This window comes from Amycolatopsis sp. NPDC114504, from assembly GCF_055633595.1.
The window spans coordinates 111341-167254 of the sequence record NZ_JBVKDU010000005.1 but is presented as its reverse complement, the minus strand read 5'-3'; the positions used below and the strand labels follow the sequence as shown (position 1 = coordinate 167254).

The 55914-nt window shown below is 71.7% G+C and carries 51 protein-coding genes and 1 pseudogene (2 of these 52 only partly in view); 19 read left to right on the top strand and 33 right to left on the bottom strand.

Annotated features, from left to right (window positions below; all coding sequences use genetic code 11):
• The 9 genes and pseudogenes from yjfF to ACZ7PG_RS36895 form a co-directional block, all read right to left on the bottom strand.
• Positions 1–235: the 5' portion of a galactofuranose ABC transporter, permease protein YjfF gene (yjfF, locus tag ACZ7PG_RS36935; protein WP_470243817.1), read on the bottom strand. It extends 752 nt beyond the left edge of the window; the window shows 235 of its 987 coding nt (coding positions 1–235); the start codon lies at positions 233–235; the stop codon falls past the left edge of the window.
• On the bottom strand, positions 232–1278 hold the full coding sequence (locus ACZ7PG_RS36930; RefSeq protein WP_470243816.1) for an ABC transporter permease: 1047 nt from the start codon (positions 1276–1278) through the stop codon (positions 232–234). Before ACZ7PG_RS36930 ends, yjfF begins: the two co-directional genes overlap by 4 nt.
• Positions 1275–2789: a sugar ABC transporter ATP-binding protein gene (locus ACZ7PG_RS36925; protein ID WP_470243815.1), complete on the bottom strand. Its 1515-nt coding sequence runs from the start codon at positions 2787–2789 to the stop codon at positions 1275–1277. Before ACZ7PG_RS36925 ends, ACZ7PG_RS36930 begins: the two co-directional genes overlap by 4 nt.
• Positions 2790–2799: 10 nt before the next feature.
• The gene (locus ACZ7PG_RS36920) at positions 2800–3819 is read right to left on the bottom strand and encodes an ABC transporter substrate-binding protein (protein ID WP_470243814.1); all 1020 of its coding nucleotides are present in this window, start codon (positions 3817–3819) and stop codon (positions 2800–2802) included.
• Between the two features lie 38 nt (positions 3820–3857).
• The gene (locus tag ACZ7PG_RS36915) at positions 3858–4901 is read right to left on the bottom strand and encodes a LacI family DNA-binding transcriptional regulator (RefSeq protein WP_470243813.1); all 1044 of its coding nucleotides are present in this window, start codon (positions 4899–4901) and stop codon (positions 3858–3860) included.
• A gap of 242 nt (positions 4902–5143) precedes the next feature.
• Complete coding sequence (locus ACZ7PG_RS36910) at positions 5144–6103, bottom strand: endonuclease/exonuclease/phosphatase family protein (RefSeq protein ID WP_470243812.1); 960 nt, start codon at positions 6101–6103, stop codon at positions 5144–5146.
• Entirely contained in the window at positions 6100–7020 is a 921-nt protein-coding gene (locus ACZ7PG_RS36905) for a D-alanyl-D-alanine carboxypeptidase family protein (RefSeq protein WP_470243811.1), read from the bottom strand. The genes ACZ7PG_RS36910 and ACZ7PG_RS36905 overlap by 4 nt, the downstream gene beginning before the upstream one ends.
• A gap of 199 nt (positions 7021–7219) precedes the next feature.
• A pseudogene (locus tag ACZ7PG_RS36900) lies at positions 7220–8059 on the bottom strand (glycoside hydrolase family 16 protein); the annotation flags it as partial.
• 171 nt (positions 8060–8230) lie between these two features.
• The gene (locus ACZ7PG_RS36895) at positions 8231–8470 is read right to left on the bottom strand and encodes a hypothetical protein (protein WP_470243810.1); all 240 of its coding nucleotides are present in this window, start codon (positions 8468–8470) and stop codon (positions 8231–8233) included.
• A 199-nt stretch (positions 8471–8669) separates the two neighbouring features.
• On the opposite strand from ACZ7PG_RS36895, the gene ACZ7PG_RS36890 reads away from it, so the two are divergent.
• From ACZ7PG_RS36890 to ACZ7PG_RS36880, 3 genes are all read left to right on the top strand, one after another.
• Positions 8670–10472 (top strand): phosphocholine-specific phospholipase C, encoded by a 1803-nt coding sequence (locus tag ACZ7PG_RS36890; RefSeq protein WP_470243809.1) that lies wholly within the window; start codon positions 8670–8672, stop codon positions 10470–10472.
• A gap of 2 nt (positions 10473–10474) precedes the next feature.
• On the top strand, positions 10475–10708 hold the full coding sequence (locus ACZ7PG_RS36885; RefSeq protein WP_470243808.1) for a phospholipase domain-containing protein: 234 nt from the start codon (positions 10475–10477) through the stop codon (positions 10706–10708).
• Between the two features lie 118 nt (positions 10709–10826).
• The gene (locus ACZ7PG_RS36880; protein WP_470243807.1) at positions 10827–12293 is read left to right on the top strand and encodes a cellulose binding domain-containing protein; all 1467 of its coding nucleotides are present in this window, start codon (positions 10827–10829) and stop codon (positions 12291–12293) included.
• Between the two features lies 1 nt (position 12294).
• Here the strand turns inward: ACZ7PG_RS36880 and ACZ7PG_RS36875 are convergent, their stop codons facing one another.
• Together ACZ7PG_RS36875 and ACZ7PG_RS36870 are read right to left on the bottom strand one after the other, a co-directional pair.
• The gene (locus tag ACZ7PG_RS36875) at positions 12295–12420 is read right to left on the bottom strand and encodes a hypothetical protein (protein ID WP_277875398.1); all 126 of its coding nucleotides are present in this window, start codon (positions 12418–12420) and stop codon (positions 12295–12297) included.
• Between the two features lie 307 nt (positions 12421–12727).
• Complete coding sequence (locus ACZ7PG_RS36870) at positions 12728–13522, bottom strand: SDR family NAD(P)-dependent oxidoreductase (RefSeq protein WP_470243806.1); 795 nt, start codon at positions 13520–13522, stop codon at positions 12728–12730.
• A gap of 220 nt (positions 13523–13742) precedes the next feature.
• Here ACZ7PG_RS36870 and ACZ7PG_RS36865 point away from each other — a divergent pair, with 220 nt between their 5' ends.
• Together ACZ7PG_RS36865 and ACZ7PG_RS36860 are read left to right on the top strand one after the other, a co-directional pair.
• The gene (locus ACZ7PG_RS36865) at positions 13743–14360 is read left to right on the top strand and encodes a LysE/ArgO family amino acid transporter (RefSeq protein ID WP_470243805.1); all 618 of its coding nucleotides are present in this window, start codon (positions 13743–13745) and stop codon (positions 14358–14360) included.
• 110 nt (positions 14361–14470) lie between these two features.
• On the top strand, positions 14471–15178 hold the full coding sequence (locus tag ACZ7PG_RS36860; RefSeq protein WP_470243804.1) for a DUF6008 family protein: 708 nt from the start codon (positions 14471–14473) through the stop codon (positions 15176–15178).
• On the opposite strand, the gene ACZ7PG_RS36855 is transcribed toward ACZ7PG_RS36860, so the two are convergent.
• From ACZ7PG_RS36855 to ACZ7PG_RS36845, 3 genes are all read right to left on the bottom strand, one after another.
• Positions 15159–19241: a beta-galactosidase gene (locus tag ACZ7PG_RS36855; protein ID WP_470243803.1), complete on the bottom strand. Its 4083-nt coding sequence runs from the start codon at positions 19239–19241 to the stop codon at positions 15159–15161. The genes ACZ7PG_RS36860 and ACZ7PG_RS36855 overlap by 20 nt on opposite strands.
• A 156-nt stretch (positions 19242–19397) precedes the next feature.
• The gene (locus ACZ7PG_RS36850) at positions 19398–20441 is read right to left on the bottom strand and encodes a LacI family DNA-binding transcriptional regulator (RefSeq protein WP_470244712.1); all 1044 of its coding nucleotides are present in this window, start codon (positions 20439–20441) and stop codon (positions 19398–19400) included.
• An 83-nt stretch (positions 20442–20524) separates the two neighbouring features.
• Entirely contained in the window at positions 20525–21415 is an 891-nt protein-coding gene (locus ACZ7PG_RS36845; RefSeq protein ID WP_470243802.1) for a serine hydrolase, read from the bottom strand.
• A gap of 117 nt (positions 21416–21532) precedes the next feature.
• Here ACZ7PG_RS36845 and ACZ7PG_RS36840 point away from each other — a divergent pair, with 117 nt between their 5' ends.
• Genes ACZ7PG_RS36840 through ACZ7PG_RS36830 form a run of 3 tightly spaced genes read left to right on the top strand, consistent with a single transcriptional unit; the run spans position 21533 to position 24054 of the window.
• Entirely contained in the window at positions 21533–22105 is a 573-nt protein-coding gene (locus ACZ7PG_RS36840) for an RNA polymerase sigma factor (protein WP_470243801.1), read from the top strand.
• Positions 22098–23207 carry a CU044_5270 family protein gene (locus tag ACZ7PG_RS36835; protein WP_470243800.1) on the top strand — a complete coding sequence of 370 codons (1110 nt, stop codon included), beginning with the start codon at positions 22098–22100 and terminating at the stop codon, positions 23205–23207. The genes ACZ7PG_RS36840 and ACZ7PG_RS36835 overlap by 8 nt, the downstream gene beginning before the upstream one ends.
• Positions 23188–24054, top strand: coding sequence for a sulfite exporter TauE/SafE family protein (locus tag ACZ7PG_RS36830; RefSeq protein ID WP_470243799.1), 867 nt, complete (start codon positions 23188–23190; stop codon positions 24052–24054). Before ACZ7PG_RS36835 ends, ACZ7PG_RS36830 begins: the two co-directional genes overlap by 20 nt.
• On the opposite strand, the gene ACZ7PG_RS36825 is transcribed toward ACZ7PG_RS36830, so the two are convergent.
• Positions 24051–24707, bottom strand: coding sequence for a helix-turn-helix transcriptional regulator (locus ACZ7PG_RS36825; protein ID WP_470243798.1), 657 nt, complete (start codon positions 24705–24707; stop codon positions 24051–24053). The genes ACZ7PG_RS36830 and ACZ7PG_RS36825 overlap by 4 nt on opposite strands.
• A 143-nt stretch (positions 24708–24850) precedes the next feature.
• Here ACZ7PG_RS36825 and folE point away from each other — a divergent pair, with 143 nt between their 5' ends.
• Together folE and ACZ7PG_RS36815 are read left to right on the top strand one after the other, a co-directional pair.
• On the top strand, positions 24851–25402 hold the full coding sequence (gene folE, locus ACZ7PG_RS36820; protein WP_470244711.1) for a GTP cyclohydrolase I FolE: 552 nt from the start codon (positions 24851–24853) through the stop codon (positions 25400–25402).
• Positions 25402–26607, top strand: coding sequence for an NAD(P)/FAD-dependent oxidoreductase (locus tag ACZ7PG_RS36815; protein ID WP_470243797.1), 1206 nt, complete (start codon positions 25402–25404; stop codon positions 26605–26607). The genes folE and ACZ7PG_RS36815 overlap by 1 nt, the downstream gene beginning before the upstream one ends.
• A gap of 67 nt (positions 26608–26674) precedes the next feature.
• Here ACZ7PG_RS36815 and ACZ7PG_RS36810 read toward each other — a convergent pair whose 3' ends face one another.
• The 4 genes from ACZ7PG_RS36810 to ACZ7PG_RS36795 all read right to left on the bottom strand — a co-directional run bounded on the left by ACZ7PG_RS36810 (position 26675) and on the right by ACZ7PG_RS36795 (position 29934).
• Positions 26675–27112 (bottom strand): hypothetical protein, encoded by a 438-nt coding sequence (locus ACZ7PG_RS36810; protein ID WP_470243796.1) that lies wholly within the window; start codon positions 27110–27112, stop codon positions 26675–26677.
• Between the two features lie 109 nt (positions 27113–27221).
• Positions 27222–27881, bottom strand: a complete 660-nt coding sequence (locus ACZ7PG_RS36805) for a response regulator (protein WP_155543709.1) — start codon at positions 27879–27881, stop codon at positions 27222–27224.
• Positions 27878–29383 (bottom strand): GAF domain-containing sensor histidine kinase, encoded by a 1506-nt coding sequence (locus tag ACZ7PG_RS36800; RefSeq protein WP_470244710.1) that lies wholly within the window; start codon positions 29381–29383, stop codon positions 27878–27880. Before ACZ7PG_RS36800 ends, ACZ7PG_RS36805 begins: the two co-directional genes overlap by 4 nt.
• Before the next feature lie 146 nt (positions 29384–29529).
• Positions 29530–29934 carry a pyridoxamine 5'-phosphate oxidase family protein gene (locus tag ACZ7PG_RS36795; RefSeq protein WP_470243795.1) on the bottom strand — a complete coding sequence of 135 codons (405 nt, stop codon included), beginning with the start codon at positions 29932–29934 and terminating at the stop codon, positions 29530–29532.
• A 232-nt stretch (positions 29935–30166) separates the two neighbouring features.
• Between ACZ7PG_RS36795 and ACZ7PG_RS36790 the strand changes: the two genes are divergently transcribed.
• Positions 30167–30784 carry a sigma-70 family RNA polymerase sigma factor gene (locus tag ACZ7PG_RS36790; protein ID WP_470243794.1) on the top strand — a complete coding sequence of 206 codons (618 nt, stop codon included), beginning with the start codon at positions 30167–30169 and terminating at the stop codon, positions 30782–30784.
• Positions 30785–30869: 85 nt separating this feature from the next.
• Here ACZ7PG_RS36790 and ACZ7PG_RS36785 read toward each other — a convergent pair whose 3' ends face one another.
• Both ACZ7PG_RS36785 and ACZ7PG_RS36780 read right to left on the bottom strand, forming a co-directional pair.
• Entirely contained in the window at positions 30870–32264 is a 1395-nt protein-coding gene (locus ACZ7PG_RS36785) for an MFS transporter (RefSeq protein WP_470243793.1), read from the bottom strand.
• A 160-nt stretch (positions 32265–32424) separates the two neighbouring features.
• Positions 32425–33219 (bottom strand): IclR family transcriptional regulator, encoded by a 795-nt coding sequence (locus ACZ7PG_RS36780; protein ID WP_470243792.1) that lies wholly within the window; start codon positions 33217–33219, stop codon positions 32425–32427.
• A 116-nt stretch (positions 33220–33335) separates the two neighbouring features.
• Between ACZ7PG_RS36780 and ACZ7PG_RS36775 the strand changes: the two genes are divergently transcribed.
• From ACZ7PG_RS36775 to ACZ7PG_RS36760, 4 genes are all read left to right on the top strand, one after another.
• Positions 33336–34544, top strand: a complete 1209-nt coding sequence (locus ACZ7PG_RS36775; protein WP_470243791.1) for a CaiB/BaiF CoA transferase family protein — start codon at positions 33336–33338, stop codon at positions 34542–34544.
• A 1-nt stretch (position 34545) separates the two neighbouring features.
• Positions 34546–35445 (top strand): hydroxymethylglutaryl-CoA lyase, encoded by a 900-nt coding sequence (locus ACZ7PG_RS36770; protein WP_470243790.1) that lies wholly within the window; start codon positions 34546–34548, stop codon positions 35443–35445.
• Positions 35446–36060: 615 nt separating this feature from the next.
• Complete coding sequence (locus ACZ7PG_RS36765) at positions 36061–37497, top strand: DUF1996 domain-containing protein (RefSeq protein ID WP_470243789.1); 1437 nt, start codon at positions 36061–36063, stop codon at positions 37495–37497.
• Positions 37498–37559: 62 nt separating this feature from the next.
• Positions 37560–37910 carry an MmcQ/YjbR family DNA-binding protein gene (locus tag ACZ7PG_RS36760; protein ID WP_470243788.1) on the top strand — a complete coding sequence of 117 codons (351 nt, stop codon included), beginning with the start codon at positions 37560–37562 and terminating at the stop codon, positions 37908–37910.
• On the opposite strand, the gene ACZ7PG_RS36755 is transcribed toward ACZ7PG_RS36760, so the two are convergent.
• On the bottom strand, positions 37886–39094 hold the full coding sequence (locus ACZ7PG_RS36755) for an MFS transporter (protein ID WP_470243787.1): 1209 nt from the start codon (positions 39092–39094) through the stop codon (positions 37886–37888). The two genes, ACZ7PG_RS36760 and ACZ7PG_RS36755, sit on opposite strands and share 25 nt — an antisense overlap.
• Before the next feature lie 75 nt (positions 39095–39169).
• On the opposite strand from ACZ7PG_RS36755, the gene ACZ7PG_RS36750 reads away from it, so the two are divergent.
• Together ACZ7PG_RS36750 and ACZ7PG_RS36745 are read left to right on the top strand one after the other, a co-directional pair.
• Positions 39170–39706, top strand: a complete 537-nt coding sequence (locus ACZ7PG_RS36750) for an ArsR/SmtB family transcription factor (protein ID WP_470243786.1) — start codon at positions 39170–39172, stop codon at positions 39704–39706.
• 86 nt (positions 39707–39792) lie between these two features.
• A complete protein-coding gene (locus ACZ7PG_RS36745; protein WP_470243785.1) occupies positions 39793–40242 on the top strand; it encodes a hypothetical protein in 450 nt (149 codons plus the stop codon).
• Positions 40243–40338: 96 nt separating this feature from the next.
• Here the strand turns inward: ACZ7PG_RS36745 and ACZ7PG_RS36740 are convergent, their stop codons facing one another.
• The 6 genes from ACZ7PG_RS36740 to ACZ7PG_RS36715 form a co-directional block, all read right to left on the bottom strand.
• Complete coding sequence (locus tag ACZ7PG_RS36740; RefSeq protein ID WP_470243784.1) at positions 40339–41097, bottom strand: SH3 domain-containing protein; 759 nt, start codon at positions 41095–41097, stop codon at positions 40339–40341.
• 145 nt (positions 41098–41242) lie between these two features.
• Positions 41243–42682 carry a glycoside hydrolase family 3 protein gene (locus ACZ7PG_RS36735; protein WP_470243783.1) on the bottom strand — a complete coding sequence of 480 codons (1440 nt, stop codon included), beginning with the start codon at positions 42680–42682 and terminating at the stop codon, positions 41243–41245.
• Positions 42683–42685: 3 nt separating this feature from the next.
• Entirely contained in the window at positions 42686–43516 is an 831-nt protein-coding gene (locus ACZ7PG_RS36730) for a carbohydrate ABC transporter permease (RefSeq protein WP_470243782.1), read from the bottom strand.
• Positions 43513–44499, bottom strand: a complete 987-nt coding sequence (locus ACZ7PG_RS36725; RefSeq protein ID WP_470243781.1) for a carbohydrate ABC transporter permease — start codon at positions 44497–44499, stop codon at positions 43513–43515. The genes ACZ7PG_RS36730 and ACZ7PG_RS36725 overlap by 4 nt, the downstream gene beginning before the upstream one ends.
• Positions 44496–45800: a sugar ABC transporter substrate-binding protein gene (locus ACZ7PG_RS36720; RefSeq protein ID WP_470243780.1), complete on the bottom strand. Its 1305-nt coding sequence runs from the start codon at positions 45798–45800 to the stop codon at positions 44496–44498. Before ACZ7PG_RS36720 ends, ACZ7PG_RS36725 begins: the two co-directional genes overlap by 4 nt.
• A 317-nt stretch (positions 45801–46117) precedes the next feature.
• Positions 46118–46657 carry an FHA domain-containing protein gene (locus tag ACZ7PG_RS36715; protein WP_470243779.1) on the bottom strand — a complete coding sequence of 180 codons (540 nt, stop codon included), beginning with the start codon at positions 46655–46657 and terminating at the stop codon, positions 46118–46120.
• Between the two features lie 156 nt (positions 46658–46813).
• On the opposite strand from ACZ7PG_RS36715, the gene ACZ7PG_RS36710 reads away from it, so the two are divergent.
• A complete protein-coding gene (locus ACZ7PG_RS36710; protein WP_470243778.1) occupies positions 46814–48316 on the top strand; it encodes a CBS domain-containing protein in 1503 nt (500 codons plus the stop codon).
• Between the two features lie 3 nt (positions 48317–48319).
• Here ACZ7PG_RS36710 and ACZ7PG_RS36705 read toward each other — a convergent pair whose 3' ends face one another.
• Both ACZ7PG_RS36705 and ACZ7PG_RS36700 read right to left on the bottom strand, forming a co-directional pair.
• Entirely contained in the window at positions 48320–50413 is a 2094-nt protein-coding gene (locus tag ACZ7PG_RS36705) for a (Fe-S)-binding protein (RefSeq protein ID WP_470243777.1), read from the bottom strand.
• Positions 50414–50443: 30 nt separating this feature from the next.
• Complete coding sequence (locus ACZ7PG_RS36700; protein WP_470243776.1) at positions 50444–50860, bottom strand: hypothetical protein; 417 nt, start codon at positions 50858–50860, stop codon at positions 50444–50446.
• 219 nt (positions 50861–51079) lie between these two features.
• On the opposite strand from ACZ7PG_RS36700, the gene ACZ7PG_RS36695 reads away from it, so the two are divergent.
• Positions 51080–51742 (top strand): nitroreductase family protein, encoded by a 663-nt coding sequence (locus ACZ7PG_RS36695; protein WP_470243775.1) that lies wholly within the window; start codon positions 51080–51082, stop codon positions 51740–51742.
• Between the two features lie 4 nt (positions 51743–51746).
• Here ACZ7PG_RS36695 and ACZ7PG_RS36690 read toward each other — a convergent pair whose 3' ends face one another.
• The 3 genes from ACZ7PG_RS36690 to ACZ7PG_RS36680 form a co-directional block, all read right to left on the bottom strand.
• A complete protein-coding gene (locus ACZ7PG_RS36690; RefSeq protein ID WP_470243774.1) occupies positions 51747–53858 on the bottom strand; it encodes a putative bifunctional diguanylate cyclase/phosphodiesterase in 2112 nt (703 codons plus the stop codon).
• Between the two features lie 88 nt (positions 53859–53946).
• On the bottom strand, positions 53947–55032 hold the full coding sequence (locus tag ACZ7PG_RS36685) for an alpha/beta hydrolase (protein ID WP_470244709.1): 1086 nt from the start codon (positions 55030–55032) through the stop codon (positions 53947–53949).
• 78 nt (positions 55033–55110) lie between these two features.
• A protein-coding gene (locus ACZ7PG_RS36680) for a cytochrome P450 (protein ID WP_470243773.1) crosses the window boundary here: on the bottom strand, positions 55111–55914 show its 3' portion. Its footprint extends 525 nt past the window's final position; only the last 804 of its 1329 coding nucleotides appear in the window; its start codon lies beyond the right edge, outside the window; its stop codon occupies positions 55111–55113.

Genomic DNA, 55914 nt, shown 5'->3' with positions numbered 1-55914 from the left:
CCGACCCGACGGAGAGGTCGATGCCGCCGGTGAGGATCACGAACGTCATCCCGACCGCGACCACGAGCAGGAAGGCGTTGTTGATGAACAGGTCGAGCACGACCTGCCCGGATCCGAACGCGTCGTAGCTGGACGCGCCGAAGATGTACGCCCCGATGAGCAGCGCCATCGTCGCGAGGATCGGCAGGTGCCGTTGCCGCGGCCGGTACCCGCGGATGCGGTCCAGGGTGGTCATGCCGTGACCTCGACCTTCTCGGGAGCGGACTCCGGCGCCGGCTGCCCGGCCGGGGGTGTCCGGCGGCGCCGGAGCTTGCGGCGGAACGCGGGCGACTGCAGCAGGCACACCGCCAGCACGACGACGGCCTTGAAGAGCATGATCGCCTCGGGCGGGATGCCGAGGGCGTAGACGGTGGTGGTCAGCGTCTGGATGAGCAGCGCGCCGATCACCGCGCCGCCGATGGAGAACCGGCCGCCGGTCAGCTGCGTGCCGCCGACGACGACGGCGAGGATCGCGTCCAGTTCGATGAACAGCCCGGCGTGGTTGGCGTCGGCGCTGTGCACGTTCGCGCTGATCATCAGCCCGGCGATGCCGGCGCACAGCGCGCAGAAGACGTAGACGAGCCAGGTCAGCCGGGCCGACCGGAGACCCGCCAGCCGGCTGGCCTCGGGGTTGCCGCCGACGGCCTCGACGAGCAGGCCGAGCGCGGAGCGGCGGACCAGCAGCGAAGCGAGCACGAACACGGCCAGGGCGATGAGGATCGCGCTCGGCAGGGTCAGCACGAACCCGCTGCCAATCCACTCGTAGGGCGCGGAGTTGATCGTGATGATCTGGCCGCCGGAGATCAGCTGCGCGATCCCGCGGCCGGCGACCATGAGGATGAGCGTGGCGATGATCGGCTGGATGCCCAGCGCGGCGACGAGCCAGCCGTTCCACACGCCGAGCACCAGCGACAGGCCCAGCGCCAGCCCGACCGCGACGAGCGTGGCACCCACGCCGTCGGGGTGGTCGGCGATCCACAGACAGGCCAGCGATCCGCTGATCGCGACGACCGCGCCGACCGAGAGGTCGATGCCGCGGGTGGCGATGACGAGCGTCATGCCGATCGCGATGAGGATCAGCGGGGCGCCGTTCTTCAGGATGTCGACGAGGTTCCCGTAGAGGTGACCGTCGCGCAGTTCGATCTTGAAGAACGACGGGCTCGCGATGAGGTCGCCCAGCAACAGCACCAGCAACGCCACCACGGGCCAGAAGAGCCGCTTCTTCGTCAAGCCGGTCATGCCTGCACCCCTTCGGCCATCGTGGCCATGACGTCGTCCGCGGTGAGCCCCTGGTTCTCCCGTTGCGCCACCACCTTCCGGTCGCGCAGCACCACGACGCGGTGGCTGAGCCGGAGCACCTCCTCCAGCTCCGCGGAGATGTACACGACGGCCATCCCGTCGGCCGAGAGCTGGGTGACCAGCCGCTGGATCTCCGTCTTGGCGCCGATGTCGATGCCGCGGGTCGGCTCGTCGAGGATGAGCAGCCGCGGTTCGGTGATGAGCCAGCGGGCCAGCAGCACCTTCTGCTGGTTGCCGCCGGAGAGGTTGCCGACCAACGCCTCGGGGTCGGCGGGACGGATGTCGAGCGTCTTGATGTACTTCTGCGCGATCTCGTCCTGGCGGCGGCGGGACAGCGGCCGCGCCCAGCCGCGGGAGGCCTGGAGCGCGAGGACGATGTTCTCCCGGACGGTCAGCTCTTCGACCAGGCCTTCGGTCTTGCGGTTCTCCGAGCAGAACGCGATCCGGTGGTCGAGCCCGGCGCGCGGGGTGCGCAGGTTCGTGGCCTCGCCGTCGACGCGGACGGATCCGCTGTCGGCGTGGTCGGCGCCGAAGAGCAGGCGGGCGAGCTCGGTGCGCCCGGAACCGAGCAGCCCGGCCAGCCCGACGACCTCGCCGGCGTGGATGTCGAGGCTGAACGGCTCGACACCGCCCTTGCGGCCGAGGTCCTCGGCGGACAGGAGCACCGGCGCGCCGGCGACCTCGGCCCGGGTCGGCCCGGACTCCTCGAGCTTCTCCAGGACCCGCAGCTCCTTGCCGATCATCTTCGTCACCAGGTCGACCGGCGTGATGTCCGCGGTGCGGTACTCGCCGATCAGCTTTCCGTTGCGCAGCACGGTCATCCGGTCGGCGACGGCGAAGACCTGGTCGATGAAGTGGGAGACGAACAGGATCGCCAGGCCCTGCTCGCGCAGGGACCGGACGACCGTCAGCAGCCGCTCGACCTCACCGGTGTCCAAACTGGACGTCGGCTCGTCGAGGACCAGCACCCGCGCGTCGACGTCGAGCGCGCGGGCGATCGCGACCAGCTGCTGCACCGCGATCGAACACGTGCTCAGCTCGGCCGAGACGTCCACGTGGACGTCCAGCCGGGCGAGGAGCTCCTCGGCCCGCCGCCGCATCGGGCCCCACTGGATGCGGCCGAAGCGGCGGGGTTCCCGGCCGAGGCAGACGTTCTCCGCCACGGACAGGTTCGGGCAGAGGTTGACCTCCTGGTAGACCGTGCTGATGCCGGCCCGTTGCGCCTCGCCGGGACCGCCGAAGGCGGCGGCGGTCCCGGCGAGGGTGATCGTGCCCGCGTCCACTCCGTAGACCCCGGTCAGCACCTTGATCAGGGTGGACTTGCCGGCACCGTTCTCCCCCATCAGCGCGTGGACCTCGCCCGGGAAGAGGCGGAAGTCGACGCCGTCGAGGGCGGTGACGCCGGGGAACTCCTTGCGGATCCCGGTCATGGACAGAATTTCGGCGGGCATGCGGGACCCCTCAGTACTGGCGCTGCGGCAGGGCGGCCTTGGCCGACGCCTGGTCGAACTCGGTCTCCTGCGTCTCGATGCGCTCGGGCACCGACTCGCCGGCGGCGACCTTCTTCACCAGGTCCATCAGCTGCGGGCCGAGCAGCGGGTTGCACTCGACGACGTGGTTGATCTTGCCGTCGGCCAGTGCCGTCAGCGCGTCCTTCACGCCGTCGACGGAGACGATCTTGATGTCCTTGCCCGGGACCTTGCCCGCGGCTTCGATCGCCTCGATGGCGCCGAGCGCCATGTCGTCGTTGTGCGCGTAGAGGACGTCGATCTTGGGCTGGGACTTGAGGAAGGCCTCCATGACCTCCTTGCCCTTGGCGCGGGTGAACTCACCGGTCTGCGAGGCGACGATCTTGTACTTCGGGTCCGCCGCGATGACGTCCGCGAAGCCCTTCTTGCGGTCGTTCGCCGGGGCCGAGCCCGTGGTGCCTTGCAGCTCGACGATGTTGACCTGGCCGGTGGCGCTGCCGAACTCCTTGGTCAGCCACTGCCCCGCCTTCTTGCCCTCGGCGATGAAGTCCGAGCCGAGGAAGGTCTTGTAGAGCGTCTTGTCCGGCGAGTCGATCGCGCGGTCGGTGAGGATGACCGGGATGTTGGCCGTCTTGGCTTCCTTGAGGACGGTCTCCCAGCCGGACTCCACCACCGGCGAGAAGGCGATGACCTTGACCTTCTGCTGGATGTAGGAGCGGATCGCGGAGATCTGGTTCTCCTGCTTCTGCTGCGCGTCGGAGAACTTGAGCTCGATCCCGGCGGTCTTCGCCGAGTCCTGGATCGACTTGGTGTTGGCCGTCCGCCACCCGCTCTCGGCGCCCACCTGGGCGAACCCGAGCGTGATCGCCCCGCCGGAGCTGCCGGAGGACCCGCCACTCCCGCAGGCGGTGAGCAGGACGAGTCCGGCCGCCGCGGCCGCCGCGGCGGCCCATCGCTTCTTCAGCACGTTCACTCCTCGATCGACGGTGATCTTTGTTGTTAGCGTTAACATTCGGAGCTGGTCTTCTCGGGTCGGGCGCGCGTACGGCGCTAACGCGGCCCGGTGCTTTCGCGGACGATCAGCTCGGGCACGACCAGGGCGCGCGCGTGCCGGTCGCCCCCGTCCATCCGCTGGGTGAGCAGGCCGAACGTGCGCCGGCCCACTTCGATGAAGTCCTGGCGCACCGTGGTCAGCGGCGGCGTGAAGTACGCCGCCTCGGGCACGTCGTCGAACCCCGCGACGCGCACGTCCCGCGGCACCGAGACGCCGGCCTCGGCGAACGCGCGGAGCAGGCCGAGCGCCATCTGGTCGTTGCCGGCGAAGACGGCGTCGAGAGCGCCTTCCTTGGCGAGGGATCGCCCCGCCTCGTAGCCGGAGCGCGAGCTCCAGTCACCGCGGATGACCTCCGGCACGTCCACGCCGTGGCGTTCCAGGGTCTCCCGCCAGCCGAGCTCGCGGTCGCGGGCCTCCAGCCAGTCCTCCGGTCCGGCGACGTGCCAGACCGTGCGGTGTCCCAGCGCCAGCAGGTGTTCGGTGGCGCGGCGGGCGCCGTCGCGCTGGTCGACGGAGATCACCGGGACCGGCGCGGTCTCCCCGCCCCCGACGGCGACGACCGGGAAGTCCGCGGGCGCGGCTTCCAGGGCGCGGCCCGCGGTGACGTGCGGGGCGATGACGATGATGCCCTCGACGGCCTGGCGGCGGAGGTTCTCCACCGCGTCGGCGATCGAGGACCGGCCCGGCCGGCTGACGCTGGAGATCGTGATCGCGTACCCGGCTTCGCGGGCGGCGTTCTCGATGCCGTAAAGCGTGCTGGCCGGACCGTAGAGGTTGGACTCGAGCGCGACGACGCCGAGCGTGCCGGTGCGTCCGGTGACGAGCGCGCGGGCCGCGGAGTTCGGGCGGTAGCCCAGTTCTTCGATGGCGGCGAGCACCCGGGCGCGGGTTTCGGGGCGCACCGGACCGGTCCCGTTGATGACCCGGGAGACGGTCATGTGCGACACGCCGGCCACGCCCGCGACGTCGGTCAGGCTGGGCTGCCGCGTCCCGGCGGCAGTCACCCTGACGGGGCCGCCGGAGCGGGGTCGTTCAGCCACCGGCGTCCCCTTCCGTCCGCTTCGACGTGGTGCCCGTCACCCGTTCGGGTGGCGGCGAGGAGTCAGTGTTAGCGATAACACCGACGCGGTCAAGACCGGGGTGCGTAACGGTCTCGTCACGTGCGCCGCAGTGGTACCTCTTCGTGGCTTCGCGGCTGGACCTGCGGGAAAGGCTGTTACTTGATCACCGGATGCCGGGGACCACGGTGTTCAAGGGGCATGTTCGGCGCCGCGCCGCGACGTCACAGGGCCAGCGAAGCCGCCACCGGGAGGTGATCGCTGCCGGTCGCGGGCAACGTCCACGCCGCCGTCGGCCGCACCCCCGTCACGAAGACCTGGTCGATCCGGGCCATCGGCAGCCCGGCCGGCCAGCTGAAGCCGAAGCCGTCGCCCGCCTCGTCCTGCGCCGACTTCATCCGCGCGGTGATGGGCGCCAGCGCCCGGTCGTCGGCCGTGCCGTTGAAGTCGCCGACCAGCACCGTGCGCGGCGACGGCTCCCCCGCCACCGCATCGGCGAGCAGGCCGATCGCCTCGTCGCGGCCGTTCGCCGTGAAGCCCGAGTCGAGCCGGACCCGCACCGACGGCAGGTGCGCGACGAAGACCGCCACCGGACCCTTCGGAGTGTCCACTGTGGACCGCAGCGCGCGGGTCCACGGCATGATCGCCACCGGTCGCGTGTCGCGCAGCGGGAACGTGCTCCAGACCCCGACCGTCCCCTGCACCGAGTGGTGCGGATAGCTCGCGGCGAGCGCGTCCTCGTACTTCGGGATCTCGGACTTCTTCAGCTCCTCCAACGCGATCACCTGCGCGCCCGAGGCGGCCAGTGCGCGCGCGGTCCCGGCCGGGTCCGGGTTCTCGTCGTTGACGTTGTGCGAAACGATCGTCAGGTCGCCGCCGGCTTCGGTCCGGTCGAACAGCCTGCCGCCGAAGTACCCGCCCCAGACCAGCGCGGGCAGCAGCAACGACACCAGCGCGAGCGCCGAGCGCCGGACCAGTGCGGCCACGAACAGGGGCAGCACGAGCAGTCCCGTCCACGGCAGGAACGTCTCCAGCAGGCTGCCGGCGTTGCCCACCCAGTTGGGCACCAGCGGGTGCGCGAGCAGCAGCACCGCCGTCAGCGCGGAGAACACCGCGATGACCCGCCCGCGGCGCCAGGTCCCGCGGTCCGGCAAGGTCTTTTCCGGTTCGAGGGTCGCGGTCATCGCGTGGCCGCCGGCAGTTCGCGCTGGATGGCGGCGATGAGCGTCCGGCTGTTCTCGAGCGCGGCGCTCAGCCCCTGCGCCGGGCTCCCGCCCGGGTTCTGGTGCAGGACGACGCCGAGGATGAGCTTGCCGCCCGGCCCCTTCGCCGCCCACATCAGCGCCCCGCCGGCGGCGGTCGACGAACCGGTCTTCAGCCCGATCACGCCGTCCCGGCCGAGGAGGGTGTTCGTGTTGACGACACCGGGCACGCCGTCGACGCGCAGGCTCGTCGTGGCGACGATCTCGCGGATCACGGCGTTGCGCATCACTTCGCGGGCCAGGCGCAGCTGGTCGGTGGCGGTGCTCGTGGTCGAGTCCTCGACCCCGCTGGCGCCGGTGTAGGTCGTGTCGGCCATGCCGAGCGCGGCGGCCTCGCGGTTCATCTTCGCGACGAAGTCCTCTTGGCTGCCGGCGTCCCAGCGGGCGAGCAGCCGGGCGGCGTTGTTGCCGGACGGGACGAGCATCAGCGCCAGCAGGTCGCGCTCACTGACCTGCCGCCCGGCCCGCAAGGTCACGGTCGACTCTTCGCGGGAGGTCGACTCGGCGTCGGCCTGCTCGTCGACGGTGATCATCGGGCCCGCTTCGCCCGGGGCGAGCGGGTGGTCCTTGAGCACCACGAACGCGGTCATGACCTTCGTGACGCTCGCGATCGGCACCGGCCGCTGGTCCCCGCGGCTGCCCAGCGAGCCCAGGCCCTGGACCTCGGCACTGGCCTGGCCCCCGTCCGGCCACGGCAGCGCGAGGTCGACGACGGGCCGGGCGGCGCTCGCGCGGCCGTCGACCGAAGGCGGGAAGAGGACCCAGCAGGCCGCGGCGAGCGCCACCGCCGCAGCGGCGGCCAAGCCGCCGACGACGGGTGGGATGCGGGTTCGGGCCATGGGTCTCCTCCGGGTGCCGGGGCGCTTCGTGAGCGCTCTGACGTCACTGTGTCCGGGGAAGATCGCCGGGCCGTCGGGGTTCTTCGACAGGTCTGAACCAGAAGTGTCCCGGTTCTGTACCAAAGCCGGGAATGGCGCGGGACCGGCTCCCCTCGCACCGCGCGCGGAGAGAAGCCGGTCCCGCTGGTCGGACCCCTCAGCTCACGTGGACGTAGTCGACCACGAGCTGCTGCGGGAACTGGGTGCTGCCGTCGGGGTCGCCGGGCCAGTAACCGCCGACCGCGAGGTTCAAGATCACGAAGAAGTCGTGGTTGAACACCCACTGGTTGCCGCCGACGTCGGCCGGCGTGCGGGTCTGGTAGGCGTTGCCGTCGACCGACCACACGATCCGGTCCTGCGACCAGTCGATCGCGTAGGTGTGGAAGTCGTCGGAGAAGTTCGGCCCGGTGTAGGCCGCGCCGATGCCGGCCGAGCCCGAGTAGCCCGGGCCGTGGATGGTGCCGTGCACGGTGTTCGGCTCGAACCCGACGTTCTCCATGATGTCGATCTCGCCGCACTGCGGCCAGCCGACGCTGCCGATGTCCGAACCCAGCATCCAGAACGCGGGCCACATGCCCTGCCCGCGCGGCAGTTTCATCCTGGCCTCGATGTGCCCGGACGACGCGGTGAACTTGCCGGAGGTGTTGAGCCGCGCCGAGGTGTACTCGCACGCGCCGTACCAGCAGTTGTTCCCGCTGTTCTCCTTCTTCGCGGTGATCACGAGGTGGCCCTGGCCGTCGAGCGCCGCGTTGGCGGTGCCGTCGGTGTACCACTGCCGCTCGTGGTTGTTCACGTTGTCGCCGGTCTCGTGGACCCACTTCGAGCCGTCGACGCCGCTGCCCGCCGGGCCGTCGAAGTCGTCGTTGAAGCTCGCGAGCGGTGCCGCCGGTGCGGCCTGGACCTGCGGTGCGGCCACCACGGCGCCTGCGATGAGCAGGGCCGCGGGCGCCACCAGCAGGCGGGTGGTCCGCCGCCATCGGGCGGAGTTCGTGGTCGACATCGTCGTCGCCCCTTCCGTTCCGGGGGCGACGGCTGGCGGCTCACCGGCACCCTATTTGTTGTGGATGGCAACAAAGTATGAACGGGTACCTGGCGAAGAACAAGGCTAACCGGTCGGACATTTTCCGACGAGTACCCGATGGTCCGGACCACCGGGTACTTTCGGGCAACTTCAGCGCTGGATGCAGTCGAGCCCGAGCCCGACGCCGGTGGCGACGTACTGGCAGATGTGCGACGCGTGCGCCACATCGGTCTCGGTACAACCCAAGGGCACCCCGAGCAGGTCGACCGCGCAGTACGCGTAGAACTGGTTGGGACTGCCCGGCACCGGGTCGGCCGACGCGGGGGCCGCCGTGGCGACGGCCGAGGCGAGGGTCAGCGCGGCCGCGAGTGCGGCGATGCGGGTCTTCATGGTGGTCTCCTCCCGGAATCCCCTGTGCGCCAGGGGTTTGTGCTGGAGAAGATTCCCCGCCCGGCGCGGTTTCATCTCCGGGTCACCGGAAAGTGTCACGGAGCCGGGCCGTGGACCGAACAGCTCATGAACTTCGTCCTGCATGATTCCGTCCGAACGTCGGTGTTTCCGAACAGCTTCGATCACCTACGCTCCCCTCATGGCCGACCCGCACGAGCTCACCCGCCGCAGCTTCCTCGGCGGGGTCGCCGCCGCCGGCGCCCTCGGCGCTCTCCCGCCCGGCATGGCCGAAGCCCTCGCCGAACCCCGCGTCTCCGGCAGCCTCTCCGACGTCGAGCACGTCGTGGTCCTCATGCAGGAGAACCGCTCGTTCGACCACTACTACGGCACGATGAAGGGCGTCCGCGGCTACGGCGACCGCTCGGCGATCGTGCGGCCGAACGGCCAGGACGTCTTCCACCAGCCCGATTCCGGCCGCACCGACGGCAGGTACCTCCTGCCGTTCCGGGTGGACACGACCAAAGTGGACGGTCAGGACCTCGGCGACCTCGGCCACGGCTGGGCCGACCAGCACCAGGCGATCGCCGGCGGCGCGAACGACGCGTGGGTCGCCGCCAAGGGCGAGATGACCATGGGGTACTTCACCGACGGCGACATCCCGTTCCACCGCGCGCTCGCCGGCGCGTTCACCTTGTGCGACCACTACTTCTGCTCGGTGCAGGGCCCGACCACGCCCAACCGGCTCTACCTGTTCACCGGCACCATCGACGCCGACGCCCACGGCGGCGGCCCGGCGAACTACAACCCCGCCGACTACAAGCCGGTCTTCAGCTGGACGACCTACCCGGAACGCCTGCAGCAGAACGGGGTTTCGTGGAAGGTCTACGCCAACAAGGAGGTCGGCGACGCGGGCGGCTCCTTCGTCGGCGACTACGGCGACAACCCGCTGTGGCTCTTCAAGGCCTACCACCAGGACTACACCTCGGACCTGTCCAAAAGGGCCAGTGTGTTCAAGACCTGGGGACCGGATTCCGGGCAGGGCAAGGACGTCAACCACGTCCTCGCCGAGTTCAAGGCCGACTGCGCGAGCGGCTCGCTGCCGAAGGTGTCCTGGGTCGTCGCGCCCTACGGCTACTGCGAACACCCGGAGGCGCGCCCGGTCGACGGCGCCGCGTACACCCAGACCGTGCTGAACGCCTTGTGGGCCAACCCGAAGCTGTGGGAGTCCACTGTGGTCCTCATCAACTACGACGAGAACGACGGCTTCTTCGACCACGTGGCCCCGCCGATCGCGCCGCCGGGAACGGCGAGCGAGTACATCGGCGGCAAGCCGATCGGGCTCGGCGCGCGGGTGCCGATGACCGTGATCTCGCCGTGGAGCCGCGGCGGCTGGATCAGCTCCGAGGTCACCGACCACACGTCGGTCATCCGGTTCCTCGAACGCTGGACCGGTGTCGCCGAGCCGAACATCAGCGCGTGGCGCCGCGCCCTCTGCGGCGACCTGATGACGTGCTTCGACTTCGGCACCCCGACCGTGCAGATCCCGCTGCTGCCGGACACCGCCGCGCTGCGCAAGCAGGCCGATGACACCCAGAAGAAGCTGCCGAAACCCGCGCCGCCCGCGACCGGCAAGCAGCAGGTCCCGGTGCAGGAAGCCGGCACCCGTCCGGCCCGCGCCCTCCCCTACCGGCCGCTGGTGACGACGTCGCTGAGCGCGGACCGCCAGATCCTGACCACGACGTTCGCCAACCAGGGCACCGCGGCCGTGCAGCTGATGGCCCACCGCAACGACGGCCAGACCGACGGCCCGTGGCCGTACGACCTCGCGCCCGGGGCGCAGGTGAGCGACACCTGGCGGATCCAGCTCTACGGCGGCGGCAAGTACGGCGTCGCGGTGCACGGGCCCAACCGGTTCCGCTGGGTCTTCGCCGGGGACGCGAACAGCGCCGGCGCGGCGTCGACGTCACCGCCGGCTACACCACCGAGAACAAGCTGCGGCTGACGATGCGCAACAGCGGCACGACGGCCGTCAAGCTCACGATCACCGCCAACCACTACCGCACCGACGGCCCGTGGACGTATCCGCTGGCCGCCGGGCAGACCGTGACCGACGACTGGAACCCCGTCGGCAACGGTGCCGGCTGGTACGACCTGTCGGCGACGCTCGACGCCGACCCGAAGTTCCTCCGCCGGTTCAGCGGGCACGTCGAGACGGGTGCGCCGAGCGTCACCGGCTAGCCGTTCAGATATGTGACCGCAGTTCAGCCCATTGACGCTCCGGCACCGCTCACCTATAAAGGGAAAGTCCGGGTGTACGCCGCAACACCTCCGCTGTTCCTTTCCCCGGAGGCTCTTGGTGTCCACACGAAGTCGTCGTGCCGTCCTGCTCGGCGCCGCCACCGTCTCGGCCGTGCTCGCGCTGACCGGCGCGGTCACCGCGCAGGCCGCCGCCGCGAACCTCTCCGCCACCTTCGCGCGGACGTCGGTCTGGAGCGGCGGCTACGGCGGCGGCTACACGATCGCCAACCGCGGCGACGCGCCCGCCACCGGCTGGACCGTCGAGTTCGACCTGCCCGCCGGCACGGCGGTGAGCAGCTCGTGGAGCTCGGTCAAGACGCAGACCGGGCAGCACTACAAGTTCGTCAACGCGGGCTTCAACGGCACGGTCAAACCCGGCGCCACCGCGGACTTCGGCTTCAACGTCGCCGGCTCCGGCCTGCCTTCGGGCTGCACGGTGAACGGGCTCCCGTGCGCGGGCGGCGGCCCGGTCACCACGACACCGGCCACACCGACGACGACCACCACCACGACTCTCCCACCGACGACCACGACGACTCCCCCGCCCGCCGGGGACACCGTGACCGTCTCGACGGCCGCCCAGCTGCAGGCCGCACTGGCGAACGCGACCCCCGGTCAGGCGATCAAGCTCGCCGCCGGCACCTACCGCGGCTCGTTCGTCACGACCAAGGCCGGGACCGCGGCGAAGCCCATCGTCCTGTCGGGCCCGGCGAACGCCGTCCTGATCAACGACGGCCCGTCGGGTGACGCCCCGGACTGCCCGGCACCGACGGCGGGCTGGGACTCCGGCTACGGCCTGTGGCTCTCCGGCGCGCCGTACTGGAACCTGACGGGCTTCACCGTGCAGGAGTCCAAGAAGGGCATCGTCGTGGACAACTCTCCGCACACGACGATCGACGGCGTGAACGTCAACCACGTCGACGAGGAAGCGATCCACTTCCGCCGCTCGTCGGCTGACAGCGTGCTGAAGAACTCGACGATCACCTACACCGGGCTGGTGCAGCCCGGCTACGGCGAAGGCGTCTACCTCGGCTCGGCCAACTCGAACTGGGCCTGCCACGGCAACTCCGGCGGCGTCGACCGCGGCGACCGGATCCAGGTGCTGGACAACCACATCGGCCCGTTCATCGCCGCGGAGCCCATCGACGTCAAGGAAGGCACGTTCAACGGAGTGATCCGCGGCAACACCTTCGACGGCCGCGGCATCTCCGGCGAGAACTCGGCGGACTCCTGGATCGACGTCAAGGGCATCGGCTACACGATCGAGAACAACACGGGCACGTTCTCCTCGCCGGGGGTGTTCGCCAACGGGTACGAGAACCACAACACGAGCACGTCCCCGTCGTTCGACAACGGCTGCGGCAACGTGTGGCGCGGCAACAAGTCCGACCTCGGCGGCGTCGGTGCCTACGCCATCAAGATCAGCTCGGTGTCGAAGTGCGCGGCCGACCCGAACGTGGTGTACGCGTCGAACACGGTCACGAACGCGACGTCGGGACTGACGAACATCCCGGTCACGCCCTAGGTCACAGGTGCATGGCCAGCCAGAGCGCCACCCACGCCGTGGCGGCGAGCAACGCGCCCGCCGCCACGGCCAGGAGCACCCGGCGCAGGGCCAGGACGGGTTTCGCCGGTGTCTCGATGTGGTCCATGAAGTCGATCATGAACCACGCGGGCCGATCGGGACAGTCCGCGCCCACGTCCGGGCGACCCCTGCGCGGGGTACCCCGGACGGCGGCGACGCACGTCACTCCCGGCTCCGGGAACACCGGACCGGCCCGGGCGTTGTACCCACTGTCGGTACGGCGGTGCCCCCGGGCCTCACCCCTTGCCTTCACGGAATACCGGTCACGCTGGAGCCGTGTCGTGCCTTCCGCCGCGAGGCGGCCCCCGTACCGACGCCAAACTCCCGTTCCCACCCGCGGTTCCCCCGTGCCGTCGGGCGGGAACGGGTCCCCGCTAGGGAACGATCGAGTCGACGTACCCGCCGTCGACGCGCACGGCCGCGCCCGTCGTCGCCGAGGCGAGCGGGGAACTCAGGTACACCACCAGGTTCGCGATCTCTTCGGGCTCGATCAGGCGCTGCAGCAGCGACTGCGGCCGGTGCTTCTTCATGAACTCGCGCTGGGCCTCGTCCCACGGCAGGTTCTTGTCGACCAGCTCGTAGACGAAGTCCTCGACGCCGCCGGTGTGCGTCGGGCCCGCGATCACGGCGTTGACCGTGACGCCGGTCCCGGCCGTGTGCTTGGCGAACCCGCGCGAGACCCCGAGCAGCGCCGTCTTCGACACTCCGTAGTGGATCATCTCCGCCGGGATCACGATCGCCGAATCGCTGGCGATGTACTGGATCCGCCCCCAGCCGCGCTCGGTCATGCCGGGCAGGTACGCGCGGGTCAGGCGCACCGCGGCCAGGACGTTCACCTCGAAGTAGCGCCGCCAGTCCGCGTCGGTGATGTCGAGGGGCTCCTGGGCGCCGAAGATGCCGAGGTTGTTGACGAGGATGTCGGCGTCGGGCACCGCTTCGACGACCTGCGCCGCGCCGGCCTCGTCCGAGACGTCGCCCGGGGCCGGCACCAGGTCGGCGTCGGGCAGCTCTTCCTTCACCCGGGCGATGGCCTTGGCGACCCCGGTGTCACTCCGGCCGTTGATCGCGACCCGCGCGCCCGCGGCCGCGAGTCCCGCCGCGATCGCCGAGCCGATGCCCCCGGTGGACCCGGTGACCAGGGCCGTCTTCCCGCTCAGGTCGACCCGCATCGTGAAAACCCTTTCTCGCGCCCGCCGTGTCCTCCGGCCGATTCAAGCACGGCTGCCCGGTGCGCACCGGCTGGGAAATCCGGTTGCCGGACCGGCCCGGTCGCCGACAGCATCTGCGCATGACCTCCTCGCGCACCCCGCTCCTGCCGACCGTCGCCGCGACCACCGCGCCGGTCCAGCAGCAGCCGCGGCGTCCGCGGAGGTCGATCACCCCAGCGCCGTGACCGGCGCGCTGCTCGCCGGCCTGCTGGCCGGCTACGGCATCGCGATCCCGGTCGGCGCCGTCGCGACCTACCTCGTCGCGCTCACCGCCCGTACCTCGCTGCGGACCGGTCTGGCCGCGGCCCTCGGCGTCGCCACGGCGGATGGCGTGTACGCGCTGGTGGCGGTGCTCGGCGGCGCCGCGATCGCCGGCCTGGTCGCCCCGGTCGCCGGGCCGTTGCGGCTGGCGTCGGCGGGGATCCTGGTCGTGCTGGCGGTCCGGGGCGCCGTCCAGGCGCTGCGGTCCCACCGCGACACCAGCGCCCGTCCCGTGACGCCGCTCGCACCCGGCCGCGCCTACGTCAGCCTGCTCGGCATCACGCTGGTGAACCCGACGACGGTCGTCTACTTCACCGCCCTGGTCGTCGGCGACCGCGCCGGCACCGCCGTGTCGGTCCCCGAGCAGGTCGTGTTCGTCCTCGCCGCGTTCGCCGCCTCGGCGAGCTGGCAAGCGCTCCTGGCCGGCGGCGGGGCGCTGCTCGGACGGGTCCTCACCGGACCGCGGGGCCGGTTGGTGACAGCCTTGGTGTCGAGCGCGGTGATCGCCGCACTGGCCGTCCGGCTTGTCCTCTCTTGAGGTCGAAACCATTGTCCTGCAACGGTTTGTCCGGTTCCGGCCGCACGGACAAAGACGTTCGGCGGGCCGGTTCGCCGCTAGCCTGGGCGGGACACGGATCGGAGGCGGCCATGACGATGCCGATGGGAACGATGTCCGGCTGGGACGTCGCGGGGGCGACGCTGCTCGTGCTCTGGGCGCTGGCCATGTGGGCGGCGGTCGGGGTGCTGGCGTACGCGAACCGGGGGCCGGTGCGCCCGTGGGTGTACCGCGGCTCGGTCGCGGTGATCGGCGTCGGCGTGCTCGGGCAGCTCGGGCACGTCCAGGAGCACATCGCTCAGGTCGGCTACTGGCTCGGGCACCCGAACTCGCCGGCGTGGATGACGCCGTGGGGCACCGGCCTCGCCAATGGCCTGCAGATGCTCCTCCCCGGTCGCAAGACGTTCGGCATGGAACTGCTGCACCTCACGGGCAACTTCATCTTCCTCGCCGGGCTCGCCGGGGTCATGGTGATCACGCGGCGGGCGCTCGGCACGCGCGCCCGCCGCTGGGCGAAGATGGGCGTCTGGATGCAGGGCCTGCACGGGCTCGAACACCTCGTCCTCACGCTGTCGATCGGCTTCGGCGCGCCCCGGGCGATCGGGCTGTCGACGTTCTTCGGTCTCGTCGACCCGGGCATCGGCCTGACGACCTACCGCGTGTGGTGGCACTTCGTCGCGAACGTGATCGGCTCGATCATCTTCGGCCTGGCGCTGTACCACCTGTGGCGCGAACGCCGCGAGGTCCGCGCCACCTTCTTCCTCCAGCCCGTCCCGGAGCTCACCCGGCAGGCGGCGTAGCGCAGGTCAGCGTCGGCAGGGCCCAGTCCGCGTGGTCGTTGCCGTTGCCGTCGCCGCCGTCGGCCACCAGCAGGTCCAGGACCTGGGCGCCGGTGACGTCGACGTCGATCGGCACCGCGGCCTGGCCGCCCCGCACCACCGGCGTCGTGACGCGCGTGGCGCCGTCGACAGACACGCTGAAGCTCACACTGCCGCCGTTGCCCGTCTCGCCGTCGACGCCGGCCGAAGCGGTCAGCCGCGTGCAGGTGCCGGCCAGGTAGAGCTGGACGTCACTCGCCGCATGGACGCCCAGCCCCTTCGCGTACGCCACCCCGCCGATGGTCATCGGCTTGCCGTCGCCCGCGCTCGCTTCGCCGTTGCTCGTGTCGCGCTCCACCGGGCCCCAGCCGTTCGTCGCCGTCAGGAACGGCAGCGAGCTGACCGCCACCTCGCCCGCGGGTGGCGCCGGTGGCACGGCGCCGACGATCCGTTCGCCGGACACCGAACCCGGCCGCCCGGCCTGCCGATAGGCCACCGCCACCTTCAGCGCGGACGTGTCCACTGTGGAGGGAGCGGTGACGGGCCAGGTGAAGGTCGCCGTCCTGCCGCCGTCGATCTTCGCCACCGAAGGCGGGGACGCCGTTCCGACGCTCCACCCGGCGGGCGCGGTCAGCACCGGCTTGACGTCGAACGCCGGCGGTGCGCCCGCGGGCACCCGCACCGTCGCCGACGCGGTGAACCCCTGCCCGCCGGTCACGGTGTCCGGCGCGGTCAGCGACACCGCGGCCGTGGGCGCCGCCGGCATCGCGTACCGCTGGGAGTCGTAGCCCGGCGAGGCGTTCTGCTTCACCGTCAACGGCGAGCGGTAGCTGCCGTAGTTCGTCCACGCGATCGTGCCGAGGCCACCCGTGCTGCCGTCGAGGTTCCACACGGCGACGGCGATCGTGTTGTGGCCGTTGGGGTTCAGGATCCCGTTCGGGATCGGGAAGCTGTGCTGCGGCCCGAGGTAGTTGACGTACTGCCCGAGCTGCCAGCCGTTGACGAAGATCAGCGCCCGGTACTGCCGCGCGGGGTCGTCGGTGATCGTCAGGCCGAGCGAGGTGTCCTGGCCGCGTGGCAGATCGAGGTCCGCGGTGGTCCGGTACCACGACACGCCCGGTGTCGTGTCCTTCGCCGGCAGGGTGGCCGACGCCCAGCGCCCGTCGGGGAAGCCGGGCAGTGACCAGCCCGCGCGCTCGCCGTAGAGACCGCCGGTGTTGAGCGGGCCGCGGACCGGGTCGAGCCCGGTTTCACCGCCGCGGACGCCCTGCAGCCGCCAGGTCACCGACGTCAGCGGTGTCCCGGTGAGCCGCGCCGAGGTGAGCCCGCGCGCGGCTTTGTTGCCGTTGTTGGCGCCGTAGTCCTCCTCGTGTCCCATGTTGACGGTCAGCACGGAGATCTCGTTCTCCCCCGCGCGCAAGGCGCCGGTCGGGAAGGGGAACGTGTGCTGCGGATCCTTCGAGCTGCCGAGGAAGACGCCGTTGAGCCACGCCGAGAACGCGCCGGCCGGGCCGCCGCTCTGGCTCGACAGGGTGATCCCGGTCTGCTTCCCGTCGCCGGTGAACCGGCCGCGGTACCACGTGTTGCCGGTGTGGAAGCCGTAGTCGTCGGCGAAGAGCACGGGTTTCGTACCGACCGCCGTCGAGCTGTTGGAGGTGTCCTTGTCGGCCACCGGCCAGGCGGAGTCGTCGAAGCCCGGCTGGCTCTCCGGTGACTCCTGCTGGTGCTTCCAGCCGGTCAGCGCGGGCAGCGTTACGGCCTTCGCGGTCGGCGCGGAGGCGGTCAGGCTGCCACTCGGCGTCGGCTGGGTCGCGACCCAGGATCCGTTCCACGACAACGACTTCTCGGCGGCGAAGACCTCGAAGGCACCGTCGCTCCCGGTGTCGCCGGTCAGGTTCAGGGTGCCGTGGTCGTCGGCCGCGGTCCGCACCAGGTGCGTGCCGCGGACCAGCACCGGGCCCGCCGCGGTGTCCTGGCGCCAGAACGTCGCCGCCGTCGCCTTGTCCGCGAGCAGCAGGAGCAGCGGCCGCTGCCCGGGTGCGGTGACGAGCACGCGCGTCAGGCCGTCGTGGGTGTAGTTCAGCCGCAGGTCGCCGCGGGCCGCGTCCCAAGTGGACGTCGCCGCGCCGCCGAGCACCTGCACGGTGGGCTGCTTCGCGAACCGCAAGACGGTTTCGCCCGGCCCGCCCTTGTCCCCGTAGAGGACGGCGACGTCACGGCCGCCGATGGCCGCGTTCGTCATGACCTCCGACGTCGAATACTGCATGCGCGTCTGCTCGAGGTCGTACCCGGCGACGACGATCTTCGACTGACGGCCGTTCAGCGTGATCCCGGTGCCGGGCTGCTGCGGGACGACCGGGTAGTAGTCGGTGCTGCCCGAGAGCAGGTCGACGGCGTCGACCACGACGAACGGCCCGGTCGCGTTCGCGTTCTTCTGCCCGGTGACGACGATCTTGAGCGTGTGGGCGCCGGCGGGCAGTCCGCGGACCTCGTACCCGGTGACCTGGTTCTGCTTGCTCGTCGCGTAGAGGTCGACGGTGCTGACCTTCGCGTCGTCGAGGTAGACGTCGGCGATGCCGTGGCTCGGGTCCTTCGACGTCACCCAGCGGATGCCAGTGCCGGTGAAGGGGATGCTGACGCTGTCGCCGGTGACCTCCGAGAACGACTCGGTGTGCTGGTAGTCGCCGCCGGTGTAGTTCACCTCGGGACCGACGTGGCTCCAGGTGCCGGTGTAGCCGACCTCGCCGGCGCGGTCGTCGTAGGTGTAGCCGGCGTGGGCGGCAAGGTCGAGCGCGAGGCTCGTGGTGTTCGTAGCGGTGGACGTCGAGTCGGTGTGCCGCAGGGTGTGGAACTGGGTGCGAGTGTCCGGGTTGATCCGGGCGGTGTCGGTGAGGGACGCGTCGGTGAGCGGCGCGCTCGCCAGGCCGTCGGTCTTGGTCAGCGGGGCGACCGACTGGGTGAAGTAGCCGATCAGCTTGTCCTCGGTGTACTTCGGGTCGAACTGGCGGCCCTCGGTGATCGCGGCGCCGTAGTCGTAGGACGTGTAGTTCTGCGGGATCGCGCTCCAGCCCCACGACGTGCCGCCGTGCAGCATGTAGAAGCTCTGGCCGGTCGCGCCGACCGCGATGTTCTGCTTGTAGAACACGTTCGCGAACTGGTCGTTGATCAGCTGCGCGCACTTCTCGTAGCCCGGGCCGCCCCACGGGTCGAACGCGCCGCCCTGGAACTCGGCGGTGATCAGCGGCTTGCCCGGGACGTGGTCGTAGCTGATGTCGGGGACGCCGTTCCACCGCGTGGGGTTGGAGCAGTCGAAGCCCTGCGGGTAGGAGTCCGCGGCGTCGACGTCGAGCGCGGCGTCGCCGGCGTTGAAGGTGCCGTTGTTGTTGCCCACCAAGGGAACCGTGATGCCGTCGGCGCGGGCTTTGTCCTCGAGGTGCTTCATGTACGCGCGGCCGTCGGCGTTGCCGTTGTAGTACTCGTTCTCGACCTGGTAGGCGAGGACGCTGCCGGTGCCGTTGGTCAGCTGGTGGCGCGCGATGATGCGGTCGATCTGCGTCTGCCACTCGTCGGAATACTTCAGGTAGACGGGGTCGGCGCTGCGCGTGTGGCCCGGGGTGGTGGACAGCCAGGTCGGGAAGCCGCCGCCGTCGACCTCGGCGTTGATGTAGGGCCCGGGCCGCGCGATGACGTAGAGCCCGGCCTGCTGGGCCATGTCGAGGAGCTTGTCGAGGTCGCGGACGCCGGTGAAGTCGTAGACGCCCTGGCGCGGCGAGTGGTAGCCCCAGTCGAAGTAGAGCGACGTCGAGTTGAAGCCGGCCGCCTTCATCTTCTGGAAGATGTCGAGCCAGAGGTCCGGGCTCGGGAGGCGGTAGGAGTGGAACTCCCCCGACCACAGGTACGTCCGGTTGCCGTCGACCAGGAACGAGTAGCCGTCGTAGGTGACGGTGTGCGCCGCCGCCTTCGGGGGCGCGGCCGTGGCCTGCGGGACGGTCACCCCGACCAAGGCGAGCACGGCGACGAGCAGAGTCCGGACGACGGCACGCATACGGGGACCTCCGGGCGTCGGGGACCAGAACCGAACACGATCCTTTGCCGATCACACAGAAGCGGTCAAGATACAACACCGGGATGGATCAGTGCCGACGTAGTGTTAGCGCTAACTGTCCAGGTCCGCTGTCTCGAACGAGTCATCCACGGGACATCAGCGCGGCCCGGTGCTCTCCCGGACGATCAGCTCCGCGGGCACGAGGTGCCGCGCGCGGGTGTCGCCGCCCGCCATCCGGTCTTCCAAGAGCCCGAACGTCTTCCGGCCGACCTCGATGAAGTCCTGGCGGACCGTCGTCAGCGGCGGGGTGAAGTACGCCGCCTCGGGAACGTCGTCGAAGCCCGCCACGTGGACGTCCTCCGGGACCCGAATCCCCGCCTCGGTGAACGCGCGCAGCAGGCCCAGCGCCATCTGGTCGTTGGCCGAGAACACGGCCTTCAGCCCGCGCTTGCCGACCAGCGCCCGGCCCGCCTCGTAGCCCGAGCGCGGGCTCCAGTCGCCGCGCACGACCGCCGGGACCCGCAGGCCGCGGCGTTCCAGGGTCTCGCGCCAGCCGCGTTCGCGGTCGCGGGCCTCCAGCCAGTCCTCCGGACCGGCGAGGTGCCAGACCGTCCGGTGCCCGAGGGCGAGGAGGTGCTCGGTGGCGCGGCGGGCGCCGTCGTACTGGTCGACCGAGATCACCGGCACCGGCGCCGACTCCCCGCCGCCGACCGCCACCACCGGGATGTCCCCGGGCACCGCGGCCAGGGCGCGCCCGGCCGTGACGTGCGGAGCGATGACGACGATCCCTTCGACCGCCTGGCGCCGCAGGCTCTCGACCGCGTCGCCGATGGACGTCCGGCCCGGCCGGGTGACGCTGCAGATCGCGACGCCGTACCCGGCTTCGCGCGCCGCGTTCTCGATGCCGTACAGGGTGCTCGCCGGCCCGTAGAGGTTCGACTCCAGCGCGACCACGCCGAGCGTGCCCGACCGACCGGTGACCAGCGTCCGCGCGGCGGTGTTGGGCCGGTACCCGAGCTTGTGCACCGCGGCGAGGACCCGCTCGCGGGTCTCCGGGCGCACCGGCCCGCTCTCGTTGACCACGCGCGAGACGGTCATGTGCGACACCCCGGCCAGGCCGGCGACGTCGGCCAGGCTGGGCTGCCGCGGCCCCGGGGCCGACGTCCTGGCCTGCTCCCCCGGCTTCGCCCGGTCCACCACCCTGGCCCCTTCCACCTCACGCCGTGTCCCCACGCACGAGACCGTACCGCCGAAGGGGCCGCCACCGGCGGACGCCGGGCGCGTCAGGACCAGCCGAGCGGGCCGGAGAGCGCTTTCACGACCGCCGTGACGTTCTGCGACGCCTTCGCCCACGTGGTGGCGGCGGGCTGGGCGCTCAGCACGACGACGACGTAGCGGCGCCCGCCGACGAGCCCGCTGGTGTGCAGGTCGCGGCCCGGGTCGCAGCAGGACCAGCCCTGCTTAACCGCCCAGTCGGTGGCGGTGACCGCGCCCGGGATGCCGAAGAACTGGTCGAAGCCGTCCGCGCCGTGTTCGGTGGCGCCGTCGAGGGCGGGCAGGACGACCTGCCGGGTGGCGGCGGGGGCCTGGTCCATCAGGTACCGGTAGGTGCGGACGAGGTCGGCGGCCGTGACGAGGGTGCTGCCCCAGTGCCCGGCGTCGCCGGGCGGGATCGTCGACCTCAGGCCGATCCGCGCCGCCCACGACGTGACGATCGCCGGGCCGCCGAGCGTCGTCCAGAGCCGGCTCGCGACGTCGTCGTCACTGCGCGAAAGCATCTCGGCGACCTCGTCGGCCGGCCGGCCCCGCCGCAGGGCTTCGAACGCGATGAACAGCTTGACCAGCGACGCGGAGGTGTACGTCGCGTCCGGGCGGTAGGAGACGAGGGCGCGGTCGTTCTTGCGGTCGTACACCAGCACGCTGAGCTTCCCGGGCACGAGCTTCGCCAGCGAGGCGCCGTCCGGCACCGGCTCCTCCCGCGGCTTCGCCGGGGTCTCCGGCGGCGCCGACGTGGCCGTCGTGGCCACGCTCGTCGTGAGCGGAGGCGCGGTCCCGAGCGACGGGCCGGCGGCCGCGTCGGGGCCCGCCGGCCGGACCGCCGAGGCCACGACGAGCATCGCCACCACCGCGCCGGCACACGTCCCGGCCAGCAGCATCGCGTTTCCCCTGTGCATACCGGCTTCTTGTCCGCACCCCCCGGCACTGTTCGCCCGATCGGGGCAGAATGTGGCCTGCGTCTCATCCGGCCGGGCCATCGGGGACGCGGGCGGCGGGTCGCGACAACCAGTACCGTGACCAGAATCGTGGAACGGCTCGACCGGCCCGACCTCGCCGCCAGGGATCCGAAAGAGGTCTTCTCGCGGCTCTTCGACGAGTACGCCCATCCGCTGCGCGGGTACCTCGCGGGGCGGGTGGGCGTGCACGCCGCCGACGACCTCGTGGCCGAGACGTTCGTCGTCGCGCTGCGAAGACGCGCCAGCTACGACCCCGCCAAGGCGCCGATCCGCGGCTGGCTCTACGGGATCGCGACCAACCTGCTGCGCAACCACGTGCGCCAGGAGGTCCGCGGGTTCCAGCTGACGGCGAAGGCCGGCGCCGAAGAGCGTCCGGAAGAGAACCACGACGCCGCGGTGGCCGGCCGGGTCGACGCGGCCGCGCGCCTGCGCGTCCTCGCCGGCGAGCTCGCCGCGCTGTCCGAACAGGACCGTGACGTCCTGCTGCTCACGTCCTGGGCCGGGCTCGAACCGGGCGAAGTCGCCGAAGCGCTCGGCGTGCCCGCCAGCACGGTCCGCTCGCGCCTGCACCGCGTCCGCCACCGCCTCCAGGCCCTGCTCGTCCCCACCGAGGAGAACCCCCATGCCTGAGCTCGACGAAACCCTCGAGCTGCTCCACCGCGACGCCCGCACGGCGCCCGCCGACCTCTCCGCGGCCCGCGCGCGGCTGATGGCCGAGCTGGACGCCGGATCGGCCGTGGTCCCGCTGCGGCCGAAGCGGACCCGCCGGTTCGCGCTGCCGGTCGCCGCCGCCGTGGCCGGCGTCGTCGCGGTGACGGTCGTCGTCGTCCAGACGGGCTCGTCCGGGCCGGTGGCCATGCCCCCGCCGTCGGCACCGTCTCCGAGCACGAACCCGACCGCGAACTGGCCCGACATCAAGCTGATGTCGGCGGTGCAGGTGCTGAACCGGGCGGCCGACCTCAGCGTCGGCGCGGTCGACCAGCCCGTCGGGCCCGGCCAGTTCCGGTACGTCGCCGAGCACACGTGGGTCGGGCGCGGCGTCCAGTCCGGCGACGCCACCGGCTACACCTACCTGTGGGAGCAGCAGATCGACCGCTGGATCCCGGCCGACGCCCACGACGTCTGGCAGGAGAACCGCAAGATCCTGAACACCGGGAAGTTCCTCGGCGGTTCGCGGCCGCAGGCCCAGTCGCCCGAGCCGGAGATCACGGACACCGACCAGGGCCAGTGGCAGGGCCGGTGCGGCGACTTCTTCCCGAAGGCCAAGCCGCCCAAGAAGTGCGACGACCCCACCGACTGGGACAGCCCGGCGTTCTACGCGACACTGCCGCACGACCCGGCGGCGCTGTACGCGAAGCTGCAGAGCCTGACGAAGGGCCGCGGCTCGACGCCGTCGGCGATGTTCCACTTCGGCACCGAGATCCTCCGGGCCGGCGTGATGCCGGCCGAGCTGCGCGCGCAGTGGTACCGGGCGCTGGCGAGGATCCCGGGCATGACGGTGCTGGCGGCGGAGACGAACCTCGACGGCCGCACCGGCGTCGCGCTCGGCCTCGACGACCGCCACGAGATCCGGCAGCTGATCGTCGACCCGGTGACGGGCCAGTTCATCGGCGAGCGCCAGGTCGCCGGCGCGGAGCCGGACGAGCCGTGGATCAAGCCGGGCACGGAGATCGGCGCGAGCGCGATCTCGACCGCGGTCGCCGGTCGCCTCGGTGAGGTCCCGGCCAAGTAGCGCACCGGCCGGCGCCCTGGGCGGGGCGCCGGCCGGCCACCGGCTACGGTCGGCTCATGACGACCGGGAGGACCACCGCGCCGGCGCGGTCCGTGGTGGACGGCGCCGATCCGCCGCCGTGCTAGCCGTCCTGCTGCTGGCCGTACCGGTCGGGATCTTCATCGGCATGATCGGCATCGGCGGGGTCCTCCTGCCGCCCGCGCTCACCTGGCTCGCCGGGCTCGACATCCACGCGGCGGCCGGCACCAGCAGCTGGTGCTTCCTGTTCACCGGCATCGTCGGCACCGCCGCCTACGCGCGTCACCAGGCCATGCCGTGGCGCTTCGGCGGCTGGCTCACCCTCGGCGCGGCACCGGCCGCGGCGGCCGGCGCCCTCGTGAACGGCGTCGTCCCGGCGACGGTCCTCTGGCTGTTCCTGGCCACCGTCACCGCCGGCTCCGGCGCCTTCAACCTCTGGGCACGGCCACGCGAAGGGCGCGAGCTGCCCGCGCCCGCCGCCGCCGCGGTCGGGGCGGTGGTCGGGTTCGGCTCGGCGCTGACCGGCACGGGCGGGCCGGTGCTGCTCGTCCCGGTGCTGCTCGCCCTCGGCGTGCCCGCGTTGACGACGATCGCGGCGGGACAGCTGATCCAGCTCCCGCTCGTGGGGTTCGCGACGCTCGGCTACGCGGCGCAGGACTCCGTCCACTTCGGACTCGGCAGCGTCCTCGGCGTGCTGGCCGGCGCCGGCACCCTGCTCGGCACGCGGCTGGCCCGGCGGCTGCGCGGGCGCAGCCTCCACCGCGTCGCCTCGGCGGCCCTCGTCGCCTTCGGCGCGTTCCTCTTCGTCCTCTCGTTCCTCCCGCGCTAGGCCGGGGCGAGGCGCACGCAGCACGAACCGGGGCTCGGGTCCAGGCACGCCCGCAGCCGCCGCTCGCCCGCGCCGTCGAGCAGGCCTTCGACCAGCCCGAGGTTCATCTCGCAGACCAGCCGCGGGTGCGCTACCGCCAGCCGCTGGAACGGGCAGTTGCCGAGCAGCACCCCGTCGCCCTCGACGCGCGGTTCGAACCCGTGCTCCTCGAGCGTGGCGACGACGTCCGGGACGCCGGCGGCCAGCGCGGCTCCGTGGTCGCGAGCGCGCCGCCCCAGGATTTCGCGCGCCGAGCCGCCGGTTGCGTCGGCCTCCTCGATCGCGGACGCGAGCAGCTCGCCGGCCAGCTCGTAGTGCCGCTCGGGCACCGAGACGCTCACCTGCCGGTCGGACCGGCGGTAGAGCTTGGCCGGGCGGCCCGCGCCCGGCCCGGTCCGGCCGCTGCGCCGCTCGTACTCGGCCACCAGCAGCCGCTCCTCCACCAGCCGGTCCAGGTGGAAGGCGACGGTCGGCCGGGCCACGCCGAGCGCCGAAGCGACGTCGTCGCGGCTCACCGGATCCGGGCGCCGGACGACGTATTCGTACAGCCGCCGGCGCGTCGGCTCGTCGAGCGCCGCGACCGCGGCCAGCGCGCCGGCCTGGGACTTGTGCATCCGAGCACTCTAAAACAAATAACCGTTGACGAAAACCCCGGCGGCCTTCTAACGTCGGCTCGACTTGGTTTTAGAAGGAGGCCTCCGTGACCGTCGATCCGATCCCGCTGCGGCACCTCGGTGTCGTCCCCGACCGCGACGACATGGACCTGCACGCGGCCGAACGCGCGGTCGCCGACCTGTTGCGGGCACTGGGGAAGGACCCGTCGTCCGAGCACCTGGGCGACACGCCGCGGCGGGTGGCCAACGCCTACGCGGAAATGCTGCGCCCGCGCGACTTCCAGCTGACGACGTTCCCGAACGACGAGGGCTACGACGAGCTCGTGCTGGCCAAGAGCATCCCGGTGCAGTCCCTGTGCGAGCACCACCTGCTGCCCTTTCGCGGCGTCGCGCACGTGGGCTACCTGCCCGGCGAGCGGATCCTCGGCCTCTCGAAGCTCGCCCGCGTCGTCGAGATGTTCGCGCGCGACCTGCAGGTGCAGGAACGGCTGACCAAGCAGGTCGCCGACTGGCTGCAGGAGCACCTGGCACCCAAGGGCGTCGGCGTCGTGATCGAAGCCGAGCACCTGTGCATGTCGCTGCGCGGGGTGCGGGCGACCGGCGCGCTCACCGTGACGTCGTCCCTGCACGGGCTGCTGCGGCAGGAACCCAAGACGCGGCAGGAGTTCTTCGCGCTGACCGGGGTGGTCTCCTGATGGACACCCACGTCATCGCCGGCGCCGGGCTGACCGGCGCGAAGGCCGCGGAAACGCTGCGCGCGGAAGGGTTCGCGGGCCGGGTCGTCATCGTCGGCGCGGAGCCGGACCTGCCCTACGAGCGCCCGCCGCTGTCGAAGGGCTACCTGCTCGGGCAGGACGACCGGGCGTCGGTCTTCGTCCACGACGAGAAGTGGTACGCCGACCAGGGCATCGAGGTGCTCACCGGCCGGCGCGTCACGGCGCTGGACCGGGCCGCCCACGAGATCGAGCTGGCGGGCGGCGAACGCCTCGGCTACACGAAGCTGCTGCTGGCGACCGGGGCGTCGCCGCGGCGGCTGCGGGTGCCGGGCACCGAGCTGAAGGGCGTCCACTACCTCCGCCGGCTCGCGCACGCGGACCGGCTGCGCGACGCGCTGGCCGCGGGCGGCCGGGTGGTCGTGGCGGGCGCGGGCTGGATCGGCCTGGAAACCGCGGCGGCGGCGCGGACCTACGGCTGCGAAGTGACGATCGTCGAGCCGGGCCCGTCTCCGCTGCACGCGACGCTCGGGCCGGAGCTGGGTTCGTACTTCGCCGACCTGCACCGCCGCCACGGGGTCGACCTGCGGCTCGGCACCGGCGTCACGGGCTTCGCCGGCGACTCCGCGGTCACGGCGGTCCGGACGGACGTCGGCGACATCCCGGCCGACGTGGTGATCGTCGGGATCGGTGCCCGGCCCGAGACGCAGCTGGCCTCCGACGCGGGCTTGGCGGTCGACGACGGCGTCCGCGTGGACGCGTCCCTGCGCACGGAGGACCCGGACATCTTCGCGGCGGGCGACGTCGCGAGCGTCTGGCACCCGAGGTACGACCGCCACCTCCGCGTCGAGCACTGGGCGGCGGCGACGAACGGCGGCCCGGCGGCGGCCCGCTCGATGCTCGGCCTCGAGGTGGTCCACGACGACCTGCCGTACTTCTTCTCGGACCAGTACGACGCGGGCATGGAGTTCACGGGCTGGTTCCCGCCCGGCGGCTACGACCGCGTGGTGAAACGCGGGACGGACGAGGCGTTCCACGCGTTCTGGCTGGCGGGCGGCCGGGTGGTCGCCGGACTGCACGTCAACCGGTGGGACGACGGCCTCGACGCGGTCCGCGAGCTGATCCGCAGCGGACGGACGGTGGACCCGGCCGAGCTGGCCGGCCCCGCGCATTCCCTCACGAGCTAGCCGCGCCGGCTGCAGTGTCGTGAGTGGGAAACAGTGTTCTAACACTGTTTCCCACTCACGACGTCCGCTAGTTGTCCCGTCGGTGCCGGCCGCCGCGCGATGAGCCGGCGATCGCGCGCACCCGCAGCGCCAAGTCCCCTCGGCGGGCCCGGCGCGCGTACTCCAGCAGCGCTTCCACCTGTTCCTGCGGCAGCCAACCCTGGTCCGCCCCGGCTTCCAGCCGCAGCAGGTGCGTGACGAGCTCGCGTGAGTCCTCGTCGTGCTCGCCGGCCAGTTCCGCGAACCGGCAGGCCGCCTCGGCTTCGCCGTCGCACCACGCCGCCATCGCCAGGAGCGTCGCCGTCGCCGTCAGGATGTCGCCGCGGTGGATGCCCCCTTCCGCCGCCAGGTGCTCCGCCAGCTGGAAGCTGCGCGTGCCGACGCCACCGGCGCCTTCCCGGCGCACGGATCTGGCCAGCGCCTTGATCTGCTGCGTGACATAGTCCCCGCTCGACAACCCCGACATGCTGTCCCCTCTGCCGCGCACGACAACTCGTGCGTCACCCGACAGGTGTATCGCATCGGAGGCCAGATACGTCGGATGCCCCACCGGTTTCCGCCGAGTGGTCGCTTGATCAGCTCGAACGGCCGCCGTCGGCGCGTCGCTGCGACACGTACACCGCCGCAGACGTGCGCCGCTCGACCCCGAGCTTGTGCAGCACCGACGACACGTAGTTCTTCACCGTCTTCTCCGCCAGGAAAAGCCGCTCGGCGATCTGCCGGTTGGTCAGGCCTTCGGCGACCAGGTCCAGCACCCGCCGCTCCTGCGGGCTGAGCTGCTCGTACCGCGGGTCCGGGGCCGCCACGTCCTCGCCGCGCAGCTTGTTCATCACCGACGCGGTCAGCGTGGCGTCCAGCAGCGAGCCGCCGACGGCGACCGTGCGGACGGCGTCGACCAGCGACCGCCCGGAAACCTGCTTGAGCATGTAGCCGGCCGCGCCCGCCATGATCGCGCCGAAGAGCGCGTCGTCGTCCGAATAGGACGTCAGCATCAGGCAGGCCGGCGCCGGCTCGACGGTCGAGCGGATCTCGCGGCACACCTCGACGCCCTGCCCGTCCGGCAGCCGGACGTCGAGGATCGCGACGTCCGGGCGGGCCTGCGGGATCCGGACCAGCGCCTCGGCCGCGGTCCCCGCCTCGCCGACCACCTCGATGTCCTCTTCGGACTCGAACACGGTCTTCAGTCCGGTGCGGACCAGCTCGTGGTCGTCCAGCAGGAACACCGAGATCGTCATCGTCCACTCCCCTGCTCGCCGGTCCGGGCCGGCAGCTCCGCGGTCCATTCCAGCCGGGCGCCGCCGCGCTCGGCGGCCACCAGCTCGCAGTTCCCGCCCCACCGGGCCGCACGGGCGGCCAGGTTGGCGAGCCCGCTGACGCGCTCGCGTTCCGGCGGTGGGCCGGTTCCGTCGTCGCGCACGACCAGGCTCAGCCGGCGGCCGGCCCCGTCCACGGTGACCTCGACCGAAGACGACGTCGCCCCGGCGTGGCGCGCCACGTTCGTCAGCGCCTCGCGCAGCGACGCGATCAGGTCGGACCGGACGGCGTCCGGCACCGCGGCGTCGAGCGGCCCGTCGAAGCCGACGCGCGGCTCGAAGCCCAGCGTGTCCCGCGCGTCGACGGCCACCCGCAGCAGCTCGGCGCGCAGGCTCCCCTGCGCCTGCGCGGGCGCCTGCAGCGAAAAGATGCTGTTGCGGATCTCGCGGATCGTGCCGTCGAGGTCCTGGGCGAACCCGGCGACGCGCGCGCCGACCGCCGGATCGGCGATCAGCCTGCTGACGCCTTCGAGCCCGAGCCCGGTCGCGAACAGCCGCTGGATGACCAGGTCGTGCAGGTCGCGGGCGATCCGGTCGCGGTCGGAGAACACCGCCAGCTGCTGGCGCACCTCCTGCGCCCGGGAGAACTCGACGGCGAGCGCGGCGTGCCCGGCGAAGGTCTCGGCCAGCTGGACCTCGGTCGGCGTGAACGGCGTCTTGTCCCGGAACTTGGCGACGACCAGCACGCCCAGCGTCTCGTCGCCGACCACCAGCGGCACCGAGATCGCCGAGTCCAGGTCCTTGATCATCGCCGGCATCGTCCCGGGGCGGTCGCGCTGCTGCTCCTGCACGCGGTCGCCGTAGTCGCGCACGACGACCGGGCGGCGGGTGGTGAACGCGACCCCGGTGGCCGTCCCTTCGGTCGGCACGGTCGCCCCGGTGAGCCGGTCGGCGTCCTCCCCCGGCGGCTCGACGACGTCGAACACGAGACGCCCCGGCCCGTCCGGCCGCGCGATCGCCCCGGCGGTGCCGCCGGCCACGATCCGCGCGCGTTCGGCGATCAGCCGGAGGGTGGCGAGCAGGTCCTGCGAGCCGAGCAGCTCGCGGGTGACGTCGTAGGAGGCTTCGAGCCAGCGTTCGCGGCGGCGCAGCCGGTCGACGAGCATCGCCTTGTCCACGGCCATCGCCGTCGCGGCGACGAGCGCGCCGAGGACCTCCCGCTCGCGGCGGCCGAACTCGCGGCCGGCGGCGGGCTCGATCTCGAACCGGCCGAACTCCTTCGGCCCGGCCCGCACGGGCAGCTCGACCACCGCGTTGCCGCCGGCCCGGCCGGTTTCGGCGACGCCGCCTTCGGGACCGGTCACCTCGACGCGGGCGTGCCGGGCGCCGACCAGGTCGCACACCGTCGCCACCGCGGTGCGCAGCACCGCCGGGACATCCAGCTCCCGCGCGATCCCGGCCACCGCGGCCAGGATCGCCGGCATGCCGATTTCGTCCGCCACTTCCCGCCGACCCCACATGAGCCCGATCCCGGGGGTGTCCCCGGGCCGTCAAGGGTCCCACAGGCGACTGCCCGTGTCGGCCCAATCCGGTTCGTCCATCCGGTGGGTCGATCGGCGGAGCGCCTTTGTTACTCGCTGTGGCAGGCGATGCGGTGACCGGTGATCGCCTCGACCGGGATCCGCAGGAACCGGCGGCCGGCGAGGCCCGGACACGGGCACAGGCAGGCGATCCCGGCGCCGTCGGCCGGCGACTCGGTGGCGCGCCCGAGCAGGCTGACGTACCAGCCGGCGCCGAAGTCGTCGGCGAAGTCGTCGACCTCGAACGCCACGACGGCGTCGCGCGCGCCCGCGTAGAGGGGACTGCCGGTCGGCGCGGCGAACACGACGGCCTCGTCGACGACGGTGAAGCGCACCGGCCGGACGGCCGGCATCGCCCGGTGGGTGAAGATCACCCGGCCGAGGCTCGCCGTCCGGAGCAGGGCCAGGCTTTGCTGCCGGTCGAGCAGCAGCCCGAAGCCCACGTCGTCCACCATCGCGTCCCTGTGTTTCTCCTGTGAAAATCCCCGGCCTCCAGCGTGATCGGTGGGCCGAGGCGGCCGGTAGGGCCGTTCGGCCCGGCCACTCCGGGCCGGCTCCGGCGGGCACGTCGCGGGAGCCCGCACCAGGGCCGGAAGACCCGGGCCGCGGCGGCCGCCCGGCCGGTGTGGTGGCGACGCGGGGTGACTTAGCGTCGTGATCGTCCGATGCCGAAGAGAGGTCACCTCGATGCCGCCGCAGTCCGCCGCGGGAGAACCCGTGCCCACGGCGACGTTCACCCTCGATCCGGAGCAGGTCCGGTCCGCGATGACCGGCAACCGCGCCGCGGTCGCCGGGGTGCTGCGCGCGCTGCGGCCGACGGTGTTCCGCTACTGCCTCGGCCGGCTCGGTACGTGGCAGGACGGCTCGTCGGACGCCGAGGACTGCGCGCAGGAGGTGCTCCTGGCGGTCGTCGGCGCGCTGCCGGGGTACCGCTACGAGGCGGACGGCTTCCTGGCGTTCGTGTTCGGCATCGCGGCGCACAAGGTGTCGGACTTCCACCGCCGCCGGGCGCGCGACCGCACGAGCCCGGTGGCCGAGCCGCCGGCCGACCGCTGGACCGGCGGCGACCCGACGGGCGAAGAGGTCGAGCGCGCCGCGGGCCTGGACTGGTCGGCCGGGCTGCTCGACACGCTGCCGGCGCGGCAGCGGGAAATCCTGGTGCTGCGCATCATCTTGGGTCTCTCGGCCGAAGAGACGGCCGCGGCGGTCGGGCTGGGCAGCGCGGGCGCGGTCCGGGTGGCCCAGCACCGCGCGCTGACGGCGTTGCGGCGCGGCCTGCTGGCACAGAAGCGCGAGGCCTCCTGACGGCCGCGCGGCCGGAGCAGCCGTATCGAGGGACTTGGCCTCCCCCGATGCGGCGTTCCCGGCCGGTCGGGGGAGGCGGTCACGGTCACCGAAGCGGTGACGCGGCTTCGTCGTTGACGCTCTCCAGGCGGCGGCCGGTCGTGCGCGGGCCGAGGACCGCGATGTCCACCGCGACCACCACCAGCGCGCCGGCGACGACCAGGAACAGCGTCGTCGGGCCGTGCGAGTTCAGCAGCGGCACCAGCACGAACGGCATCGCGCCGCTCGCCAGGCGGGACAGCGAGTAGGTGCCGCTCGACGCCGTCGAGCGCAGCGCCGTCGGGAAGATCTCGGCCTGGTAGATGTGATAGGCGTTGGAGAACACGTTGCTGGTCGCGGTGTAGAGGAAGCCGAACACGAGGATCAGCCCCATCGAACCCGCGTAGCCGAACGCGATGCCGAACACCGCCATCGCCAGCACCGAGCCGACCACCAGGTACTTCCGCTCGACGCGTTCCACGAGCGGCAGCGACAGCGCCGAGCCGACCGGGTAGCCGATGTAGGTCAGCGCGGCGAACAGCAGCGACTGCGAAAGCGCGTACCCCTTGGCGGCCAGCACCAGCGGCACGAGCGTGCCGAAGCCGTAGTAGCCGAGCGTCTGCAGGATGTGGAAGACGACCATCATCCACGTCCGGCGGCGCAGCGCGGCGCCGAACAGCTCGCGCACCGGGGCGGCGGCGCGCTTGCGGGTGGTGCCGCGCGGCGGGGCGGGGCGTTCGTCGGCGACGCCGCGCGCCTCGGCTTCCAGCCCGGCCACCAGGTGCTCGGCCTCCTCGGTGCGGCCGACGGACTCCAGCCACCGCGGCGACTCGGGCAGGCCGCGCCGCAGCAGGAACACCGCGCCCGCGCCGAGCGCCCCGATCACGAACAGCCAGCGCCAGCCGGCGATGCCGAAGACCTCGTGCTCGGTCAGGCCGCGGGCGAGGAAGCCGACGACCGGGAAGCCGCAGAACGCGAGCGTGTACGCCCAGGCGATGAACCGGCCGCGCTTGCGCGCCGGGAGCAGGTCGGTGAGGTAGGTGTCGGCCAGCGGCGGCTCCGCGCCCAGGCCGATCCCCGCGAAGAACCGCGTCACCAGCAGCATCAGCGCGCCGCCGCTGAACGCGCCGAGCAGCGAGAAGAGCGAGTAGAGCCCGAGGTTCAGCAGGAACGCGCCGCGGCGGCCGAACCGGTCGGCGAGCCGGCCGAGCAGCAGGGCGCCGAAGAACATGCCGACGAACGTCGACGCCAGCAGCGGCGGCAGCTCCGCCTTCGTGAGCGAGAACTCCTCGACGAGCACCGAGCTGAGCACGCCGGTCAGGAAGACCTCGTAGAAGTCGAAGAACAGGCCGAGCCCGACGGCGACGGTGGCCCGGCGGTGCGTGCGGGTGATGGGCAGCCGGTCGAGCCTGCCCGCGATCGTGCCGGTGTCCGGCACGGCGGCGTCGGGGATGTTCGCCATCCGTCGTCTCCTTTGACTTCTCCACTATGTGGTTGGCCGACCCATAATGTGACGGCAGCCGCGCGGAGTCAAGGACAGTCAAGGTTGAGTCCGAGTGCGTCAACGGGCAACAGCGCACAGCCCGGTACGAATCGGGCACCGCCATCGGGTGCCGGAAGAGTCAGAGCGCGGCGACCCGCTCGACGCCGGGGCGGTACCCGAGCCGCTCCGAAGCGCGCCGGGCCGCCTCGACCACGACGGGGGCCAGCCGGGGCACGTCCGCCGGCGTCATGCGCTGGGTCGGCGCGCCGATCCCGATCGCCGCGCTGACCTCGCCGTTCAGCCCGAAGACCGGGGCGCTGAGCGACGCCGCGCCGAGGTCGCGCTCCTCGAAGCTGACCGCGTACCCCACGTCGCGGATCTGCCCGAGCTGCTCGGACAGCAGGTCGATGTCGACGGTCGTCCGCGGCGTGAAGCGCGCCAGGCCGTGGCCGATCGCGTCCTTGACCGCCAGCTTGTCCCAGGCCAGGAACACCTTCCCGGCCGAACCGGCGTGCAGCGGCATCACCATGCCGACCACGAACAGACGCACCACCGGGTGCCGGGACTCCGCCAGCGAGATCACCGTCCGGTACGCGCCGTCGCGGACGTACAGGCAGGCAGTCTCGCCCGTTTCGTCGCGCAGCTGCTGCAGCACCGGCCGGGTCAGCCGGACCAGGTCGAGGCCGAACGTGCCCGGCGCCGCCCAGCGGACCAGGCCGAGCCCGACGCGGTAGGTGTCGTCGTAGCGGTCGAGGAAGCCCTCGCGCACGAGGTTGTGCACCAGCCGCTGGCACGTGCTCGCCGGCAGCCCGGTCGAGCGGGTGATCTGCTGCAGCGTCAGCTCGGGGTCGTCGATCGTGAACGACTCGAGGATCTGCTTGAACTTGCGCAGTACGAGCACCGGCGTCGTGCCGCTGCGTTCTTCCTCTGCCATCGCCCCGCCCCGTGCCCGTGGTGTGCCGCACAGTCTATCCACGCTCGACGCTGTTGACTCCGCGACACTCGCCCGTATTCTGGGTTTAGAACTCACATCGTGGTTTGGAGTCGGGCATGAGTCAGCAAACCGGACCCCTGGCGGGCATCCGGGTGGTCGAACTGGGGAACTTCATCGCCGCGCCGACCGCCGGCCGGCTCCTGGCCGACTTCGGCGCCGACGTCGTCAAGGTCGAGCGCCCGGGCACCGGGGACGAGCTCCGGCGCTGGCGGCTGCACGACGGCGACACGTCCCTGCTGTTCCGCGCCCTCGGCCGCAACAAGCGCTCGGTGACCGTCGACCTGCGCCGCCCCGAAGGCCAGGAGCTCGTCCGCGCGCTCGCCGCCCGCAGTGACGTCCTCCTGGAGAACTTCCGCCCCGGCACCCTCGAACGCTGGGGCCTCGGCCCCGGCGAGCTGCGCGCGCTCAACCCGCGGCTGGTCGTCGTCCGCGTCTCCGGGTACGGCCAGACCGGTCCCTACCGCGACCGGCCGGGCTTCGGCGGCGTCGCCGAGGCGATCGGCGGCCTGCGCGCGCTCACCGGCTACCCCGACCGGCCGCCCACGCGCGTCGGGGTCAGCCTCGCCGACTCCGTCGCCGGGCTCTACGCGGTGATCGGCGCGCTGATGGGCCTGCTCCGGCGCGACCGCGAGCCGGGCGCCACCCCGGGTGAGGTCGTCGACGTCGCGCTGTACGAAGCCGTCTATTCGCTGACGGAGTCGCTGGTCGCGGACTTCGAAGCGTCGGGCGTCGTGCGCGGGCCGGCCGGCTCCGCGCTGCCCGGGGTGGCGCCGTCCAACACCTACCGCTGCGCCGACGGCAAGTACATCGTGGTCAGCGGCAACGGCGACGCGATCTTCCGCCGGCTCATGCACGGCATCGGCCGGGACGACCTCGCCGTCGACCCGCGGCTCGCGGACAACGCCGGCCGCGTCGAGCACGCCGCATTACTCGACGACGCCATCGGCGCGTGGACGGCGACGCTCACCCAGGACGCCGCCGAGGGCGTGCTGCGCGGGGCATCCGTCCCGTGTGGACCGATCCTGACCGCCGCCGACATCGCCAAGGACCCGCACTTCGAGGCACGCGGCATGCACGAGCGGCACCGGGTGCGCGGCCACGACGGCGAAGTCACCTTTCCCGGCATCGTGCCCACACTCACCGAGCGTCCCGGCCGCACCCGCGCGCTCGGGCCGGAGCTGGGCGAACACACCGAGGCCGTGCTCGCCGAGCTCGGCGTCACCGGCGAGGCGGTCACCCGCCTGCGCGAGAGCGGAGTGATCTGACATGACCGAAGTCCTCCTCACCGAGGTCGTCCTGCGCGACGGCCTGCAGGACGAAGCCGTCACCGTGCCGACCCACGAGAAGGTCCGGCTCGCCCGCGGCCTCATCGACGCGGGCGTGCGGTCCCTGGAGGTCGGGGCGTTCGTCTCCGCGCGCCGGGTGCCGCAGATGGCCGACACCGGCGAGGTCCTGAAGACGCTGCTGGACGCGCCCGCCGCGCTGCACACCCTGGTGTTCACCGAACGCGGCGCGCGGCAGGCGATCGAGGCGGGCGCGCGGACCGTCCGGCTGGTCGTATCGGCCAGCGACGGGCACAGCGTCGCCAACGCGGGCGTCCCGACGGCCGCCGCGCTCGACCGGCTGGCCGGGTGCGCCGCGCTGCTCGCCGCGGCCGGGGTGGCCGTGGAGGCGTCGGTCGCGACGGCGTTCGTGTGCCCGTTCGACGGGGACACCGATCCCGACCGCACCGCCGACGTGGCCGCGCGCCTGGGCACGATGGGCGCGCGCGTGGTCCACCTCGCCGACACGATCGGCGCCGCGCGGCCGAGCCAGCTGCGCGCCGTCGTCTCGGCCGTCCGCGACGAGCTGCCGGACGTCCCGCTCGGCCTGCACCTGCACAACACCTACGGCCGCGCGGCCGCCAACGCGTGGGAAGGCCTGACGCTCGGCATCCGGCGGTTCGACTCGGCGCTGGCCGGCCTCGGCGGCTGCCCGTTCGCGCCCGGCGCGTCCGGCAACGTCGCGACCGACGACCTGGTCGACTTCTTCCACCGCGAAGGCATCGCGACGGGCCTCGACGGGGAGAAGCTGGCCGAACTACGGGACCAGGTGGGACTCGCGGTGGGCCACCGCTTGGACTCGGCGCTGTCCGCGATTCCCGCCGTTCCGGCGGCGCTGCGCTGACCCGATGCTGTGAATGGCGGGTTCTGATCGCCGAGCGGCAGGAATCAGCCATTCACAGCCGGTTCGGCCGGTCATTCGCCGAGCGGGCATTCGGCGGGTCTCACCCAGGGATACGGATGCGGGTTCGGATCGGTTCAAAGTTTTTCGCCACACCCTCCGGAGCTGGACAACGCCCTGGTCGGCGGCCCAGGATGACCGCACACCCCGAGTACGCCGGAGAGGGACACGCGCGGCCGTCCAGCGTGATCCAGTCGCGGGCCGTCGTGCCCGCTTTTTCCGCGCCCCCCATTCTTGCGTCCATTCCCGGCACTTTTCGCGATCTCCCGCGACTACGGAAACGGAACCCCGGGTTAACGGTTCGTAATTGTCGGAAATCCCTTCTTGCCCAGTGTCAAACCCCGGTGTAGCTTCCATCACGGAACGATAACCAGCCGGTTGACGGCGTGGCCACGGGCAGGTGGCGGCGCACCCATCGATGTCGGGTCGGTGGCCGGCACGGAAATCGTTCCTCCCGCCGACGTCGCTTGAAAGACACAAGCCTGATGCGGATGAGCCTGGGCTCGTCCCGTCAGTGTCGCGCGCTCCCGCCAGCCCGACACCCCGGAGGATCCACCCATGTCCAGGTCCAGCACCCAAGGGCGCCATCGCATCTCCCGCAGAACGAAGATCGCGACCGGCGGCATCGCCCTCGCCCTCGCGGTCGGCGGCATCGTCGTCGCGACGACCACCGGCAACACCGGTGAAGCGAGCGCCGACGAGGCCAACCCCGCGTTCTTCGTCGACATCCTCAAGGTGCAGCCGAACCAGTTCGACCCGCGCCCGGTGTACGGCGCGTCGACCGGCACGTTCACCGTCGACTGCGGCCGCAACGAGAACGGCCACTTCAACCCCGACAACTTCATCGCGCAGCCCGGCGTCCGCAACGGCGCCCAGCACCTGCACGACTACGTCGGCAACCTCTCGACGAACGCCGACTCGAACAACAAGAGCCTCGCCAAGGCGGGCACCACCTGCCGCAACGGCGACAAGTCCGCCTACTTCTGGCCGGTCGTGCGCATCGACACCGGCGAGGAGGAGAAGAACGAGCCCGCGAAGAAGCCGGACGGCGACCGCGCGCAGGCCGACCAGGAGGCCAAGACCGTCCAGGTCGCGTGCCCGGACGTCGCCAGCAAGCTCACCGACGTTCCCGACCAGGCCATGGCCGAGGTCGACAGCAACCTCGACCAGCTCGACACGCAGACCGACGAGGCCAACCAGCGCGTCGCGCAGACGCAGGGCCAGGGCGGCGCGAACTTCGTCCAGAACGCCATCCTCGGCCCGCTGAAGGACCGGCGCGCCGCGATCCTCGAGCGGATCGCCACCATCATCGCCCGGTTCGCCCCGAAGCCGAAGGACCTCGGCGGGCTCGCGCCGTGCGCGCCGAAGCCGGGCAAGGACACCGGGACGCCCACCCCGCCGCCGAGCACCACGGCGGGCGGCGCGCTGCCCGGGCAGGACGAGAACAACGAGCTGCCGGGCAACGACGGCAAGATCCTGCGCCCGCAGCGGGTGCAGATCACCTTCCGCGGCAGCTCGGTGGGCAAGGTCGTGGCGATGCCGAAGTTCCTGCGCGTGCTCTACGGCGACGCGAAGGTCTCGACCAACGGGCCGGCCAACGCCCGCGCGAGCTGGACGTGCAGCGGGTTCGAGAACCGCGTCACGGACAAGTACCCGATCTGCCCGCCGAACAGCAAGGTCAAGCGGATCCACACGTTCCCGAGCTGCTGGGACGGGAAGAACACCGACAGCACCAACCACCGCACGCACATCGTGTTCCCGGACCAGTCCGGCCGGTGCGCCCAGGGGTTCAAGGCCGTGCCGCAGCTGCAGATCACGCTGACCTACGACGTCCCGCACGACATCCAGGTCAAGAAGCAGTACAAAGTGGACGCTTTCCCGCAGGAGAAGCACAACCCGGGCTCCGACCACGACGACTTCGCGAACGTGATGTCGCAGCGGATCATGAACGGGCTGGTCAACTGCGTCAACCGCGGTAAGACCTGCCGGGCCTGACACTCCACGCCAAAAGCCGGCGGCGCGCCTGCGCCGCCGGCTTTTGCGGTTGAATGACCGGCATGGTCACCGGTGACGAAGTCCGCGCGTTCGCCCTGACGCTCCCCCGTGCCTACGAAGCCGTCGTGCGCGACCGGGCCAAGTTCCGGGTCGGGCAGATCGTGTTCGCCGCGCTATCGCGGGACGAAACCGAGCTGGGCTTCGGTTTTCCCCGTGACCAGCGGGAAGCGCTGGTCACGGGCGAACCGGAGAAGTTCCTGATGCCCGAGGGGGCGGACCTGCGGTACCAGTGGGTGCGCTGCCGCCTGGCGGCGATCGACGCGGACGAGATGCGCGAGCTCGTCCTGGACGCGTGGCGGATGTGCGTGCCGAAAAAGGTCTGGAACGCCTACGCGGAGATGCATTCGCTCTGAGCGAGCGCCTCCTCGGTCACGACGAGGAGGCCGGCCACGACCGAGAACGCCAGCACCGCCATCACCACGAACACCGCGGGCAGCCCGGCGAGCTGCGCGATCGCACCGCCGGCGAGGGCACCGAGGGACTTCGTCCCCCACGCGACCAGGCGGTAGCTGCTGTTGAGGCGGCCGAGCAGCCGGTCCGGGGTGAGGCGCTGGCGCAGCGACACCATGACGACGTTCGACACCATGACACCCGTGCCGCCGAGGAAGAACCCCGCGCCGACGGCGTACGGGTTCGCGGTCACCGCGAGCGTGCCGACCGAAAGGCCGCCGGTGAGCCAGGAGATCCACAGCGCGCGGACCCGGCCCAGGCGGCGTTCGACCGCCTCGGCGACCAGCGACCCGGTCAGGCCGCCCGCGGCGCTCGTGGCCATCAACAGGCCGAACGCCGGCGCGGACAGGCCCATCGCCGAGCCGGGCCCGACCGCGTACAGGACGAGGACGGCGAAGGTCGCCCCGGTGGCGAAGTTGAACGTCCCGACCATGAGCGAGAACGTCCGCAACACCTTGTGGCGCACCAGGAACCGCAGCCCTTCGGCGATGTCCGCGCGCAGGGTGGTGGGCTTTTCCCGGGGGATCCGGTACTCGCCGCGCACGAGCAGCAGCGCCGCGACGGCCACGGCCCACAGCGCCACCGGCGTCACGAGCGCGGCCACGATTCCGGCCGCGGCCAGCACTCCGGCGAGCGGCGGGCCGGCGAACTCGTTGGCCGTCTGCTCGGCGGCGAACATCCGGCCGTTGGCGCGGGCCAGCTGTTCCCGCCCGACGACCTGCGGGACGATCGACTGCGCGGCGGTGTCGTAGATCGTCTCGGCGCACCCGACGCCGACGGCGACGACGTACAGCGCCCAGATCGATCCCCCGCCGAACACGGTCAGCAGCGTGACGCCGCCGAGGAGCCCGCCGCGGACGAGGTTGGCGGCGAGCATCGCGCGGCGCCGGTCGAGCCGGTCGACCAGCGCGCCGGCGGGCAGCGCGAACAGCAGCCACGGCAGGCTGAAGGCGAAGGCGAGCCCGGCGACGAGAGCCGGCTCGCGGGTGTAGCCGACCGCGACCAGCGGTAACGCGACCTTGAGGACGCCGTCGGCGAGGCTGGACAGGCCGGCGGCGGACCACAGCCGCCAGAACACGGGGTTCATGAATGGAGGATCGCACATCGATGGGGTTTTCTCCATCGATGTGACCGGATTCCATCGATGGACTACGCTCCGCTCATGACGGAACCCCGCCGACGGCGCCCGGCGACGCCGGCGGAGGCCAAGGCCCTCGGCCACCCGCTGCGGCTGCGCATCATGCGGATGTGCCTGGTCGAGGAGCTGACGAACAAGCAGCTGGCCGACCGCCTCGACCGCGACCCCGGCACGGTCCTGCACCACGTGCGCCAGCTCGTGTCGGCGGGCCTGCTGGAACCGGCGCCGGTCCGCACGGGGCCGAGCGGGGCGCTGGAGAAGCCGTACAAGTCGAACAACGAGACGTGGTGGCTGGACGGACCGCTGTCCGAAGCCGACGCGGAGACGCGGTTCGCGCCGATCGAGATCTTCCAGGAGGAGATCCGCGCGGCGGGGCCGGAGTCGGTGGCGGTGCACGAGAAGTTCCTGCTGCACCTGTCCCCCGACGAGATCGAGGAGCTGGACCGCCGGATCCTCGCGGTACTCGACGAATACGTGGCGTCCGACCACGAGCGACCCGACCGGCCGGCGGTGGGCGGAATCTTCGTGCTGCACCACGTGGCGGGCCGGAAGCGTCGATGAATCTCGACTTTTGCCGCTTCGATTCCGATTGACGACGTAGGAATTGTTACGGAAACACTCTTCCCTCCGACCACTCCCGCACCCCGTTGCCGGAGCTCGAGGCCCTGCTGCGCGGCGGCGACCTCCCACCCGCGCGGCGGCAGGCGATCGAAGCCGAGCTCCCCAGCCGGTACGCGGAGAAGTGGCGGAACTCCGCCGGGCCCGCAGCCGGGGCCGCCTCTGGCCGGGCAACTCCCACCGGGCCCGACGTTCGCCCAGCCGGGATCGCCTCCCCACCAACCGGCCTGGGTCCCGCCCCGGTCGCGCCGGCCAAGTCCTCCGGGTGGGCCAAACCGCTCGGCTGCCTCGCCGCGTTCCTGATCGCCGCGGCGGTGGGCGTCGTCGTCGCGGTCGACAGCGGGAGCTCGCCGCCACCACACTCCGGCACCGTGGGCGTCACCCGGCTCGGCACCTGCCCCGTGGTGGAATCCCTGCTGGTCGGCGCCTCCTGCGTGTGCCGGACCCCGAACGGGGACATCGGCGGCGTCGTCGACTGATGCCGCGCGGCCCCTGCCCGGGGGAGGTGGGCAGGGGCCGTCCGCGCGGGTCTCGCCCACCCCCAGGGCCGGGCGAGACCCGCACCGCTCAGCGCGTCAGTGGTTCACCTTGAACCACGGCTGCGACCAGCCGAGGTAGGTCTGGCCCCACTTCTGCTTGATCTGCGCGATGGTCGTCTCGGTGTAGCTGCCGTAGCCGTTGATGTCGTTCGACAGGAACTTGCCGTCGCCGATCGAGATCATCGTGTGCCCGGCGCCGCTGCTCTTGAAGAACGCGAGCCCGCCGGCCGGGACCTGGGTGTCGCCCGGGTGCTTGAACGAGGCCGGGATCTGGGTCCAGTGGACGTAGGCGGTCTCCGAGCCCGAGGCGGTCCAGCCGTAGTTCTGCGCGTTGATCCGGTCGCACCAGCCCTCGTACGAGTCCAGGTCGTTGGTGTGGATCCGGGTCTTGGCGTAGGCGACCGCCTGCGCGCAGGTCTTCGGGTCGCCGGTGCCCGCGGTGGTGCAGGTCAGCGTCGAGCCCGCGCAGTCCGGGGCCACGCGGCCGTCCGAGCCGGTGTAGACGTAGGCGTCGCTGATGTAGCCGTCGCCCACCTTGTCCCAGATGTCCGACGTGCCGTACTTGCCGTCGACGGTCGATCCGTTGGTCTGGCAGGAGATGGTGACGGCGGTGCCGTCGGCGACGGTGCCGACCGGGCTCCCGCTGGTGCTCGGGGTGGCCCGCACGGTCAGCGCGATGCCCGAGTCGGTGTGCACGGTGCCCGTGGCCGCCAGGGCCGGGGTGGCGCCGACGAGCACGATCGCCGCGGCGATGCCGACCACGCCGGCCGCCCGCTTCCCGATCCGAATTCTCATGTGTGCGTCCCTCCAGGATTCGTTGTGGGGACAGCATGGCGACCGCCGGTACAAGGCCCGTACAAAAGCGCGAACACCCTCTGAAGATGCGGCAAAAAGGACGAAGCCCCGCCGGAAACACCGGCGGGGCCTCACCAGGACGAGCTCAGGCCAGGTACTCGGCCGCCGCGCGCAGGCTCACGTAGGAGCCGCTGAACGTGTCGATCCGCGGGCCGTCGCCGTCGGCCGGCCCCGGCACGCCGGTCTCCACCCTGATGTAGTCCACAGTGGACAGCGCGGCCAGCAGCTCCCGCACCCGCGGGTGCCGGTGCGCCTCCCGGGTCACCACGACGACGCTGCGGAACCCGCGGGCCGCTTCGAGGACCGCGTCGGCGTCGTCGGGCGTCGCCGTGAGCGTCCGCGTGCCCGGCACCAGCTCGGCCAGGTGCGCGCCGAGGCCCCACGGCATCGGGCCGGCCGCGATGGTCGGCTCGGTCTGGACGTCGACGACCAGCGGCGGGCCGTCCAGCCGGACGTCACCCCGGATCCGCAGCGCCTTGCGCGCCGCCTCGAGGCCGAGCCGCCGGTCCACCGGGCCCACCGAAGCCGGTGCCGGGTCGGTGCCCAGCGCCGCCGTCCGCGAAGCCGCCTCCGCCAGGCGTTCCAGGGGCAGCTCCCCCGCCGCGACCGCGGCGACGATCGCCGTGACGCACGCGTCGAGGTGCTCGGCCTCGAACGCCGCGCCGCCGAGGCAGAGCGCGTCCGCGCCCGCGGCGAGGGCCCGCACGGCCGAGCGGCCGAGGCCGTCGTGCTTGCCGTACGCGCCCGAGACCGCGCCCATCTCCAGCGCGTCGGTGATGACCGCGCCGTCGAAGCCCAGCTCGCCGCGCAGGACGTCGGTGAGCGCGACGCGGTTGAGCGTCGCGGGCTCCTCGCCCCACGCCTTCACGACCAGGTGGCCCGACATCACCGAGCGCACCCCGGCCCGGATCGCCGCGGCGAACGGGACCAGCTCGATCTCGCGCAGCTCTTCGACCGTGCGCGGCAGCACCGGCAGCGCGACGTGCGAGTCCTCGGTCGCCGCGCCGTGGCCCGGGAAGTGCTTGGCGCACGCCGCGACGCCGTACTTCTGCAGCCCCGTCACGTAGGCCGCGACGTGCGGTGACGCCTTCGCCGGGTCGGACCCGAACGCCCGGACGCCGATGATCGGGTCCTCGGCCGCCAGGGTCAGGTCCGCGCACGGCGCCAGGTTGAGCGTGATGCCGCAGGCCGCGAGCCGCTCGCCGAGCGCGGCCGCGACCGCCGTGGTCAGCTCCGGGTCGTCGGCCGCGCCGAGGGCCAGCGGGCCAGGCACGAACGACCCGGTGTTCACGTCGAGGCGGGTGACGTCGCCACCCTCCTCGTCGATCCCGACCACGACACCGTCGCGCTCACCCCGCAGCTGCGCGGTGAGTGCGGCGACCTGCTCGTCGTCGACGACGTTGCGGCCGAACAGCACCACCCCGCCCAGCCCGCCGGCCACGCGCCGCCGGAGCCAGTCCGGCGCGGTGGTCCCGGCGAACCCGGGCAGCAGGACGGCTTCGGCGAGCTTCTCCGGTGTGGACACCAGCTACCCCTTCACCGCGCCGGCGGTCGCGCCGGACACCAGCTTGCGTTGCACGAGCAGGAAGAACACCAGCGCCGGGATCGCGTAGATGACCGACGCGGCCATGACGCCGCCCCAGTCGGTGGCGAACGCCGTGCGGAACGACGCCAGCCACACCGGCAGCGTCTCCTTCGGCTTGTCCTGGATGAACACCAGCGCGAACAGGTACTCGTTCCACGCGGTGATGAAGCTGAACACCGACGTCGTGACGAGCCCCGGGCCGAGCAGCGGCAGCGTCACCCGGCGGAACGCGCCGGTCTGGCTGCAGCCGTCGATCATCGCGGCCTCTTCGAGCTCGTACGGGATCCCGTTGACGAACCCGTAGAGCATCCAGACCGTGAACGGCAGCGTGGTGGCGAAGTAGATCAGCAGCAGCGACGGCAGCGTGTTCAGCAGCCCGGCGTCCCGCATCAGCAGGAACAGCGGGATGAACAGCGCCGACACCGGCGCCAGCTGCGCCACCATCACCAGCACCAGGAAGCCCTTGCGGCCGGTGAAGCGCAGCCGCGACAGCGGGATCGCCGCCAGGGTCCCGGCGACCAGCGCGCACAGCACCGACCCGACCGTGACGATCAGGCTGTTGAGCAGGTACGTCGGGAAGTTGTCCTTGCCCAGCGCCGTGCTGAAGTTGCCGAACGAGATCGACGTCGGGATCAGGTCGTACTTGGGCGAGAGGATCTCGCCGGGCGTGCGCAGCGACGTGACGAACATCCAGTACGTCGGGAACACGATCGCCAGCGCGACGAGCACGCCGACCACCGAGAGCACGATCCGCTGCGAGAGCGATTTCCTCACTTCAGATCACCTTCCCGGGTCCGGGTGAGCAGCTGGATGTACCGGCCCGTGATGAGCGCGAGCACGATCAGCATCAAGGTCGCGATGGCGCCGGCCGCACCGAAGTGGTTGCCCGCGATGCCCTTGAGGTAGAGCACGACGGCCAGGGTGGTGCTTCCGCCGTCCGGGCCGCCTTCGCGGATCGCCCAGATCTGGGCGAACGCGTTGAAGTCCCACAGCACCGACAGGAACGTCACCATCGTGGTGATCGGCTTGATGGCGGGCCAGGTGACCGCGCGGAACGTCTGCCACGCGCTGGCGCCGTCGATGCCGGCGGCCTCGTACTGCTCGCGCGAGACGCCGATGATGCCCGCGTACAGCGAGAACGTCACGAACGGCACGGCCTGCCACACGATGAGCAGCCCGATCACCGTCAGCGTGCTGGGGCCGCTGGAGAACCACGAGAAGCCGATGAAGCCGTGGAACCCGAGCCGGTCGAGGGTCTTGTTGAGGATCCCGTACTGCTCGTCGAAGATCCACTGGAACACCGTGGTCGTCGCGATCACCGGCGTCGCCCAGGCCAGCACCAGCGTCACCTGCACGATGATCCGCACGACCGGGCCGAGGTGGCGCATGAGCACCGCCAGCAGCAGGCCACCGAGGATGGTGGCGGCCACGATGGCGGCGGTGAAGACCAGGGTCCGGAAGGTGACCGTCCAGAACTCCGGGTCCGAGAGCGTGTTCGAGTAGTTGTCGAACCCGATCCAGACCGTCTTGCCGGAGACGAGCTGGCCGATGTCGAGCTTGCGGAAGCTGATGGCGAGCACCTGGACCAGCGGCCAGGCGAGCAGCACCAGGATCGCGGCGAGCGCGGGGAGAAGGAGCAGGTACGGGAGCACCCGGTCGCCGAACCGGCCCCGCCTGCGCTTCTTGACCCGCGGGTCGCGCGGCGATGCCGGCGGGGTCGCCCCCGCCGGCATCGTCACATTGGCGGTCGCTGTCATCCGCCGATGAGCTTGTTCAGCGCGGCGTTGGCGTCGGCGGTCGCCTGGTCGAGCGTCTTCTTGCCGGTCAGGTACGCGGTCAGCATGTCCTTGACCGGGTTCTGGCCGGACTCCACGTCACCCCACTTCGGGCTGGCCGGCACGGCCTTGCCATTGGTGGAGGCCTTGGCCATCACGCTGCCCATCGGGTCCTTGTCCAGGCCGGTGAGGTCGGTCGACGTCCCCGGCACGACGCCGGCGGCGGCGAGCTGGCTCTGGTACTTCGGGCTGGAGAGCAGCTTGATGTACTCCTTGGCCGCGGCCACGTTCTTGCTGTTGGCCGGGATGGCCAGGTTGGAGCCGCCCAGGAAGACCGGGGCACTCTGGCCGGCGGTCTTGCCCGGGATCGCGAACGCGCCCGTCTTGTCGGTCAGGCTCGCGTCCGTCTTCGCGGCCGTCGCGACCTCCCACGGGAGACCGATCATCATGGCCACCTTGCCGGCGCCGTACACGGTCGCCTGCTGCGGCTTGGCCTCGTCCGCGTCCTTTGGCGCCTTCGTGCCGGAGGTGTCGACGAGCTTCTTGTAGAACTCGAGGCCCGCCTTCGCACCGGCGCTGTCCAGCGTCGCCTTGAAGTTCTTGCCGTCCGGCTGCGCGATGTCGCCACCGTTGTCCCAGATGAAGGACAGCAGCGAGTACCAGTTCTGGCCCGGCATGTAGAGGGCCTGGAAGTCCGGGTCGGAGCCGAACTTCGTCTTCAGCTTGGTGATCGCGTCGATCCACTCGTCGTTCGACGCCGGCGTCTTGGTGATGCCGGCCTGCTCGAACATGTCCTTGCGGTAGATGACCTCACGGTTCGCCGCGTAGAACGGGACACCGTAGATCTTGCCGTCGTAGGTGCCCGAGTCGGCGAGACCCTTCAGCCACTGCGCGCCGTTGAAGCTGTCCTTGTCGGCGGTCAGATCGGTGAGGACGCCCTCGTTCGAGGCGAACGCCGCGGTCTGCGTGTTACCGATCTCGATGACGTCCGGCGGGGTGCCGCCGGCCAGCGCGGTGGTCAGCTTCTGCTGGATGCCGTCCCACTGCTGGACCTCGTACTTGACCTTGACGCCGGGGTGCGCCGCCTCGAACTCCTTGTTGAGCGCGTCGGTCAGGGTGGCGGGCGCGGAGCCCGTCATCAGCCAGACCGTCACCGTGCCGCTGAGCTGCGCGGGAGCGCCGCTCGACGAAGCGGCCGTGTCCGAGCCGCTGGAGCCCGCGCACCCTGCGGTCGCGAGCGTGAGTGCGGCGGCGCCCGCCGCCAGCTTGAGCCAGCGCTTCACTCGATGCCGTCCTTTCCCTGCCTGGCCACCGTGGCCAAGCGCCCCAAATGGTGTAGACCAATGTTGGGGTTAGAGTGGTACGTACCACAGGCCCTGTCAAGGCGGTTGCCGGAACGTTGTAAACGCACCGGGGAGTCTGACGGGGTGTAGTCGGACGGTCACCGGCATCGCCGCGACCTGCGGGGGAAGTCGTCCGAATAGGAGGGTGTCCGGAACGTTTTTCACCGGTGGCCACGCGAGGTTCACCGCACGGCCACCCGTACGGCGCAACGAAAACGCCCCGGGGAAGGCTTCCCCGGGGCGTCGGTCGAGGCTCGTCAGGCCCCTCTGCCGCGCGCCCGGCTCCGGCGCGCCAGGACGACTCCGAGCACCGACACGACCAGGCCCACGACCAGCAGCGTGACCCCGAACTCCGGCCCGGCGCCGAAGTGCCGGAACACCCGCGCCGCCCCGAGCGCGAAGCCGGTCACGACCAGGACCGGTCCGGCCACCAGCGCGACCGTGCCCTTCCGCTCGGTCGGCACGGCGGCGAACACCGGCTGACCTCCCGCCGCCGCGCCGACGTCGGAGTAGACGGTGGTGATGGACCCGAAGGACACCCGGTCGCCGTCGTGCAGCAGCCGCGCCCGCCCCGGCGCCAGTGCCTGGCCGTTGACGAGCGTGCCGGCGCGCGAGCCGGCGTCGGACACCCAGGTCCCGCGCGCGTCGCGCCGGAGCCACGCGTGCCGCGGGCTCACCCGGTCCGAATAAAGCTTCAGGTGTGCTTCGGGCGCGCGCCCGACCAGCCAGGAGCCCCGCCGCACCTCCAGCCGCGCGACGGCGCCTCCGAGCGTCTCGATGGTCGCTTGGTGTTCCATCGCCCCTCCCCTCGCTTCCCCCGACGGACAGAGCGGCACGGGGGCGTGAAGATGCGCGGCGAACGGGTGAACCGGCCGGCGTTCGGGCGACGATCACCGTCCTCCCACCGACAGGGGTGCGTAGGCCAGTTGGACGCCCAGGAAACCGGGAGAACGATGAAGTCAGCTTGGCAAGTCCGCGCGGGCCGGCAAGGCGAGCGCGACCAGGAGTCCCTCTCCGAAGGGCTTTCGATCGTCGGCTGGGGCGGCGTCCCCGCCCTCGGCCGGTTCGACGACAAGGAAGCACTCAAGGCGGGGCTCCGGGAGTGCTACCCGCACCGCTCCCCCGCCGTGCTCGGGAACTGGGCCGGCCAGCTGTGGCGCTTCTACCGGGAGATGAGCGAGGGCGACCTCGTCGTCATGCCGCTCAAGACCGTGCGGCGCTTCGCCATCGGCGAGATCACCGGGCAGTACCACTACCGCCCCGGTGCGAGCGACGACTGCCGGCACGCGCGGCCCGTCCAGTGGCTCCGGACGGACGTCGAGCCCGGCGAGTTCGGCCCCGACCTGCGCGGCAGCCTCGGTTCGCTGCTCACCGTCTGCCGGTTGAGCCGCCACGACGCCGCCCGGCGGATCGCCGAAGTCGCGGCCGGCCGGGCGGACCCGGGCTGGCAGCACGCGTCGGCGAACCTCGATCCCGACGCGACCCGGACCGACCTGTGGGAAGCCGTCGAGACCGGTGCGGCACCGGTGAAGCTGACCGTGCGGACCCTGCTGTCCCGGTGGGGTTACCGGCGGCGCACCGCGACCTCGCTGGTGACCGTGCGGTCCGAGCTGGCCGAGCACGGCGTCACGACCCGGCCACCGTTCACCTCGGCCCGGATGGACGCGGTCGTCGAGCTGGTCCCGCTCGCCGACGAGCCGGGCACGGCCGACCCGGTGCCGGATCCACCCGAAGCCGAGGCTCAGGACGACCTGCCCACCAAGTGGATGGTGCGCGCGGTCCTGCCGGACGAGCCCGCCGTCGAGGCCGTCACGGCCGGGAAGCCCCTCGCCACCGCGGTGACCCTCATGCTGGCCAAGAACTATTCGCAGCTGGCGGTCACCGACGACGACGGGTTCTGCGTCGGCGCGGTCAGCTGGGAGTCGATCGGCCGGGCCCGCCTGGCGAGCGCCGCGCCGACGTTGCGGGACGCCACCACCCAGGTCCGGGTCGTCGACTTCGACGACGAGCTCTTCGAGCAGATCGACGAGATCTTCCGGCGTGGCTACGTCTTCGTCCGGGGAGAAGACCGCCGGAGGCTCATCGGGGTCGTGACCGCCCACGACCTCGCCCGCCAGTTCGGCGCGCTCGCCCGGCCGTTCTCGCTCCTGGAAGAAGCCGAGCTGCGGCTCCGGCGCCAGACCAAGCGCAGCCTGCCGGAGGAGCTGGTCGACAAAGTCGCGCCGCCGTGGGCGAACGGGAACCCGACCTTCGGCAACTACGTGCGCCTGTTCGAGGAACAACGCCACTTCGACCTGCTGAACTGGCCGCTCGACCACCAGGCGTTCCTCGGCCTGCTCAAGGACGCGCGCCGGATCCGGAACGACCTCATGCACTTCTCCGGCGACGAGGTCCCGAAGCAGGACCTCGCCGCCATCGAAGGGTTCTGCGCGACGGTCAAAGCCGTCGACCGGTAGCGGTCAGGGTTTCGGCGCCGGGGTCTTCACCCGCTCCAAGAGCAACTGGGCCACGTCCCGGACATCGACGTTCTCCGCCTTCTGCTCGCTCTGCCGCTGCACCAGCCCGTCGGTCAGCATCACCCGGCAGAACGGGCAGCCCGTCACGATCGTCTCCGCGTCGGTCGCGATCGCTTCGTCCACGCGCTCCAGGTTGATGCGCTTGCCGATCTGCTCCTCCATCCACATGCGCGCTCCGCCCGCGCCGCAGCACAGAGCACGGTCCGCGTGGCGGGGCATCTCCTCGAGCGTCGCTCCCGTCGCGCCCACGAGCTCGCGGGGCGGGGTGTAGACCTTGTTGTGGCGTCCGAGATAGCACGGGTCGTGGTAGGTCACCTTCGGACCGTCCTCGACCGCCTTCACCGGCGTCAGCTGGCCGCCGCGCACCAAGCGGTTGAGCAGCTGCGTGTGGTGCACGACCTCGTAGTGCCCGTCCAGGTCCGGGTACTCGCGGCCGAGCGTGTTGAGGCAGTGCGGGCACGTCGTGACGATCTTGCGCAGCTTCGGCTCACGGCCCTCGAACACCGCGTTGAGCGTCTCCGCCGTCTGCTGCGCCATCATCTGGAAGAGGAACTCGTTGCCCGCGCGGCGCGCCGGGTCGCCCGTGCACGACTCCTCCTTGCCGAGCACCACGTACTTCACGCCGGCGATGTGCAGCAGCTCGGCCGTGGCGCGGACCGTCTTGCGCGCCTGGTCGTCGAACGCGCCCGCGCAGCCGACCCAGTACACGTACTCGACGTCTTCGGCGAGCTCGCCGTCGAACACCGGGACGTCGAAGTCGAGGTCCTTCGTCCAGGCCAGCCGCTCGGAGTTGTTCTGGCCCCAGGGATTGCCCTTGGTCTCCAGGTTCTTGAACAGCCCGCCCAGCTCGGTCGGGAACGCCGACTCGATCATGACCTGGTAGCGGCGCATGTCGACGATGTGGTCGACGTGCTCGATGTCCACCGGGCACTGCTCGACGCACGCCCCGCAGGTGGTGCACGACCAGAGCACGTCCGGGTCGATGACGCCGTTGTCGGCTTCCGAGCCGACGAGCGGGCGCGCCTCCTCGTGCTCGGTGCCGGCGAGGATGTAGGGCGCCTCCTCGAACAGGTTGTCGCGCAGGCTCATGATGAGCAGCTTGGGCGACAACGGTTTCCCGGTGTTCCAGGCCGGGCACTGCGACTGGCAGCGGCCGCACTCGGTGCACGTCGAGAAGTCGAGCATGCCCTTCCACGTGAAGTCGCCGATCTTGCCGCGGCCGAACGTGTCGTCCTCGCCCGGGTCCTCGAAGTCGATCGGCTTGCCGCCGGACTCCATCGGCAGCAGCGGGCCGAGCGCGTCCGGCAGGCGCTTCGCCGAGACGTTGATCGGCGCCACGAAGATGTGCAGGTGCTTGGAGTAGAGCACGATCGACAGGAACACCAGCATGACGCCGATGTGCAGCATCAGGCCGATCGTCTCGAGCACCTCGGTCGTCGAGTGCCCGAGCGGCTCGAGGAGGTTCCCGACGCCGAGGGAGACGTAGGCACCGTTATCGTACGGGAAGTTGCCGGACGCCGAAGAGGCGCCGCGGAAGAAGAACATCGTCCAGACGACGTTGAAGATCATGAAGAGGATCAGCCACGCGCCGCCGGTGTGGGAGCCGTAGAAGCGCGACGCGCGGTCTTTGCGCGCGGGAGCGTTGCGGATGCGGATCACCGTGAACACGGCCAGCGAGACGGCCACCATGACGGCGATGAAGTCCTGCAGGAAGCCGAGCACCGCCCAGTGGCCGATCCACGGGATCGCGAACTTCTCGTCGAAGAGCGCGCCGTACGCCTCGAGGTACACCGAAGCGAGGATCACGAAGCCCCAGAACGTGAAGAAGTGCGCCAGGCCGGGCACCGACCACTTCAGGAGCTTGCGCTGGCCGAACACCTCGCGCACCTGCGCGAACATCCGGGCGCCCAGGTCGTCCGACCGCTTGGTGTCGGGCTGACCGGCCTTGATCAGCCGGTAGAGGAACGCGACCCGCTTGCCGGCGACGGCGAGGCCGACGACCGTCATGAGCAGGCCGAGGATGAGACGAACGAGCACGGGTCCTCCGGTCGTACTTCGAGGATCGGCTCAGTGCGAGCCGGTGTAGTAGCGGCACGCCTTGCACGCGTACCGCATCTTCGCGACCCGCCAGTGTTTCCGGTACAGATCGAGGTCGGGCGACCGGCGGACGCCGAGGCGCTGGTAGCGCCCGGGACGGCGATGGCCGGTTTCGTACCGCTCGGTCGCGCGGCCGAGGTGGGCGCGCCGCAGCACGCACCCCCGCGTCCCGCAGCCGAGCGCGGCGCGGCAGAACCGGTGCAGCAGCACCAGTTCCCCGATGACTTCTTCGACCACGCCGTAGCCGGGGTGGTCGCCCGGCCCGGTGAGCCGGACGGGCAGGCCGCAGTACCCGCACTTGAGGGTGCAGGAGAGGCAGCCGGCGATGTGCCTGAGCCGCAGTGCGCGCCGGTCTTCGGAGCCGGGTCCTCGGACGCGCGACGCCATGGGGCCTCCTCCGGCGACTGTGATCGGCACCACTGACTACTGGAGGGTAATGAGGAGGTCACTTCGTGCGACAGGACCATTCGGCCTAGTTACCTTGCGCCGTACGGCGTAAAAATCGAGGCAAGGATGACCTTACTGTCCGTATATCGAACGCCTTGTCGCGGAAATCGTACGTTCGGCCCTGCTGGCCCGGTGGTGTCCCCCGCCACAATCCGGGGCATGACGTATCGCCCCGTCCCGTACCGGCCGTCCCGCGTCCCCGCCGCCGAAGCCGTCGCCGAGGCCGCCGCCCTGCGGCAGCGGATGGAAGCCCGGCGCTCGGTCCGGATGTTCTCCCCCGACCCGGTCCCCGAGCGCGCGGTCCTCGACGCGATCGCGGTGGCCTCCACCGCCCCCAGCGGCGCGCACCAGCAGCCGTGGACGTTCGTCCTCGTCACCGACCCCGCGGTGCGCCGGACGATCCGGGAAGCCGCCGAGGCGGAGGAGCGGATCTCCTACGACGGCCGCCTCGGCGACGAGTGGCTCGACGCCTTGCGGCCCTTGGGCACGGACGCGGTGAAGCCCCACCTGACCGACGCGCCGTACCTGATCGTCGTGTTCCAGCAACGGTTCGCCCTCGACGACGACGGCGGCGTGCACAAGCACTACTACGTCGACGAGTCGGTGGGCATCGCGGTCGGCATGCTGCTGACGGCGTTGCAGGTGGCCGGCCTGGCGGCGTTGACGCACACGCCGTCACCGATGCGGTTCCTGGGCGAGCTGCTCGGCCGGCCCCGCAACGAACGGGCCTTCGCGGTGATCCCGGTCGGCTACCCGGCCGACGACTGCGTGGTCCCGGACCTGCGGCGCAAGTCCCTCGACGAGGTGCTCGTGCGGATCTGAGGGCTCAGCAGGGCGGCAGAGCGACTGGCAGGGACGCGTACAGCCGGCCGCAGAGCACGTCGGCGCCGCGCTCCTGCCACCACTCCGCCTGGGCGCCGTCGTGCACGCCCGTCACGGACACCGCCGCGCCCGCCTGGTGGGCCGCGTCGACCAACGCGGCCAGGGAACCCGCCACCAGCGGGTGGTTGCGGTGGGCCAGCACGCCGGCCGAGAGGCGCACCGTGCGCGTGGGCATGTCGACCAGGCACGTGACGTCGGCCGCCGCGCCGAACTCGTGGATCTCCGCGCCCACGCCGATTTCCGCCAGCACCTTGAGGTTGTCGGCCGCGTCGCCGGAGTCGGCGAGCAGCGTCGCGGCCGGGAAGCCCGGCCGCAGGCGCGCGGGCGCCAGGCCGGTCGCCTCCAGCACGCCGCGGATCTCGCCGACCAGCTCCGGGTCGGTCGCCTGGTGCGCGGTCAGCTCGACGGTCAGCGGCAGCGTGCCGTCGGCCGCCGCGACGCGCTCGGCTGCCGTGCGCAGCAGCCACGTGCCCAGCGGCAGCGCCAGTCCCGTCTCCGCCGCCAGCCGGACGCACGTTTCGTGCGACAGCACGCCTTCGACCGGGTGGGTCCAGCGCAGCCGCGCCTCGACGCCCTGGACCGAGCCGTCCGCCGCGGCCACCAGCGGCCGGTAGCCGACCTCGATCTCGCCGTTCTCCCAGGCGCCCGCCATCGCCGCGGCGAGCCCGAAGTCGTGGCGGTCGCGGCGGTCCAGCTCGCGGTCGAACAGGCCCCACTGGGCGCCGGCCCGCTGCACCCGGCGCAGCGTCAGGTCGGACGCGCGCAGCAGCTCGGCCGGCGTGATGTCACGCGGCGGCCGGTGGACGACACCGATGCTGGCCGACACCGCGACGCCGCGGTCGCCGTCGACGTACTCCGGCTCCGCCAGCTCGTGGGTGATGCGGCGGACGAGCGTCAGGACGCCCGGGGTGTCCTCGGTGTTCTGCACCAGCACGCCGAACTCGTCGCCGCCGAGGCGCGCGATCAGGGCCTTCTCGCCGTCGAACACCGCCTTCAGCTTCGCCGCGACGCCGCGCAGCACGCGGTCGCCGAGGTCCTGGCCGAGCCCGCCGGTGATCTGCGAGAAGCCGTCGAGGTCGAGGTGGAAGAGCGTGACGCCCCGCGAGGCGTCGGCGTCGCGCAGCAGGTTCTCCAGGCGGGTGCTGAAGAACTGCCGGTTCGGCAGCGCGGTGAGCACGTCGTGCAGGGCCTGGTGGGACAGGCGCCGCTGCAGCAGCGACACCTCGGTGTCGTCGTCGACGATGGTGATCAGCTGCCGGGGCGCGCCGACGGCGTCGCGGATCACCGACGCGGCGAAGGTGGCCCACATCGGCTCGCCGTCCTTGCCGACCAGCCGGCGGCCGACGCGCAGCCGGTGCAGCCGGCCGGCCACCAGCTCCCCGTAGGCCTCCCGCAGCTGCTCGACCTCGTCGGGGTGCACCAGGTCGAAGAGGGACATCGCGGCGATCTCGGCCGGCGTGCGGTTGAGCGTCTTGGCGAGCGCCGCGTTGGCCCGCAGCACCCGGCCGTCCAGCTCGGTGAGCGCGACGCCGCTGGCCGAGCCGGCGAACACCTCTTCGAACTGCGCGCGCGTGATGACCTGCTTCTGCCGCGTCTCCTGCTCGACCTTCAGCAGCGCGCGGCTCAGGCCTTCCTGGCGCTTCTGGATGTCTTCGCGCAACGTCTCGCCGTAGCCCGAGCTGAGCGCTCCGAGCACCAGCACGACCCGCTCGGCCAGGCCGTCGACGCGACGCAGCTCCGGCTCGCGCAGCAGGGCCTTGCCGAGGACCTCCAGGCTGCGGCGCAGGCTGTCCGCCCCGACGCAGCGCAGTTCGACCAGGCGCGCGCCCGCGGCGGCGGCTTCGCCGAGCTCCGGCGGGTCGCTCGCGATCGCGTCGAACAGCCGGCCGATCAGCACCGCCAGCTCGCGCTCGATCTCCTCGGGCGTGTGCGGCAGGTACGCGGTCGTGCTGATCAGGTAGCCCCACTTGCGCGCCAAGGTGGCGAGCCGTCTCGCCGCACGTTCGGCGGACGGCTTCTTCCGCGGGTCGTCACCGCGGGGATGGGGAGCAGTCACCTCAGCCTGTCCTGGGGTCCAGTAAACACTCCGGTCGGGTAGCCGATATATCTTGGCGCGAAATTGCGTCCGGTGCACGAAACAGCATTCATCCAATCGAGTGATAACCCTGCGGAGTGATCGCCAGGCGATCCCGCAGCCACGACCGGGTGGCGTCGCGGTAGTCCGCCGCGTTTTCGTGCAACGCAACGGAATGACCGGCACCCGGCAGGACGTACATCGACAGTTTCGACGGGTCGGCGTAATACGGCGCCTCCTGCGCTCGCAGCACGCCGGCGTCCGAACAGTCACGCAGCGCGAGCAGGCCGCAGAAAAGAACGTCCTTTTCCCCCACCACCTGGAAAACCGGTACGGTAATTCCCTTCGTCGCCGGCAACACGATCCCGAACAGCGCGACCGTGCCCATCCCGGGCACCGAAACCTGGTCTTTCGTGGCTTCGTCGGCGGCGATCACGGCCGGGTCGGCGTCACCGGTGTCGTAGAACAGCCCGGCTCGCGCGCCCGGCCTCGTCGTGAAATACAACGGGTCGCTGCCGAGCCGGCCGAGCTGGCCGTCGAGCAGCGCGGGCTGCAGGCCGAGTGCCGCGCCGATCGCGAGCACCGGCAGCGCGGGCAGGTGCGTGATGCCGGTGAGGACCACGCCGTCGACGTCGTGGTAGGTCGACGCCTCCACGGCGACGACCCCGGACCCGACCGAGTGCCCGACGATGACGACCTTCGCGAACCGCACACCGCCGACGTGTCCGGCGCGCAGGTGGCCGACCACCTCGTGCGTCGACTCCGCCGCCGCCCAGACCGACAGCGGCAGGCTCAGCGGACGGCTGCTCCGGCCGGCGCCGAGCTGGTCGGCGGCGAAGGTCGCGTAGCCGTGCGCGGCCATGTCGCGCTGGTAGGAGTAGCGCTCGGGCCGGTACGGCAGGTCCCAGTACGCGCTGTTGTACGTCCCGCCGTGCACCAGCAGCTGAACGGTGTCCGGTGCGTCGCCGGCGGGTAGGCACAACCTGCCGTGCATCGTCGCCGGCGCGCCCGGCACCAGCGGCGGCAGACCCGGACCGCCGACCGGCAGATCCGTGTCGGTGCACGAGATCGCGGCGGCCTCGGCGGGCACCGCGGCGGTCAGCGAAGCGAGCAGGACTCCGCAGGCGAACAAGGCTGACGTCACCTTGACGGGCAGCTTCACGCCGCACTCCCTCTGGACTCGGACAGGTGAACGAACTCGGAAACACTACACCCGGTAGCCGAACGGACACCGTCAGGTCCGCGGCACCACCGTCATCGGCAGCCGGTTCGGCTGCATGGTGGCCTTGAGCTGGGCGCGGACCTTCTTGCCCGGCACCGGAACCAGCCGCCACCGCGCCCCGATCGTGGCGGCGACGATGCCGATCTCCGTCGGCGCGAACACGTGCCCCGGGCACAGCCGCGCGCCCGCGCCGAACGGGATGTACGCGCCCTTCGGCAGTTCCGCGGTTTCGCCGGGCGTCCAGCGATCCGGGTCGAAGCGCCCGGGATCGGGGAACCAGCGCGGGTCCCGGTGCAGGGTGTGCTGGCTGACCGCGACCTCCGTACCCGCCCGGATGGTGACGCCGCCGAGCTCGACGTCTTCGCGGGCGCGGCGCATGAGGATCAGCGGCGGGGTGCGGCGCACGACCTCGTTGACGATCTGCTGCGTGTAGACCAGGTCCGGCAGGTCCTCGAACCGCGCGGGCCGGCCGCCGAGGACCGCGTCGACCTCCGCGTGGAACCGCCGTTCGACCTCCGGGTGCTGCCCGAGCTCGTGGAAGAACCAGGCCAGCGCGACGGCGGTGGTCTCGGCGCCGGTGGTGAGGATCGTGATGACCTCGTCGTGCACCTGCCGGTCGGACATGCCCTCGCCGGTGTCCTCGTCGCGGGCCAGCAGCAGCATCGACAACAGGTCGCCGTGGTCGGCGCCCTGTTGTCGGGCGGCGACGACGGTTTCGCCGATGACGTCCCGCAGGCGCGCGGCCGCGGCGTCGAACTTGCGGTTCGGCGGAATCGGCAGTTTCTCCACGAATTTCGGAGAAAAGGCGCGAATCAA

Excerpts from the sequence above, each read along its gene's own strand:
- ACZ7PG_RS36715 (WP_470243779.1), bottom strand. The coding sequence starts at position 46,657 with ATGGAACACCAAGCGACCATCGAGACGCTCGGAGGCGCCGTCGCGCGG.
- ACZ7PG_RS36785 (WP_470243793.1), bottom strand. The coding sequence starts at position 32,264 with ATGGCGAACATCCCCGACGCCGCCGTGCCGGACACCGGCACGATCGCG.
- ACZ7PG_RS36775 (WP_470243791.1), top strand. The coding sequence starts at position 33,336 with ATGAGTCAGCAAACCGGACCCCTGGCGGGCATCCGGGTGGTCGAACTG.
- ACZ7PG_RS36815 (WP_470243797.1), top strand. The coding sequence starts at position 25,402 with ATGGACACCCACGTCATCGCCGGCGCCGGGCTGACCGGCGCGAAGGCC.
- ACZ7PG_RS36920 (WP_470243814.1), bottom strand. The coding sequence starts at position 3,819 with ATGTTAACGCTAACAACAAAGATCACCGTCGATCGAGGAGTGAACGTG.
- ACZ7PG_RS36855 (WP_470243803.1), bottom strand. The coding sequence starts at position 19,241 with ATGCGTGCCGTCGTCCGGACTCTGCTCGTCGCCGTGCTCGCCTTGGTC.
- ACZ7PG_RS36910 (WP_470243812.1), bottom strand. The coding sequence starts at position 6,103 with ATGACCGCGACCCTCGAACCGGAAAAGACCTTGCCGGACCGCGGGACC.
- ACZ7PG_RS36835 (WP_470243800.1), top strand. The coding sequence starts at position 22,098 with ATGCCTGAGCTCGACGAAACCCTCGAGCTGCTCCACCGCGACGCCCGC.
- ACZ7PG_RS36895 (WP_470243810.1), bottom strand. The coding sequence starts at position 8,470 with ATGAAGACCCGCATCGCCGCACTCGCGGCCGCGCTGACCCTCGCCTCG.
- ACZ7PG_RS36885 (WP_470243808.1), top strand. The coding sequence starts at position 10,475 with ATGCGCAACAGCGGCACGACGGCCGTCAAGCTCACGATCACCGCCAAC.
- ACZ7PG_RS36810 (WP_470243796.1), bottom strand. The coding sequence starts at position 27,112 with ATGTCGGGGTTGTCGAGCGGGGACTATGTCACGCAGCAGATCAAGGCG.
- ACZ7PG_RS36790 (WP_470243794.1), top strand. The coding sequence starts at position 30,167 with ATGCCGCCGCAGTCCGCCGCGGGAGAACCCGTGCCCACGGCGACGTTC.
- ACZ7PG_RS36925 (WP_470243815.1), bottom strand. The coding sequence starts at position 2,789 with ATGCCCGCCGAAATTCTGTCCATGACCGGGATCCGCAAGGAGTTCCCC.
- ACZ7PG_RS36695 (WP_470243775.1), top strand. The coding sequence starts at position 51,080 with ATGACGTATCGCCCCGTCCCGTACCGGCCGTCCCGCGTCCCCGCCGCC.
- ACZ7PG_RS36905 (WP_470243811.1), bottom strand. The coding sequence starts at position 7,020 with ATGGCCCGAACCCGCATCCCACCCGTCGTCGGCGGCTTGGCCGCCGCT.
- ACZ7PG_RS36805 (WP_155543709.1), bottom strand. The coding sequence starts at position 27,881 with ATGACGATCTCGGTGTTCCTGCTGGACGACCACGAGCTGGTCCGCACC.
- ACZ7PG_RS36780 (WP_470243792.1), bottom strand. The coding sequence starts at position 33,219 with ATGGCAGAGGAAGAACGCAGCGGCACGACGCCGGTGCTCGTACTGCGC.
- ACZ7PG_RS36845 (WP_470243802.1), bottom strand. The coding sequence starts at position 21,415 with ATGCACAGGGGAAACGCGATGCTGCTGGCCGGGACGTGTGCCGGCGCG.
- folE (WP_470244711.1), top strand. The coding sequence starts at position 24,851 with ATGGACCTGCACGCGGCCGAACGCGCGGTCGCCGACCTGTTGCGGGCA.
- ACZ7PG_RS36875 (WP_277875398.1), bottom strand. The coding sequence starts at position 12,420 with ATGGACCACATCGAGACACCGGCGAAACCCGTCCTGGCCCTGCGCCGG.
- ACZ7PG_RS36795 (WP_470243795.1), bottom strand. The coding sequence starts at position 29,934 with ATGGTGGACGACGTGGGCTTCGGGCTGCTGCTCGACCGGCAGCAAAGC.
- ACZ7PG_RS36760 (WP_470243788.1), top strand. The coding sequence starts at position 37,560 with ATGGTCACCGGTGACGAAGTCCGCGCGTTCGCCCTGACGCTCCCCCGT.
- ACZ7PG_RS36740 (WP_470243784.1), bottom strand. The coding sequence starts at position 41,097 with ATGAGAATTCGGATCGGGAAGCGGGCGGCCGGCGTGGTCGGCATCGCC.
- ACZ7PG_RS36770 (WP_470243790.1), top strand. The coding sequence starts at position 34,546 with ATGACCGAAGTCCTCCTCACCGAGGTCGTCCTGCGCGACGGCCTGCAG.
- ACZ7PG_RS36750 (WP_470243786.1), top strand. The coding sequence starts at position 39,170 with ATGACGGAACCCCGCCGACGGCGCCCGGCGACGCCGGCGGAGGCCAAG.
- ACZ7PG_RS36800 (WP_470244710.1), bottom strand. The coding sequence starts at position 29,383 with ATGCCGGCGATCCTGGCCGCGGTGGCCGGGATCGCGCGGGAGCTGGAT.
- ACZ7PG_RS36755 (WP_470243787.1), bottom strand. The coding sequence starts at position 39,094 with ATGAACCCCGTGTTCTGGCGGCTGTGGTCCGCCGCCGGCCTGTCCAGC.
- ACZ7PG_RS36710 (WP_470243778.1), top strand. The coding sequence starts at position 46,814 with ATGAAGTCAGCTTGGCAAGTCCGCGCGGGCCGGCAAGGCGAGCGCGAC.
- ACZ7PG_RS36825 (WP_470243798.1), bottom strand. The coding sequence starts at position 24,707 with ATGCACAAGTCCCAGGCCGGCGCGCTGGCCGCGGTCGCGGCGCTCGAC.
- ACZ7PG_RS36930 (WP_470243816.1), bottom strand. The coding sequence starts at position 1,278 with ATGACCGGCTTGACGAAGAAGCGGCTCTTCTGGCCCGTGGTGGCGTTG.
- ACZ7PG_RS36890 (WP_470243809.1), top strand. The coding sequence starts at position 8,670 with ATGGCCGACCCGCACGAGCTCACCCGCCGCAGCTTCCTCGGCGGGGTC.
- ACZ7PG_RS36860 (WP_470243804.1), top strand. The coding sequence starts at position 14,471 with ATGACGATGCCGATGGGAACGATGTCCGGCTGGGACGTCGCGGGGGCG.
- ACZ7PG_RS36725 (WP_470243781.1), bottom strand. The coding sequence starts at position 44,499 with ATGACAGCGACCGCCAATGTGACGATGCCGGCGGGGGCGACCCCGCCG.
- ACZ7PG_RS36700 (WP_470243776.1), bottom strand. The coding sequence starts at position 50,860 with ATGGCGTCGCGCGTCCGAGGACCCGGCTCCGAAGACCGGCGCGCACTG.
- ACZ7PG_RS36765 (WP_470243789.1), top strand. The coding sequence starts at position 36,061 with ATGTCCAGGTCCAGCACCCAAGGGCGCCATCGCATCTCCCGCAGAACG.
- ACZ7PG_RS36870 (WP_470243806.1), bottom strand. The coding sequence starts at position 13,522 with ATGCGGGTCGACCTGAGCGGGAAGACGGCCCTGGTCACCGGGTCCACC.